The 57671-nt window shown below is 30.3% G+C and carries 53 protein-coding genes (1 of these 53 running past the window's edge); 47 read left to right on the plus strand and 6 right to left on the minus strand.

All coding sequences use genetic code 11. The features are described 5' to 3' along the window. The 6 genes from ybeY to GQR95_RS05085 form a co-directional block, all read left to right on the plus strand. Positions 1 to 131, plus strand: the final stretch of a protein-coding gene (gene ybeY / locus GQR95_RS05060; RefSeq protein WP_159022127.1) for an rRNA maturation RNase YbeY. It extends 280 nt beyond the left edge of the window; 131 of the gene's 411 nt are visible here — the last part of the coding sequence; the start codon falls outside the window, past its left edge; it ends in the stop codon at positions 129 to 131. A gap of 65 nt (positions 132 to 196) precedes the next feature. After that, positions 197 to 2068, plus strand: coding sequence for a tRNA uridine-5-carboxymethylaminomethyl(34) synthesis enzyme MnmG (mnmG, locus tag GQR95_RS05065; RefSeq protein WP_159022128.1), 1872 nt, complete (start codon positions 197 to 199; stop codon positions 2066 to 2068). Positions 2069 to 2180: 112 nt separating this feature from the next. Further along, positions 2181 to 3038: a class I SAM-dependent methyltransferase gene (locus GQR95_RS05070; protein WP_159022129.1), complete on the plus strand. Its 858-nt coding sequence runs from the start codon at positions 2181 to 2183 to the stop codon at positions 3036 to 3038. Positions 3039 to 3268: 230 nt separating this feature from the next. After that, positions 3269 to 3784: an OmpH family outer membrane protein gene (locus GQR95_RS05075; RefSeq protein ID WP_159022130.1), complete on the plus strand. Its 516-nt coding sequence runs from the start codon at positions 3269 to 3271 to the stop codon at positions 3782 to 3784. Positions 3785 to 3997: 213 nt separating this feature from the next. Next, a complete protein-coding gene (locus tag GQR95_RS05080) occupies positions 3998 to 6370 on the plus strand; it encodes a TonB-dependent receptor (RefSeq protein ID WP_159022131.1) in 2373 nt (790 codons plus the stop codon). 5 nt (positions 6371 to 6375) lie between these two features. Further along, positions 6376 to 7230 carry a DUF4249 domain-containing protein gene (locus tag GQR95_RS05085; RefSeq protein ID WP_159022132.1) on the plus strand — a complete coding sequence of 285 codons (855 nt, stop codon included), beginning with the start codon at positions 6376 to 6378 and terminating at the stop codon, positions 7228 to 7230. A gap of 160 nt (positions 7231 to 7390) precedes the next feature. On the opposite strand, the gene GQR95_RS05090 is transcribed toward GQR95_RS05085, so the two are convergent. The 3 genes from GQR95_RS05090 to GQR95_RS05100 all read right to left on the minus strand — a co-directional run bounded on the left by GQR95_RS05090 (position 7391) and on the right by GQR95_RS05100 (position 10488). Beyond that, a complete protein-coding gene (locus GQR95_RS05090; protein ID WP_159022133.1) occupies positions 7391 to 8368 on the minus strand; it encodes a hypothetical protein in 978 nt (325 codons plus the stop codon). Positions 8369 to 8934: 566 nt separating this feature from the next. Then, complete coding sequence (locus tag GQR95_RS05095) at positions 8935 to 9330, minus strand: DoxX family protein (protein ID WP_159022134.1); 396 nt, start codon at positions 9328 to 9330, stop codon at positions 8935 to 8937. Positions 9331 to 9336: 6 nt separating this feature from the next. Then, entirely contained in the window at positions 9337 to 10488 is a 1152-nt protein-coding gene (locus GQR95_RS05100; protein ID WP_159022135.1) for a DNA polymerase III subunit delta', read from the minus strand. Between the two features lie 195 nt (positions 10489 to 10683). On the opposite strand from GQR95_RS05100, the gene pgk reads away from it, so the two are divergent. The 3 genes from pgk (at position 10684) to GQR95_RS05115 (ending at position 14642) form a co-directional block, all read left to right on the plus strand. Further along, positions 10684 to 11871 carry a phosphoglycerate kinase gene (gene pgk / locus GQR95_RS05105; protein ID WP_159022136.1) on the plus strand — a complete coding sequence of 396 codons (1188 nt, stop codon included), beginning with the start codon at positions 10684 to 10686 and terminating at the stop codon, positions 11869 to 11871. A gap of 282 nt (positions 11872 to 12153) precedes the next feature. Beyond that, a complete protein-coding gene (locus GQR95_RS05110; RefSeq protein ID WP_159024238.1) occupies positions 12154 to 13638 on the plus strand; it encodes a lytic transglycosylase domain-containing protein in 1485 nt (494 codons plus the stop codon). A gap of 23 nt (positions 13639 to 13661) precedes the next feature. Continuing rightward, positions 13662 to 14642 (plus strand): DUF4837 family protein, encoded by a 981-nt coding sequence (locus GQR95_RS05115; protein WP_159022137.1) that lies wholly within the window; start codon positions 13662 to 13664, stop codon positions 14640 to 14642. A gap of 79 nt (positions 14643 to 14721) precedes the next feature. Here the strand turns inward: GQR95_RS05115 and tatA are convergent, their stop codons facing one another. Continuing rightward, a complete protein-coding gene (gene tatA / locus GQR95_RS05120; protein ID WP_159022138.1) occupies positions 14722 to 14910 on the minus strand; it encodes a twin-arginine translocase TatA/TatE family subunit in 189 nt (62 codons plus the stop codon). A gap of 118 nt (positions 14911 to 15028) precedes the next feature. On the opposite strand from tatA, the gene GQR95_RS05125 reads away from it, so the two are divergent. From GQR95_RS05125 to xylE, 30 genes are all read left to right on the plus strand, one after another. After that, positions 15029 to 15901, plus strand: coding sequence for a M23 family metallopeptidase (locus GQR95_RS05125; protein ID WP_159022139.1), 873 nt, complete (start codon positions 15029 to 15031; stop codon positions 15899 to 15901). Then, complete coding sequence (locus GQR95_RS05130; protein WP_159022140.1) at positions 15898 to 17400, plus strand: GH3 auxin-responsive promoter family protein; 1503 nt, start codon at positions 15898 to 15900, stop codon at positions 17398 to 17400. Before GQR95_RS05125 ends, GQR95_RS05130 begins: the two co-directional genes overlap by 4 nt. A gap of 27 nt (positions 17401 to 17427) precedes the next feature. Further along, a complete protein-coding gene (locus GQR95_RS05135; protein WP_159022141.1) occupies positions 17428 to 19116 on the plus strand; it encodes a hypothetical protein in 1689 nt (562 codons plus the stop codon). Positions 19117 to 19121: 5 nt separating this feature from the next. Beyond that, a complete protein-coding gene (locus GQR95_RS05140) occupies positions 19122 to 20210 on the plus strand; it encodes a hypothetical protein (protein WP_159022142.1) in 1089 nt (362 codons plus the stop codon). Beyond that, positions 20200 to 21219, plus strand: coding sequence for a dTDP-glucose 4,6-dehydratase (gene rfbB, locus GQR95_RS05145; protein ID WP_159022143.1), 1020 nt, complete (start codon positions 20200 to 20202; stop codon positions 21217 to 21219). The genes GQR95_RS05140 and rfbB overlap by 11 nt, the downstream gene beginning before the upstream one ends. A gap of 1 nt (position 21220) precedes the next feature. Continuing rightward, positions 21221 to 22087 carry a glucose-1-phosphate thymidylyltransferase RfbA gene (rfbA, locus tag GQR95_RS05150; protein ID WP_159022144.1) on the plus strand — a complete coding sequence of 289 codons (867 nt, stop codon included), beginning with the start codon at positions 21221 to 21223 and terminating at the stop codon, positions 22085 to 22087. Further along, on the plus strand, positions 22087 to 22632 hold the full coding sequence (gene rfbC, locus GQR95_RS05155; RefSeq protein WP_159022145.1) for a dTDP-4-dehydrorhamnose 3,5-epimerase: 546 nt from the start codon (positions 22087 to 22089) through the stop codon (positions 22630 to 22632). Before rfbA ends, rfbC begins: the two co-directional genes overlap by 1 nt. Then, entirely contained in the window at positions 22632 to 23480 is an 849-nt protein-coding gene (gene rfbD, locus GQR95_RS05160) for a dTDP-4-dehydrorhamnose reductase (protein ID WP_159022146.1), read from the plus strand. The genes rfbC and rfbD overlap by 1 nt, the downstream gene beginning before the upstream one ends. Further along, positions 23481 to 24275, plus strand: a complete 795-nt coding sequence (gene cysQ / locus GQR95_RS05165; RefSeq protein ID WP_159022147.1) for a 3'(2'),5'-bisphosphate nucleotidase CysQ — start codon at positions 23481 to 23483, stop codon at positions 24273 to 24275. It begins immediately after the preceding gene. Between the two features lie 68 nt (positions 24276 to 24343). Beyond that, positions 24344 to 24763 (plus strand): DUF2061 domain-containing protein, encoded by a 420-nt coding sequence (locus tag GQR95_RS05170; RefSeq protein WP_159022148.1) that lies wholly within the window; start codon positions 24344 to 24346, stop codon positions 24761 to 24763. Further along, positions 24763 to 25368: an adenylyl-sulfate kinase gene (gene cysC / locus GQR95_RS05175; RefSeq protein ID WP_159022149.1), complete on the plus strand. Its 606-nt coding sequence runs from the start codon at positions 24763 to 24765 to the stop codon at positions 25366 to 25368. Before GQR95_RS05170 ends, cysC begins: the two co-directional genes overlap by 1 nt. Beyond that, on the plus strand, positions 25361 to 26272 hold the full coding sequence (gene cysD, locus GQR95_RS05180) for a sulfate adenylyltransferase subunit CysD (protein WP_159022150.1): 912 nt from the start codon (positions 25361 to 25363) through the stop codon (positions 26270 to 26272). The genes cysC and cysD overlap by 8 nt, the downstream gene beginning before the upstream one ends. Positions 26273 to 26305: 33 nt before the next feature. Then, a complete protein-coding gene (locus tag GQR95_RS05185) occupies positions 26306 to 27559 on the plus strand; it encodes a sulfate adenylyltransferase subunit 1 (RefSeq protein ID WP_159022151.1) in 1254 nt (417 codons plus the stop codon). Between the two features lie 135 nt (positions 27560 to 27694). Continuing rightward, positions 27695 to 29164 carry an MBOAT family protein gene (locus GQR95_RS05190; protein WP_159022152.1) on the plus strand — a complete coding sequence of 490 codons (1470 nt, stop codon included), beginning with the start codon at positions 27695 to 27697 and terminating at the stop codon, positions 29162 to 29164. A gap of 7 nt (positions 29165 to 29171) precedes the next feature. Then, the gene (locus tag GQR95_RS05195; RefSeq protein WP_159022153.1) at positions 29172 to 30611 is read left to right on the plus strand and encodes a hypothetical protein; all 1440 of its coding nucleotides are present in this window, start codon (positions 29172 to 29174) and stop codon (positions 30609 to 30611) included. A 231-nt stretch (positions 30612 to 30842) separates the two neighbouring features. After that, entirely contained in the window at positions 30843 to 32081 is a 1239-nt protein-coding gene (locus tag GQR95_RS05200) for a flippase (protein WP_159022154.1), read from the plus strand. A gap of 99 nt (positions 32082 to 32180) precedes the next feature. Continuing rightward, on the plus strand, positions 32181 to 33089 hold the full coding sequence (locus GQR95_RS05205; protein ID WP_159022155.1) for a sulfotransferase domain-containing protein: 909 nt from the start codon (positions 32181 to 32183) through the stop codon (positions 33087 to 33089). Between the two features lie 40 nt (positions 33090 to 33129). Further along, entirely contained in the window at positions 33130 to 33648 is a 519-nt protein-coding gene (locus GQR95_RS05210) for a hypothetical protein (RefSeq protein WP_159022156.1), read from the plus strand. Between the two features lie 36 nt (positions 33649 to 33684). After that, positions 33685 to 34656: a glycosyltransferase gene (locus GQR95_RS05215; protein WP_159022157.1), complete on the plus strand. Its 972-nt coding sequence runs from the start codon at positions 33685 to 33687 to the stop codon at positions 34654 to 34656. Beyond that, positions 34649 to 35845, plus strand: a complete 1197-nt coding sequence (locus tag GQR95_RS05220) for a hypothetical protein (protein WP_159022158.1) — start codon at positions 34649 to 34651, stop codon at positions 35843 to 35845. The genes GQR95_RS05215 and GQR95_RS05220 overlap by 8 nt, the downstream gene beginning before the upstream one ends. Beyond that, the gene (locus tag GQR95_RS05225) at positions 35842 to 37011 is read left to right on the plus strand and encodes a glycosyltransferase (protein ID WP_159022159.1); all 1170 of its coding nucleotides are present in this window, start codon (positions 35842 to 35844) and stop codon (positions 37009 to 37011) included. The genes GQR95_RS05220 and GQR95_RS05225 overlap by 4 nt, the downstream gene beginning before the upstream one ends. After that, a complete protein-coding gene (locus GQR95_RS05230) occupies positions 37008 to 38303 on the plus strand; it encodes an O-antigen ligase (protein WP_159022160.1) in 1296 nt (431 codons plus the stop codon). The genes GQR95_RS05225 and GQR95_RS05230 overlap by 4 nt, the downstream gene beginning before the upstream one ends. Further along, complete coding sequence (locus tag GQR95_RS05235) at positions 38278 to 39378, plus strand: DUF1972 domain-containing protein (RefSeq protein WP_159022161.1); 1101 nt, start codon at positions 38278 to 38280, stop codon at positions 39376 to 39378. Before GQR95_RS05230 ends, GQR95_RS05235 begins: the two co-directional genes overlap by 26 nt. Before the next feature lie 443 nt (positions 39379 to 39821). Further along, the gene (locus GQR95_RS05240) at positions 39822 to 41432 is read left to right on the plus strand and encodes an ATP-binding protein (protein ID WP_159022162.1); all 1611 of its coding nucleotides are present in this window, start codon (positions 39822 to 39824) and stop codon (positions 41430 to 41432) included. A 2-nt stretch (positions 41433 to 41434) separates the two neighbouring features. After that, positions 41435 to 42100 carry a response regulator gene (locus tag GQR95_RS05245; RefSeq protein WP_159022163.1) on the plus strand — a complete coding sequence of 222 codons (666 nt, stop codon included), beginning with the start codon at positions 41435 to 41437 and terminating at the stop codon, positions 42098 to 42100. Between the two features lie 240 nt (positions 42101 to 42340). After that, positions 42341 to 43408: a putative zinc-binding metallopeptidase gene (locus GQR95_RS05250; RefSeq protein ID WP_159022164.1), complete on the plus strand. Its 1068-nt coding sequence runs from the start codon at positions 42341 to 42343 to the stop codon at positions 43406 to 43408. Between the two features lie 309 nt (positions 43409 to 43717). Then, positions 43718 to 44671, plus strand: coding sequence for a glycosyltransferase family 2 protein (locus GQR95_RS05255; RefSeq protein ID WP_159022165.1), 954 nt, complete (start codon positions 43718 to 43720; stop codon positions 44669 to 44671). A 514-nt stretch (positions 44672 to 45185) separates the two neighbouring features. Beyond that, positions 45186 to 46670 carry a xylulokinase gene (locus tag GQR95_RS05260; protein ID WP_159022166.1) on the plus strand — a complete coding sequence of 495 codons (1485 nt, stop codon included), beginning with the start codon at positions 45186 to 45188 and terminating at the stop codon, positions 46668 to 46670. A 3-nt stretch (positions 46671 to 46673) separates the two neighbouring features. Then, positions 46674 to 47999 (plus strand): xylose isomerase, encoded by a 1326-nt coding sequence (gene xylA, locus GQR95_RS05265; RefSeq protein ID WP_159022167.1) that lies wholly within the window; start codon positions 46674 to 46676, stop codon positions 47997 to 47999. Between the two features lie 134 nt (positions 48000 to 48133). Next, complete coding sequence (xylE, locus tag GQR95_RS05270) at positions 48134 to 49558, plus strand: D-xylose transporter XylE (protein WP_159022168.1); 1425 nt, start codon at positions 48134 to 48136, stop codon at positions 49556 to 49558. Between the two features lie 38 nt (positions 49559 to 49596). On the opposite strand, the gene GQR95_RS05275 is transcribed toward xylE, so the two are convergent. Then, a complete protein-coding gene (locus tag GQR95_RS05275; protein WP_159022169.1) occupies positions 49597 to 50634 on the minus strand; it encodes a LacI family DNA-binding transcriptional regulator in 1038 nt (345 codons plus the stop codon). Positions 50635 to 50883: 249 nt separating this feature from the next. Between GQR95_RS05275 and GQR95_RS05280 the strand changes: the two genes are divergently transcribed. Then, positions 50884 to 51270, plus strand: coding sequence for a VOC family protein (locus GQR95_RS05280; RefSeq protein WP_159022170.1), 387 nt, complete (start codon positions 50884 to 50886; stop codon positions 51268 to 51270). Between the two features lie 373 nt (positions 51271 to 51643). Continuing rightward, positions 51644 to 51844 carry a PID-CTERM protein-sorting domain-containing protein gene (locus GQR95_RS05285; protein WP_159024239.1) on the plus strand — a complete coding sequence of 67 codons (201 nt, stop codon included), beginning with the start codon at positions 51644 to 51646 and terminating at the stop codon, positions 51842 to 51844. Between the two features lie 2 nt (positions 51845 to 51846). Here GQR95_RS05285 and GQR95_RS05290 read toward each other — a convergent pair whose 3' ends face one another. After that, the gene (locus GQR95_RS05290; protein ID WP_159022171.1) at positions 51847 to 52440 is read right to left on the minus strand and encodes a riboflavin synthase; all 594 of its coding nucleotides are present in this window, start codon (positions 52438 to 52440) and stop codon (positions 51847 to 51849) included. Between the two features lie 65 nt (positions 52441 to 52505). Between GQR95_RS05290 and pdxA the strand changes: the two genes are divergently transcribed. The 6 genes from pdxA to accC all read left to right on the plus strand — a co-directional run bounded on the left by pdxA (position 52506) and on the right by accC (position 57508). Continuing rightward, a complete protein-coding gene (gene pdxA / locus GQR95_RS05295; protein ID WP_159022172.1) occupies positions 52506 to 53528 on the plus strand; it encodes a 4-hydroxythreonine-4-phosphate dehydrogenase PdxA in 1023 nt (340 codons plus the stop codon). 97 nt (positions 53529 to 53625) lie between these two features. Further along, on the plus strand, positions 53626 to 54168 hold the full coding sequence (locus tag GQR95_RS05300) for a DUF177 domain-containing protein (protein WP_159022173.1): 543 nt from the start codon (positions 53626 to 53628) through the stop codon (positions 54166 to 54168). Between the two features lie 7 nt (positions 54169 to 54175). Beyond that, positions 54176 to 54379: a 50S ribosomal protein L32 gene (rpmF, locus tag GQR95_RS05305; RefSeq protein ID WP_007647175.1), complete on the plus strand. Its 204-nt coding sequence runs from the start codon at positions 54176 to 54178 to the stop codon at positions 54377 to 54379. Positions 54380 to 54558: 179 nt separating this feature from the next. Beyond that, the gene (locus tag GQR95_RS05310; protein WP_159022174.1) at positions 54559 to 55554 is read left to right on the plus strand and encodes a beta-ketoacyl-ACP synthase III; all 996 of its coding nucleotides are present in this window, start codon (positions 54559 to 54561) and stop codon (positions 55552 to 55554) included. A gap of 36 nt (positions 55555 to 55590) precedes the next feature. Continuing rightward, positions 55591 to 56079: an acetyl-CoA carboxylase biotin carboxyl carrier protein gene (accB, locus tag GQR95_RS05315; protein ID WP_159022175.1), complete on the plus strand. Its 489-nt coding sequence runs from the start codon at positions 55591 to 55593 to the stop codon at positions 56077 to 56079. A 73-nt stretch (positions 56080 to 56152) separates the two neighbouring features. After that, positions 56153 to 57508: an acetyl-CoA carboxylase biotin carboxylase subunit gene (accC, locus tag GQR95_RS05320; RefSeq protein WP_159022176.1), complete on the plus strand. Its 1356-nt coding sequence runs from the start codon at positions 56153 to 56155 to the stop codon at positions 57506 to 57508. Positions 57509 to 57671 lie beyond the last annotated feature (163 nt).

Raw genomic sequence — 57671 nt, forward strand, 5'->3', positions numbered from 1 at the left:
AGTTTGAAGACGAAATTCACCGTGTTATTGTACATGGCGTTTTGCACTATTGTGGTTATAAAGATAAGACAGACGACGCTGCAAAATTAATGCGTATTAAGGAAGAACATTATCTTTCTAAACTTAAATAATCTACACTTTACTTCAATTGTTCCACGTGGAACAATTGAAAATTATAATATTAAATTTAATAAAAATGTTCGATAAAGTTTACGATGTAATTGTTGTTGGAGCAGGACATGCGGGTAGTGAAGCTGCTGCATCTGCTGCAAATATGGGAAGTAGTACATTGTTAATTACAATGAATTTGCAAAACATTGCACAAATGTCTTGTAACCCTGCGATGGGTGGAATTGCTAAAGGTCAAATTGTAAGAGAGATTGATGCACTTGGTGGTTACAGCGGAATAGTAAGTGATACTTCTGCTATACAATTTAAGATGCTTAATAAGTCTAAAGGACCTGCAATGTGGAGTCCAAGAGTACAAAGTGATCGTATGCGTTTTGCAGAAGATTGGAGAATGATGCTTGAGGGGACGCCTAATTTAGACTTCTATCAGGACATGGTTTCTGGGTTAATTATAGAAGATAATAAAGTTGCTGGTGTAATTACATCTTTAGGAATTAAAGTAAAATGTAAGTCTGTTGTATTAACAAATGGTACGTTTTTAAATGGCTTAATTCATATTGGAGATAAGAATTTTGGTGGAGGTAGAGCAGGTGAAAGAGCTGCTACAGGAATTACAGAACAGTTGGTAGATTTAGGTTTTCAATCTGGTAGAATGAAGACCGGAACTCCGCCTCGAGTAGATGGACGTTCTTTAGATTATTCTAAAATGATTGAGCAACCTGGAGATGTTTCTCCTGAAAAATTTTCATATTCTAATGTAACAAAACCATTAACAAATCAGCGTTCTTGCCACATGACTTATACTAGTCTTTTGGTTCATGATTTGTTGCGTGAAGGTTTTGATCGTTCACCAATGTTTAATGGTAGAATTAAAAGTTTAGGACCTAGATATTGTCCGTCTATAGAAGATAAAATTAATCGTTTTGCAGATAAAGATCGTCATCAATTATTTATAGAGCCTGAAGGTTGGAATACTTGCGAAGTGTATGTAAATGGTTTTTCTACTTCACTTCCGGAAGATGTTCAATTTAAAGCATTACGTTCTGTAGTTGGATTTGAAAAAGTAAAATTCTTTAGACCAGGTTACGCTATCGAGTATGATTATTTTCCGCCAACACAATTAAAACACACCTTAGAAACTAAGTTGGTTGAAGGTTTATATTTTGCTGGTCAGATTAACGGAACAACAGGATATGAAGAAGCAGCTTCTCAAGGTTTAATGGCTGGTATAAATGCAGCGCTAAAAGTACAAGAACGCGACGAGTTTGTTCTTAAAAGAAACGAAGCTTACATTGGTGTTTTAATAGACGATTTAATTACTAAAGGAACAGAAGAGCCTTATAGAATGTTTACGTCTCGTGCAGAATATAGAACGTTGCTTAGACAGGATAATGCAGATTTTAGATTAACTCCAAAAGGTTTTGAATTGGGATTAGCTTCAGAAAAACGTTTAAGACGTATGGAAGATAAGCATGAGAAATCTGAAAAATTTGTTCAATTCTTTAAAGACTTAAGTGTGAAACCAGAGGTAATAAATCCAATTTTAGAAAGTAAAGAGTCTGCAGTTGTAAATCAATCTGGAAAATTATTTAAAGTATTTGCGCGACCAAATATTGAAATGAATGATGTGCGTAAGATTCCTGAAATAGATCAATATATTAAAGAGCATGATTTAGATCGTGAAATTATAGAGCAAACAGAAATTCAAGTTAAGTACGCTGGTTATATTCAAAAGGAAAAAAACAACGCCGATAAATTAACGCGATTAGAAGATATTAAAATTCCTGCTAATTACGATTACTCTCAGATTAAATCTATGAGTTTTGAAGCACGTGAAAAACTGAAAAAAATTCAGCCTACAAGTATTTCTCAAGCATCAAGAATTAGTGGTGTTTCTCCTAACGATATTTCTGTTTTATTAGTTTATATGGGACGATAATTTATTTGTTCCACGTGGAACAAATAAAGATTTTAATCATAAATAACAATAAATAAATAAGTATAACTTGAAATTTTAGAAGTATTTCTTTAGTGCTTCTGTATTATAAGTCATGAATAAAATAGTAAACAACGTGTATTTAAAATGTAAAGATTATTCTGTTTCTGGAGAATATTTTGAATTGATTCATGATGCAGATCTTGATATTTTAGTAACAACGCCACAACCAAAAGAAGATAAACTTGGAGCGTATTATAAAAGCGAAGATTATATTTCGCATACAGATGCTCAAAGAAATTTGTTTGAAAAAGCATATCATGCGGTAAAGCGTATTGCGTTAAAACGAAAATTAAATCTTATTAATGGTTTTAAAACAGAAAATAAAACGCTTTTAGATGTTGGGTGTGGAACAGGAGATTTTCTTCAAATTGCAAAAAATAACGGCTGGAATGTTTATGGTATAGAACCAGATGCAGATGCTCGAAAATTAGCAATTAATAAAGTAGGGGAGGATGTTCATGATGTATCTAAAACAGATGTGCTTAAAAATAATAGTTTTGATGTGATTTCGCTTTGGCATGTTTTAGAGCATTTACCAAATTTAGAAACTCACATTGCTAATTATAAAAGACTTTTAAAACCTAATGGTGTTTTAGTTATTGCGGTTCCTAATTTTAAAAGTTACGATGCTGGTTATTATAATTCGTTTTGGGCAGCTTTTGATGTGCCAAGACATCTTTGGCATTTTAGCCAGACAGGAATTTCTAGACTATTAAGTAAACAAGAATTTAAAGTTGTAAAAACATTGCCTATGATTTTTGATGCGTTTTATGTGAGTTTGCTTTCAGAAAAATATAAAAACGGAAAGATGAACTTTTTAAAAGCTACTAAAATAGGATTACAGTCTAATATGAAGGCAAAACGTTCGGGCGAGTATTCTTCGCTTATTTATGTGGTTAAAAATAATTAAATAATCGATTTAAGACGATTTAAGCGTGTTTTAGGTAGTATAAGCTAAAAGTATATCTCTTATTTTTATTATTTCCTTATATCTTTTTAAAATAAGTCAATTTAAATAAATAAAATCTATTCATAAATATTTAATAATAAAAATATCTGATAGTTTGTTAATAGCGTATTATTAGGTTAATAATCGCTCTAACTTTTATATTTTTGTTTTAGAAATAAATTTTAAATAAAATGAAAAAAATATCTTTATTAGTAATTACATTAATTACTATGGCTTCTTGTCAGCAAACAACAAAAAAAATTGCATTTGTAGACAATTCTAAATTGATCAATGAATATCAAGAAAAAATTGATGTAGAAGCAAAATATAAAACAATGATTGAGGCGTCTAATAAAAACACAGACAGTTTAGCCAAAGCATTTCAAGCAGAATATCAAGAGTTCCAAACGCAAGCAGCGAAAATGCCTCAAGATAAAGCACAAGCACGTTACCAACAATTAGGGCAAAAACAACAAATGTTGCAACAACAAATTCAACAAGGTGAGCAACAAATTACTGCGCAAAGCCAAAAAGAAATAGATTCATTAATTTCTAAAGTAAGAAAATTTGTAAAGGATTATGGTAAAACAAATGCTTACGATTATATTTTAGGTAGTAATGATGCTGGTAGTGTTATGTATGGTAAAGATACAGACGATTTAACAGAAACACTTATTAAAGAATTAAACGCTTCTTATAAGAAATAGTTTAAATAAATTTTTATTTATTAAAAGTCAAACATGGTAAACGTGTTTGGCTTTTTTTATGTCTAACAGTTGGTCTGTTTTTCTATAATTATAGTTAACCAAATATTTCTAAATACGTTAAATATCAATATTTTAATGTTTAGTGTAGTTTTTAGTAATGTAATGCGACATAAATTCACTTGTTTTGTATTTTAAATTAAAACCGTTATTAAAATGATGAAAGCAATACTTAGTGTTTGTTTTTTGCTTCTTGGTGTAATTGTGCACGCTCAAGAAAATTTCTCTGTAAGCGGAACTGTAAAAGATTTTTCTAATGGAGAATCTGTTTTTGGTGCATCTGTTTATTTGCAAAATACAAGTAACGGAACCATAACTAATGCATACGGTTTTTACTCCTTGTCGGCTCCAAAAGGAGTCTATAAACTTGTGGTGTCTTATTTAGGATACAGTACAATTTTAAAAGAAATAGAATTAGATAAAAATCAAAATTTCTCTTTTGAATTGAAAGAAGATACGACCTCTTTAGATGAAGTTGTAATCGTAGCAGAAGAGTCTGAAAAGGCAAACATAAGAGATCCGCAAATGAGTGTGTCTGTTATAAAAGGGGAAACTATTAAAAAAATTCCTGCTGTTTTAGGTGAAGTAGATTTGGTAAAGTCTATACAAATGTTGCCTGGTGTAACAAATAACGGAGAAGGTTCTAACGGTTTTAATGTTCGAGGAGGCGCAACAGACCAAAATTTAGTACTTCTGGATGAAGCTATTATTTTTAACGAATCTCATTTATTCGGGTTCTTCTCTGTCTTTAATGCCGATGTGGTTAAAGATGTGAAGTTGTATAAAGGTAACATACCATCTAATTACGGTGGTCGCGTGTCTTCTGTGTTAGATATTCGTCAGAAAGAAGGGAATAGTAAAGATTTTCATTTAACGGGCGGAATTGGCTTAATTTCAAGCCGACTTGCTGCAGAAGGTCCCTTATTTAAAAGTAAAGGGTCTTTTATAGTTGCCGGACGTTCTTCTTATGCGCATTTGTTTTTGCAAGCTGCTGGTCAAGATAACACGGCTTATTTTTATGATATAAATGCAAAAGGGAATTACGAAATTAATCAGAATAATAAATTATATCTGTCTGGATATTTTGGTCGCGATATTTTAAATTTCTCAGATTCTTTTAAAAATTCTTATGGAAATAGTACTTTAAACTTACGTTGGAACCACGTGTTTAACGATAAATTATTTTCAAACTTATCTGCAATCTATAGCATGTATAATTATGGTTTAATTTTAGATTTTATTGGTTTAGACTGGAAGTCTGATATTAAAAATTTTAATATTAAATACGATTTTAAATATTACCTAAACAACAAAACGACTATCGATTTTGGAGTAAGCGGAATTAACTATAATTTTAATCCAGGAGAAGTAAGACCTACAGATGATGACTCTTCTATTAATGAAGATATTTTAGATGAGAAACGAGCTTTTGAAAGCGGAATTTATGCCAACGTGGAACATAAATTTTCTGATAAATTAAATCTTCAATTGGGTTTACGTTTTAGTATGTTTAATCGTTTAGGCGGACAAGCAATTGCGACTTACGAAAACGATCAGCCAGTGGTTTATAATGAAACATTAGGTATTTATGAAGAAGGTACAACTACTGGAGAGGTAGATTATTCTAAAGGAGAATCTATAAAAACATTTTCGAATTTCGAACCACGTTTAGGTTTGGCGTATCAGTTAAACGAAACATCTTCGGTTAAATTAGGGTATTCTAGAATTGCCCAATATTTACATTTATTATCTAACACAGCAAATGCAACGCCTTTAGATGTTTGGACGCCAAGCGGACCGTTTATAGAGCCTCAATTAGCAAATCAATATTCTGCCGGATATTTTAAAGACTTGTCTAACGGGTTATTTTCTATAGAAACAGAAGTATATTATAAAACGGTAGATAATCGTATAGATTATATAGATGGTTCAAGTTTAATTGCTCAGAATAATATAGAAACACAAATTTTATCTGGAGAATCTAGAGCGTATGGTTTAGAGTTTTTATTCAGAAAAAATAAAGGAAAATTTACAGGATGGTTTGCGTATACATTGTCTAAATCTGAACAAAGAACTCCTGGAGGAACTGCTGGCGGATTAGGAATAAATGCTGGGGAATGGTATAATACAGCTTACGATAGAACACACGATATTTCTGTAACAGGTTCGTACGATTTATCTGATAAATGGAGTTTTAGTAGTAATTTTATTTTTCAAACTGGGCGACCTACAACATATCCTGTTGGCCAGTATGAGTATGAAGGTTTATCTACCGCAGTATACGATAGTCGAAATGCAAACAGATTACCGGCTTATAACAGATTAGATGTTGCAGCCACTTATACACCCAACCATAAGCCAAATGCAAATTGGAAAGGGGAGTGGGTTTTTAGTATTTATAATTTGTACGATCGTAAAAATGCGGCATCAATTTCTTTCGGACAAAATTTAGAAACAGGTGTTAATGAAGCGACTCGAACAGCAATTTTCGGGATAGTGCCATCTGTTACTTATAATTTCAAATTTTAATCATCATGAAAAATACATTATATATTTGTTTAGGAGTTTTTTTAAGTACGTTTACGGCATGTACAGATGTTGTAGATATAGATGTGCCAACAGCAGAATCTAGGCTTGTTATAGAGGCTTCTTTAGATGTTGCAAAAGGAACTTTAGGAATGGAGCAAACAATAAAATTAAGCACTACAACTCCGTATTTTGAAACAGATGAAGAAAATGCTGTAACAGGCGCAGAAGTAACCGTAACACGCGCTAGCGATAATGCGGTTTTTGTTTTCGAAGATCAATTAAATGGTGACTATACAACCACGTCTTTTGGAGCTTTGTTAGATGAAACTTATACGTTAAATGTAGTTTATAATGGAGAAACTTATACGGCTACAGAAACATTATTACCAACAACAAGTATAACGTCTTTAACTCAAAGTAAAGATGGCGGATTTTATTCAGATGCTTTAGAGTTGAATGTGTATTTTAACGATCCTGCAGAAGATACTAATTATTACATTTTAAGATATTACGAAGTAGGGGATTTGTATCCAACTTTGGTAAGTGTTTCTGATGAGTTTTTAAATGGAAATGAAATTCATTTATTTTTTGAAAAAGCTCCAGATGATGATGAAGAAGATGAATTTGAAACCGGAGATATTGTAGATGTTAATCTTTATAATGTTTCTGAAACGTATTATAATTACATGGATATATTTATTAGTCAATCTGGAAGTTCTGGAAATCCGTTTAGTCCTGCTCCTGTAGAGTTACGCGGAAATTGTATAAATATTACAGACGCAGATAATTATCCATACGGTTATTTTAGAGTGACTCAAACAGATGCTAAAACGTATACTTTTGTTGAAGACGAAGAGTAATATTTTTTAATAAAACACTTAAAATAATTAAGCACAAAATTTTGAACCAACAGGTGAAAATTTTGTGCTTTTTTTATGTGACGAGTTTAAAAATAAAAGGACTAAATACCTTACAATTATAGTAGTGTACGTAATGCATTATATCTATCTAAAAATAAATTTATAATTCAATTTTATCTAATGCTTTAAAGAGATCTTTTAATACATATGATTTAGTCTTAAAAGTTGTTTTAATAATTATTTTATCTTTATCAATTTCATAGGATTTATTGTAATCTTGATCCTTGTCTTTCAGTCTTACAGTAACTCCTTTTTCAATATCAATAATAAAAATAGGATTTGAAAAATCTATAGAATTTGTGAGCTGAATAATAATGTAATTATCTACCAATTTAACCTTTCCAATGGCATCTCTTCTTAATTTTTCAGGAGAACCAGTCATTTCGTAGTCTGCAACAAAAAACCATGCATAAGAATTATCTTTTTTTAAAACAACTCCTTGAGACGACTTAAATACTTTGTAAACGGGAGATTCGTTAATTAGAAGTAGGCCGTTCTCGTTTTTATTTCGAAAATGATTGTGTCCATAGTAAGTTAACCAACCTGTTGTTGTTAATGGATTGTACCATTCTGGAACGTTACTATTAGTGAAAAATAATTTATCAAGTGTCTCGCCTTTAATATCAATATAGTAGGTTTTAGGTAATATTATTTCTCCTGAAATCCATTTTGGTGGCGTGTTAATCATTAAATCAAAATATGTATTCCCTTCTAATTTTTTGTAATTCATATTAGAAGTAATTAACCATTGTAATGATGCTTCTGGTGTCTCCCATTTTTCAGGCAACAATTCTTTTTTAATAACTTCTAAAAAAGGTTTATTACTGTTTTCTATTAAACTAGGCGGTATAAGAATTGTTCCTTTTATATCGCAAAAACATCCAAAATTATCTAGTTTAAAAGTGTCTTTAGTTTTTCCGTTTATCAATGTAACATAAGTACCTCCAAAACTACTTCCTCCGTCGTAATAAGATTCTAAGGTGTCTATGTAGCCATCATTATTGAAATCTTTATTCGTGGTTTTATAATCTTGACTAAAAGCAATTATAGGGAGAAGAAAAGTTAAAATGTATTTCATAATGGTGTATTTTTTATAATGCTATCAATTAACGTCAAATTACATTTAACTCCTTATGGTTTTTCTTAATTTGTTTTATAAATATAATAATAATAGAGATAATAGTTTTCTGTCTTTATTAATCTTAGAATTATATGTTTGTTAGTATAAAAAAAACAAATATTTTTTTCTAATAAGAGAAGTTCTGTGTTCTTTAAATGCGATAGAAAAGAAGCTAAAATAGTTGAGATTTAACTGTTATATTTTGTTTTAAAAATAGCATCTTTAATAAAAAATTGATCTGTATTTTTTTTAGAAAAATTTAAAATAAAAGAGAATAAAATTTTTGAACTAACAAATTATATTTTTGTTCTTTCTGATGCAACAAGTTCAAAATTAAAAAACATATATTTTATTTATTATTAATACTTTAAGTCTAAAATTAGCACCTGAATTTTAAAAAATATTAAAACGTAAATAGTTTGTAAAAAATAAATTTTTATACAAAAAATATAAAAGAATAAATTTTGTTATTTAAGTAAAAAAATAAATAGATTTTTCATTAAATAATACGAAGTATAATAGTCTTATTGAAAAAGAAAAACAGCAAATATTGAAACTATAAAATAAATAGTAATATTTCTAGCGCCATCAAAATCTTTAGCAATGCGTTGGCCTATTAAAAATAAGAATAAAACAAGGCAAGAAAAAATAGAACCCAACAGTGAAAAGTTGGTATTTTTCTGTGTTATAATTTCAAAAATTCCAAGACTACAAAATACAGTTGTTAGTATTTCTAAAATAAGAATAATTAATAAAGTTATCGGAATTAATGGTGGTACAAAAGTATTGGCAAAATGCGATTTTAAAAAAGTAATATTTCCTTTCCAATCTGTTAATTTATCTATTACACTCATTAAAAATGTAATAATTAAAAAGATAAGAATAAGTAATTCTGCACTATGATTTAAAATAGTTTTCATAGCTATTTAATCTTGTTTTGCATGAAGTAAACGTGTTAGTTTTATAGATAAATCTGTTAAAACAATTTTAGAATTTCCGTTACGTTCAATATGGTAAATAGCATCTTGTAATGCTTCATAAATTTCCATAATATTTCCGTTATGAATAAAAGGCGCAAACTTTTCTAATTTAAAAGCTGTTTTAGGTTCTAGGTAAACCAATTCGTTTGCTCCGTAATTTAACAGCATGGCTTGACGGAAAAAATCCATACAAAAAAGTAAAAATTGTTTTTGTGTTTCACGCCCCGTTTTTGCAATGTCTTCACTCCAATTTATAATATCGTGAATGGCTGCTTTATTCCCTTTTGCTTTAAAAGCGCTTCGAACCCAAAGTACAAACCAATCTTCAAATTGGGTGTCTTCAGAATCGTGATAAACTAAATCGCAAGCTTTGTTATAATTTCCGTTAGATTGACGCGCAATTTTTGTTGCTACATTTTCTTTTATTTCGTATTCTTTTACAAGTGCTTTTATTATAACTTCTTCTGCAAGTGCAGGGAAATGTAAAACTTGACAACGTGAACGAATTGTGTTTATAATGTTTTGTTCTTCTTCAGCAATTAATAAGAAAATAGTTTGGTTTGGTGGCTCTTCAATTAGCTTTAATAATTTATTGGCAGCAGCGGCATTCATTTTTTCAGCCATCCAAATAATCATTACTTTATAACCACCTTCATAAGATTTTAAAGCCAATGCTTTTACAATATCTTGAGCTTCGTCTACACCAATTTGTCCCTGCTTATTATCTACGCCCAACATTTTGTACCAATCAAAAAGATTTCCGTAAGGTTGTTCTTTTAATAATTGTCGCCATTCTGTTAAAAAATGACTAGATACTGGGTGAGATTTTATACTTCCGGTTGTAGTTACTGGAAAGGCAAAATGTAAATCTGGATGCGAAATGTTATTAAATTTAAGGTTGCAAGATGCGTTACCTGTATTATTTTCTCCACTTGTATTTTTACATAAAATGTATTGCGCATAGGCAATCGCTATTGGCAAGGTACCGCAACCTTCGGGACCAACAAATAATTGCGCATGTGGTATACGACCATTATCTACACTTTGTGTTAAATGGTTTTTAATATGCTCCTGACCTAAAATATCTTTAAATAACATGTCGCAAAACTAAATATTTTTTAATTAAAGCAGCGGTTTAAATACGGTATACTTTTATAATGAAATTAAGATTTATCTATATTTTAAGTAATTTTTTAATAATCTTTTAAATTAGAAAACGTTTTCGTAAAAAAACACGTTTTAAAGCTATTTATTATTGTTTACATTTGTAGAATAACATCAAAACTTTTTAGGATGAAAACACTTAATGATTTCAATTTTAATAATAAAAAAGCATTAATTAGAGTAGACTTTAATGTGCCTTTAGATAAAGATTTTACTGTAACAGATAATACAAGAATCGTATCTGCTAAACCTACAATTATTAAAATTTTAGAAGATGGAGGAAGCTGTGTATTAATGTCTCACTTAGGAAGACCAAAAGGCGCTCAGGATGAGTTTTCTTTAAAACATATTGTTAACGAAGTATCTAACATTTTAGGCGTAACTGTAAAATTTGCTTCAGACTGTGTTGGAGAAGTTGCAGAGAAAGCTGTTGCAGACCTTAAACCAGGAGAAGTTTTACTATTAGAAAATTTACGTTTTTATGCTGAAGAAACTGCTGGTGATGTAAAATTTGCTGAACAACTTTCTAAATTAGGAGATATTTATGTAAATGATGCTTTTGGTACGGCTCACAGAGCGCATGCATCTACAACTATTGTGGCTCAATTTTTTCTAGAAAAAAAATGTTTTGGTTACTTATTAGCTCAAGAAATTGAAAGTATCCAAAAAGTATTAGAAACTGGAGAAAAACCCGTTTTAGCTATTTTAGGAGGTGCAAAAGTATCTTCTAAGATTACTATTATAGAAAATATTTTAGATAAAGTAGACCACTTAATTATTGGTGGAGGTATGACATTTACTTTCGTTAAAGCTCAAGGTGGTAAAATAGGGGATTCTATTTGTGAAGACGATAAAATGGAATTGGCTTTAGATATTTTAAAGCAAGCGAAAGAGAAAAACGTTCAAATTCACCTTCCAGTAGATGTTGTTGCGGCTAATGCTTTTAGTAACGATGCAGAAACTCAAGTGGTAGATGCAACACAAATTCCTGATGGATGGCAAGGTTTAGACTGTGGACATAAATCAAGAGAAATTTTTGATGACGTTGTTAGTAAGTGTAGAACTATTTTATGGAACGGACCTTTAGGTGTGTTCGAATTACCAACATTTGCAAAAGGAACTATCGCTTTAGGTAATTCTATTGCAGAAGCAACTAAAAATGGAGCCTTTTCTTTAGTAGGAGGTGGAGATTCTGTTGCAGCTGTTAAACAATTTGGTTTTGAAAAGAAAGTAAGCTACGTAAGTACCGGTGGTGGAGCAATGTTAGAGAGTTTAGAAGGGAAAACATTACCTGGAATTGCTGCTATTTTAGATTAAAATAAACAGAAATAATAATGATAGCTTAAGAGTTTTATAACTTTAACTTTCATTTTCAGTATAAAAATACGAATTTAGCAGCTTTCACGTTATACCCACCTAAAGGTTTTATTAATGAAGCACAGACTAAATTCGTATTTTTTTTATTTTGCATTTCTACAAATAACATGTTTTTATGCTCAGAATCCACAATCTAAAACTGTGGATCAAGATTCTTTGCATACAAGCGCAAGTAAAGTTGCTCAAGCACAAGAAGTAGTTGCAGAACGATTAACTGAAGATATGTTAGTCTCTGGTCAGAAATATGTTGTAGACACCGTAATAAGTGGTAAAACGTATTACAAACAAGATGTTAATGTAATTATAGATTCTCTAAATATAGAGAATCTTAAAGATCATGCTTACTCTGCAGAAGTAGACCGACTTTGGTTGGAAGAATTATATAATAATTCTTTGTACGATTCTATTTACGAGTCTGTTACAACACTAACTTTTGAAGATGTAGATTATCCAGAACTAAATACAGATACACTTAAAAAAAGATTAAAAGAATTAGATGCAAAAACACCTTTTAATGTCGTTTACAATCCGGCTTTAGAAAGTGTAATTAAATCGTATTTAAAGCGCCGAAGAAATTCACTTCAAAGATTAATGGTTTTAAGTGAATATTACTTCCCAATGTTCGAGCGCGAATTAGATAATTACAACATTCCTTTAGAAATTAAATATTTAGCAATTATAGAATCTGCTTTAAAACCAAGGGCAAAATCTAGAGTTGGAGCTACAGGTTTATGGCAATTTATGTATCCTACAGGTAAATCTTACGATTTAGACGTAAGCAGTTATGTAGACGATCGTAGCGATCCCTTAAAATCTACAGAAGCAGCAGCAAAATACCTGTCTAAATTATATAGCATTTTTGGCGATTGGGATTTGGCTTTAGCAGCCTATAATTCAGGTCCAGGAAATGTAACTAAAGCCATAAGACGTTCTGGAGGTTATGAAAATTATTGGAATATTAGAAATTATCTTCCACGTGAAACAGCCGGATATTTACCTGCTTTTTTAGCAACCATGTATATTTTTGAAAATGCTGAAGAACTTGGGTTTTCTAGAGGAAAACCAGAAATTGGATATCTTGAAACAGATACAATCCACGTGAAACAAATGATTACTTTAGATCAGGTTTCTGAAGTTACAGGCGTAAAGATTGAAGAACTTCAGTTCTTAAACCCATCTTATAAATTAGATATTATTCCTTTTACAAAAGATGAAGTTTATACGTTGCGCTTGCCTGTTCCTGCAATTGGACCTTTTGTGTCTAACGAAGAAAAAATTTATGCATTCGCTAAAGCCGAATTTAATAAAAGAGAAAAACCATTACCACAGTTTATAGAGTCTGAAACGAAGACAAGGTATACCGTTAGATCTGGAGATTATTTAGGTAAAATTGCAAGAAAATTTAGTGTGCGTGTTAGCCAGATAAAACAATGGAATGGCCTTAGAAGCAATAGTTTAAGTATTGGTCAGCGTCTAACAATTTATCCAAGAAACTCGACTGCTACACCTAAAAAAACAACATCTACGGCATCGTCTTCAAAGAAAACAACGTCTGGCGGACGAACTTATATTGTTAAGCAAGGAGACTCTTTATGGAGTATTGCTCAAAAACATTCTGGAATTTCTGTTGAAAATATTAAAGAATGGAACGGTATTAGCGGTACAAGTTTAAAACCAGGAATGACCTTAAAAATGTATAAAGGTTAATCATTCTGTTAAAATCGAATATTATGCATAAAATTCTATTTTTTGTATCTGCTTTTTTGTTGATACTTACTGGCTGTAAAGGGGACAAAAAAGAAAACCTTTTGTCTGATTCTTCAGGAAATCTTAATCACCTATCTGTAGTTGTTAGTAATGAATTGTGGCAAGGAAAAGTAGGGGAAGCTATACGAAACACGATGGCATCTCCCGTAGATGGGTTACCGCAAGACGAACCTTTGTTTTCATTAAGTCAGATTCCATCTCAGGTTTTTAGTGGGTTTGTAACAAAAAACAGAACGGTTTTAATTATAGAAATAGGCGCAAATAAAACATCTTCGGTAAAATTTGCTAAAAATGTATTTGCAAAACCACAAAGAGTTGTTGTTGTTTCTGGAAAAACAGAAGACGAAGTTATTGAGCAATTAGAAACTAATGCTTTAAAAATTGTTGAATCTTTTAAAAGTCAAGAAACAAAAGAAAAACAACGTAGAATTAAATTATCGCTTCTTAAAATAGATACTATTGAAAATGCTTTAGGGATTAAAATGGAGATTCCTTCTGCTTACCGCATTGCAAAAAAAGACGATAAATTCTTTTGGTTAAGAAAAGACATTACAACAGGAACACAAAATATAATGGTGTACGAATTACCGTTAAATATGCTTAAGCATAACGATAGTTTAGTAAATCAAATTATTAAAATTAGAGATTCTATAGGTAAAGTTCATATTCCGGGACCAACAGATGGTACGTTTATGATTACAGAGAAAGCGTATGCGCCTTACTTGTTTGAAAAAACTTTAGACAATAAACCTGCTATAGAAACTAAAGGAATATGGGATGTTAAGAATGCTTTTATGTCTGGTCCTTTTATAAATTACATGATTGAAGATAAGGCAAATAATAGATTAATTGTAGTTGAAGGGTTTACATTTGCTCCGTCTGTAGAAAAACGAGACTATGTGTTTGAATTAGAAGCAATATTAAAATCTATAAAAATAGAATAGTTACTTCTTATAAAATATAGGATACAAAAAAAGCCAACAATTAATTGTTGGCTTTTTTGTGTTTAAATGAATATACAAATTATTCTTTTTTATCTTTATTAAGACCTTCCTCTTCTTCTTTAGAGGCATCTTTAAACTCTTTAATACCGCTTCCTAATCCACGCATAAGCTCAGGTATTTTTTTACCTCCAAAAAGCAATAAAACAATAACCACGATTAAGATAATTTGTGGTGCACCAATAACTAAAAAAGTTCCTAAAGAGATCATATTATTTCAAGTTTAAAAAACAAAGGTAATAATTAAAGTTTAATATTAAAGTTTTAGTAATAACTTTAGGAAAACATAAAGGTTTTGTCACATAAATTTATTTAATTTTGTGTCCAAGATGAAGCAAAAGAAAACTAAAAAGAAAAAAATAGCAAGAAAGTTACTACACAAGTATCGTCTTGTTATTTTAAATGAAGACACGTTTGAAGAACGTCTTTCATTTAGACTTACAAGGTTAAATGTATTTGTAGTACTTTCATTATCTAGTATTTTTTTAATTGTAGGAACAACCATTTTTATTGCATTTACTCCATTAAGAGAATATATTCCAGGTTATTCGTCTTCAGCATTAAAAAAATCGGCTACAGAGTTACATTATCAAGTAGATTCGTTACAACAGGTCTTACACGAAAACGAGCAATTTTACGAATCCATTAAAAAAGTATTGAAAGGAGATATATCTACCACCAATATGGATAAAGATTCTATTATTGCTGCGACAAAATTTGAAGCAAGCCAGGTAGATTTAAGTGCAACTCGAGCAGATTCTATATTACGAGAGAAAGTAGACAAAGAGGATAAGTATAATTTATTCGATTCTGCAACAACCTCTGCTAATTTTGTTTTATTTCCTCCAGCAAGTGGAGAAATTAGCGAACCATATAACGTACACGATAAACATTTTGCAGTAGATATTATTGTTGCTAAAAATGCACCAATAAAAGCCACAGCAGACGGACGTGTTATTTTTGCAGAATGGACCACACAAACAGGTTATGTAATTATTATAGAACATAGTTATGGGTTAATTTCGGTATATAAACACAATGCCTCTTTAACCAAAGATCAGGGCGATTTAGTAAAAGCGGGAGAGGTTATTGCTACGGCAGGAAACTCCGGAGAATTTACTACCGGACCACATTTACATTTCGAATTATGGAGTGATGGTTATCCTATTAATCCAATTAATTTTATCGATTTTAAACCATGATGTCTATAAAAGCGCTATTGGCAAAACCATTTGCTAAGTATATACATCGTTCTGTTCAGAAATGGGCAAACGACCCGATTAATACTCAGGATCATGTTTTTAGAAATCTAATTTCTGAAGCAGAATCTACTCAATTTGGAAAAGATCATAACTTTCAAAATATAAAAACATTTGAAGATTTTGTGAATCAGGTTCCTGTTCGGGATTATGAAGACTTAAAACCCTATGTTTTAAAAGTCGTTGCTGGAGAAGAAAATATACTTTGGAAAGGGAAACCATTATACTTTGCTAAAACATCTGGAACTACTTCTGGGGCCAAATATATTCCGATTACAAAAGAAAGCATGCCTACACATATTGAAGCTGCTAGGAATGCTATTTTATTATATATAAACGAAACAGGGAATGCTAGTTTTGTAGATGGTAAAATGATTTTTCTTCAAGGAAGTCCCATTTTAGAAATGAAAAACGGCGTAAATCTTGGTCGATTATCTGGAATTGTAGCGCATTTTGTACCTAAATATCTTCAGAAAAACAGACTGCCAAGTTGGGAAACTAATTGTATTGAAGATTGGGAAACTAAAGTAGATGCTATTGTAGAAGAAACGTTACCAGAAGATATGACTATTATTTCTGGAATACCTTCTTGGGTACAAATGTATTTTGAAAAGCTTCAAGAAAAAACAGGAAAGCCTGTTGGAGATATCTTTAAGAATTTTAATTTATTCATTTTTGGAGGTGTAAATTTTGAACCTTATCGCGCTAAATTTGAAAAACTTATAGGAAGAAAAGTAGATAGTATAGAGTTGTATCCTGCGAGTGAAGGATTTTTTGCTTACCAAGATAAGCAGGATGAAAAAGGAATGTTGCTTCAGTTAAATTCAGGAATATTTTACGAGTTTATAAAAGCAGATGAGTTTTTTAATGAAAACCCTAAACGTATTACCGTAAAAGACGTAGAATTAGACGTTAATTACGTTATGATTATCTCTACAACAGCAGGATTATGGGCTTATAATATTGGAGATACGGTTGCTTTTACATCGTTAAAACCTTATCGTATTATTGTTACAGGACGTATAAAACATTTTATATCGGCTTTTGGAGAACACGTTATTGGTAAAGAAGTCGAGCAAGCCATGAAAGAAGCGACAGCAAATACAGATATTCGTATTTCAGAATTTACTGTGGCTCCGCAAATAAATCCAGACTCCGGATTACCATATCATGAATGGTTTATAGAGTTTGAAAATGAACCAGAAAATTTTGAAGCGTTAACAATCAATTTAGATAAATCACTTCAAAAACAGAACAGTTATTATTACGATTTAATAGTTGGAAAAGTGCTTCAGCCATTAAAAATTACATCAATTAAAAAAGACGGATTTCAGAATTACATGAAATCCATAGGGAAATTAGGAGGTCAGAATAAAATACCAAGACTTTCTAATGATAGAAAAATAGCAGATACGTTATATGCCTTGAAAGTAACTAAATAGTGTTATATTTACACGCAAAACATTTGTATGGGTAACAAAAAACATCATGAAAGAACGAGAGCTCAGGAGAGCTCAGGTGCTATAGAGCGCATGTATATTACAATGCGACATTTATTTAATCGTGGGTTTTATAAACCTATGGGAATTTCGGGAGAAACATTAAGAGAAGCGTTGCTACTTTTAAGACCTGAAATTTATGGATCTGTTGGTGATGAAAAAGCCGAATTAGAAGGATTATTATATATTATTGATAGGCTTCCTATTGGTATAGAAGAATGTAGATATATAAACCTGACTAGTGATGAAGGTTATGCAGATTCTCATTTTAAAGCCATTATTCCGCCAAAAAGACGTCGTAACTGTTACCGCATTGACGACGATCAGATGAATATTGAAATTACTCGTGGACGATCGGAAATTTACGATATCCTAACACACCTTACTTTTCTATTTATTGAGTCTCATAAAATTAGTAAACGTGTACTTATTGATGATGAAGGTAAGACAACCAGAGATTGGTTAAAACTTGAAAAAGTAGTTCTTGCTAATGATGAATTATCAGAACCAGATCGCGAAACAGCTATTACATATACGGCTAATATTTTAGGCAGAACGTTTAATGAGATTACTGAAATTTATGACCAGTTTTCTACACCAAGTCGTCCAGAACGTTTATTACATATTGTCTATTGGTTAGGTAAATTAGCTATAGAAGAAGTTATAAATAACGACAAACGCACAGTTACATTTAGCCCGATGTTACGTGAAAGATTAGGACACCATATTCATGGCGAAATCTGGGCAAATAATATAAAACATATACTTTATAAAAATAGCTTATTAAATCGTCCTATTCATGTTATTAGTGCAAATATGCACAGTGTAATGAATACTATTTTTGCACCAACGGCGTTAAAACCGTTAGTTGCTAAAAAAGATATTTTTGAAGTTTACGAAGCTATTAGTCATAGCGACAATAAGGTTTTGCGTACAAAAGTGAATAAAGAAGCATTACAAAATGGAATGATTTTTATTGAAGATGCTTCAGGTACCAATATTGACGTTCAAATTTTTGATACTGCGAAAATTGATTTTTCAAAATTAGATATAGACTCTGACATTGCTAAGTTAAAAGCAGAGAAACCTGTAATTTTAGTTATGGATTATGCTTTTGGAGAACAAGCTTTTGAAACGATAGACGAACTTTTAAAACCTTATAAAGTAGAAGGTAAAAAAGTGTACCTAAATGTAGAATCTATTTCTATAATGGGAAAAGCAGGAATACTTGAGGGCGGAAAAGGAGATATTATGATTCCTTCAGCTCATATTTTTGAAGGTACAGCAGATAATTATCCGTTTAAAAACGAGCTAAGTAAAGCAGATTTAGAAGGTCAAGGTTTAAATGTTTTTGAAGGTACAATGATTACCGTTTTAGGGACATCTCTTCAGAATAAAGATATTTTAAAGTTTTTCTATAACTCGTCTTGGAATGTTATCGGATTAGAAATGGAAGGTGCGCATTATCAAAAAGCAATTCAGTCGGCTTCTAAAGTTAGAGGTAATATTTCGCCAGATGTGAAAGTAAGATATGCATATTATGCTAGTGATAATCCTTTAGAAACTGGAGGAACTTTAGCTTCAGGAGGTTTAGGTACCACAGGTGTAAAGCCAACATATTTAATTACAAGGAAGATATTACAACAAATATTTAATTAATTTAAATGAATACGAATCTACCAGAGAATTTAAACTCTAATCAACCTAAAAACCAACAAAATACGACAGATGAAGTCGATTTAATTGTGTTGTTTAATTATATAGGGAAAGGTTTTTCTAATTTTTTTAAACTTATAGGAAGTATATTTGTTTACCTTTTTAAAGGACTTATTTATTTCTTAAAACCTATAGTACAGTATGCTAGGATTATTGGTATAGTTATGGTTGTTTTTGCAGTATTAGGTTACTTTTTAGATAAAAAAAGACCAACAATATATACTTCTAATATGTTGGTTAAACCGTATTACAATTCTAAGTTTCAACTTATTGATAATATAAATTATTATAATTCACTTTTAGAAAGCAACAACTTTAAGAGTTTAGCTAATATCTTTAAAATAGATACTTTAGAAGTGAAAAATATAAAACGGTTTGAAGTAAATGCTGGTCCAGAAACAGAAACAGATTTGGTTTTAGAATACGAGGAGTTTTTACAATCTACAGATTCTGCAACATCAACTAGTTTCACTTATAAGAAGTATTTAGATGGCCGAGATATTTATTCTTCCAAAATCTTTGAAATTAAAGTTGATGCTTTAAGAAATAATATTTTTCAAGATTTAGAAGGTGGGTTGAATACTATTTTTGAGAATACGTATTCTCAGAATTTAATGGAGAAACGAAATCAAGTGTTTGAAATTGAAACAAATAGTATAAAATCATCTTTAGCTAAAATAGATTCTTTACAAAAAGTGTATATTTCCGTTTTAAGAGAAGAATCTAAATCACAATCAAGAACAGGAATGACTATAGGAGAGGGTTTATCTTTTGAAAAAGATAAATCTGTAACCAAAGAATACGAACTGTTTAATAAAGAAGTCGAATTAAGAGAGCAATTGGTTGAATTAGAACGAGAAAAATTAGAAGAAAACAAACTTTTTGATGTGGTTTCTAGGTTTCAATCTGTTGGTAGTGAAGAGTTAAAAGTACAGAAAAGATATGTACTAATGCTTCCTGTACTAGCTTTTATAGCAATGTATTTAGTATTTGCATTGATAAAAATTATTAAATTTATAAAGAATTATGAAGAGTAAAACTTCAATTTTAGTAACCGGAGGAGCAGGGTTTATAGGCTCTAACTTTGTACCTTATTTTTTAGAAGAAAACAAAGATATTCATCTTGTAAACTTAGATAAGTTAACTTATGCAGGAGATGTAGCAAACGTATCCGAAGTAGAAGGTAATTCAAATTATACATTTGTTGAAGGAGATATTTGCGATCGTAATTTAATTGAAGAGTTATTCGATAAATATAAGTTCTCTGGAGTTATTCATTTTGCAGCAGAATCACACGTAGATAATTCTATTAAAAATCCAGATGCATTTATGCAAACTAATATTTTTGGAACATTTAATTTAATAGATGTTGCTAAAAAACACTGGATGAATGGACCTTTTGAATTTAAAGAAGGTTGCGAGAATAATAAATTCCATCATATTTCTACAGATGAGGTTTATGGTACATTAGGAGAAACAGGATTGTTTTTAGAATCTACACCTTATGCACCAAATAGTCCATATAGTGCTTCAAAAGCATCATCAGATTTCGTTGTAAGAAGTTATTTCCATACTTACGGTATGAATGTTTTAACAACAAATTGTTCTAACAATTACGGACCAAAACAACACGACGAGAAATTAATTCCAACAATTATTAGAAAAGCATTATCAGGAGAAGATATTCCAATATACGGAGACGGTAAAAATATTCGTGATTGGTTATATGTTTTAGACCATTGTAAAGGTATTGCTTTAGTTTATGCTAAAGGTAAATTTGGTGAAACGTACAATATTGGAGGAAGAAACGAGAGAGATAACATGTATATAGTAAATACCATTTGTGGTATTTTAGACGGAATATATCCAAAAGATAAGCCATATGCCGATCAGATTACGTTTGTAAAAGACCGTGCAGGACATGATTTTCGTTATGCAATCGATGCTACAAAATTAGAAAATGAATTAGGCTGGAAAGCTGATGAAAATTTTGAAACCGGAATTAAGAAAACAATAGAGTGGTATATCAATAAATATAAAAACTAAGATGAAAGGAATTATTCTAGCAGGAGGGTCAGGAACCAGACTACACCCTTTAACGTTATCAGTTAGTAAGCAGTTAATGCCTATTTACGATAAACCAATGATTTATTATCCGTTATCAACATTATTGTATGCCGGTATAAATGAAGTTTTAATTATTTCAACACCTAAAGATTTACCTTTATTCAAGGATTTATTAGGCGATGGAAAAAAATTTGGATGTAAATTCGAATATGCCGTTCAAGAAGCACCTAATGGTTTAGCAGAGGCTTTTATTATTGGAGCAGATTTTATTGGAGACGATAAAGTGGCCTTAATTTTAGGAGATAATATTTTCTACGGAACAGGTTTAGGTACATTATTACAAGAGAATAACGATCCTGACGGAGGAATTATTTATGCATATCGAGTTCACGATCCAGAACGCTATGGTGTTGTAGATTTCGATGAAAATGGTCAAGCCATTTCTATTGAAGAGAAACCAGAACATCCAAAATCTAATTTTGCTGTTCCTGGTATTTATTTTTATGATAACTCCGTTGTCGAAATCGCTAAAAATATTGCGCCAAGTCATAGAGGAGAATTAGAAATTACAGATGTAAATAAAGTATACTTAGAACAAGGAAATCTTAGTGTTAGTATCCTAGATAGAGGAACTGCTTGGTTAGATACAGGTACATTTCAATCTTTAATGCAAGCATCTCAATTTGTTGAGGTTTTAGAAGAACGTCAAGGTTTAAAAATAGGTTCTATTGAAGCAGCTGCTTTTGAAATGGGATATATAAACGAAGAGCAATTTAAAGCTTTAGCTGCGCCTTTAATGAAGAGTGGTTACGGAAGAAATTTACAAGGACTTTTAAGTAAAAAATAATGACAGTTACAGAGACTAAATTAAAAGATTGTTTCATTTTAGAACCACAAGTTTTTGGTGATAAAAGAGGCTATTTTTTAGAATCATATAATGCCGAAACTTTTAAAGAATTAACAAATCTAGATGTAACGTTTGTTCAAGACAATGAATCTTTTTCTTCTAGAGGCGTTTTAAGAGGTCTTCATTACCAATTAGGAGAACATGCGCAAGCAAAGTTAGTTCGTGTGGTTAAAGGGGAGGTTTTAGACGTTGCTGTAGATATTAGAAAAGACTCTCCAACATATGGTCAGCATGTTGCTGTAAATTTAACAGAGGAGAATAAAAAACAATTATTTGTACCTCGCGGATTCGCTCACGGATTTGTTGTGTTAAGTGAAACGGCTATTTTTTCTTATAAATGTGATAACTTCTATAATAAAGCATCAGAAGGCAGTATTATTTATAACGATGAGACTTTAAATATTGATTGGCAAATTGATGAAAGTGAGATGTTAATATCTGAAAAAGATACCATTTCTCCTTCACTTGAAAACGCAAAAATATAATGAAAATTCTAGTTACTGGAGGAAACGGACAATTAGCAGCTTGTATAAAAGATGTTAGTAAAGCCGAGAATCAACTACAGTTTATTTATACAGATTCCGAAGATTTAGATATTACAAATCAGCAACATGTTGCTGATTTTTTTCAAAATAATACTATCGATTGGTGTATAAATTGTGCTGCATATACAGCGGTAGATAAAGCTGAATCTGATATTGTTTTGGCTCGAAAAGTTAATAAAGATGGTGCTAAATATTTAGCGATTGCTTGTAAAGCAAATAACGTAAAGTTAATTCATGTGTCTACAGATTTTGTGTTCGATGGTAAATCCTCTGCATTATATTTAGAAACAGATGTTGTTGAACCTTTAGGCATATACGGATTAACAAAGTTAGAAGGAGAACAAGCAATTCAAGAAAACTTAGCTACTTATTTTATTTTAAGAACATCTTGGTTATACTCAGAACATGCTAACAATTTCATGAAAACCATGTTACGTTTAGCCGAAACTAGACCTGAATTAAATGTTGTGGCAGACCAAATTGGTACGCCAACTTACGCAACAGATTTGGCTTCAGTTATGTTATATATTATAAAAGAAAATAGTACTAATTACGGACTATATCATTACAGTAACGAAGGTGTAGCGAGTTGGTACGATTTTGCAGATGCAATTTTTGAAATAGCAGACACAAAAACAAAAGTTTTTCCTATTAAAACAGAAGCTTATCCAACACCAGCAGCTCGTCCGCAGTTTAGTGTTATGGATAAAACAAAAATAAAAGACAGCTTTAAAATAAACATTCCACATTGGAGAATGAGTTTAAAAAAAGCTATAAAAAATTTATAGATGAATTTAAATCTAAAAACCGCTATTGAAGCGTCGTTAAAAGCAGGAGAAGTGATTATGCAAGTGTATGACACTGCTTTTAATGTAGAGCTTAAAGATGATAAATCACCGTTAACTGAAGCAGATAAAAAAGCTAACGATATTATTAATTCGTTTTTAATTCCTACTGAAATTCCTATTATTAGTGAAGAGAATAAACAAACAGATTACGAGGTTAGAAAAACTTGGAATACCTGCTGGATTGTAGATCCTGTAGATGGAACTAAGGAGTTTATAAAACGTAATGGTGAGTTTACAGTTAATATTGCACTAGTTACGGACGGAAAGCCTGTTTTAGGTGTTATTTATGTGCCTGCCGTAAAAACTTTATATTATGCTGACGTGGATAATAAAGAAGGTTTTAAGGTTGAATTAAAAGAACATATTACTGCTATAGATTATGTTTTAGAACATGCAAAACCTTTACAACCTAAGGCTGCAAATTCTAATCCGGTTCAAGTTGTAGGTAGCCGTTCTCATATGAGTCAAGATACACTAGATTTTGTAGAGACATTAAAGGCAAAAGGTAGCGAAGTAGAGATTGTTTCTAAGGGAAGTTCTTTAAAATTTTGTCTGGTTGCAGAAGGAAATGCAGATGTGTATCCAAGATTTGCACCAACAATGGAATGGGATACTGCTGCTGGTCAGGCTATTTGTAATGCTGTAGGCGTAGACGTTATTTCTAATGAAACAGATAAGGCCTTATTATATAATAAAGAGAATTTATTAAATCCTTTTTTCCTAGTAACTCTATAGGATAATTGTTTTTGTTATAAAAATGTTTACTTTTGTCTTAATTAAAGAGGCATAAAGTCTATAGAAAAATGAAAGATACTTCATATAAAAGGCACATATTTAAAGCTATTACATGGCGATTTGTAGGGACTTTAGACACTATTTTATTATCATGGTTAATATCAGGAGATCCATTAACAGGTCTTAAAATAGGATTAGCCGAAATTACAACCAAAACGATATTATACTATTTACACGAACGTGTATGGTTTAAAGTCGATATGGAAGAAAGTAACAAGCGTCATATTTTTAAAACCATAACTTGGCGTATTGTTGGTACTATGGATACCATGACATTGGCTTGGTTAATTTCTGGAGACCCTATGATTGGTTTAAAAGTAGGAGGAACAGAAGTACTTACTAAAATGATTTTATATTATTTACATGAAAGAGCATGGTATAAAATTAATTTTGGATTAGATAAAGATAAACGTCACACTCACGAATAATGAAAGAGCATATTATACCTCACGATTATCAAATATCTCGAGGAGACAGACAAAAAAAGAATCAGCATAACTCGTTTTTAATGTGGTTTACAGGACTTTCTGGTTCCGGAAAATCTACAATAGCGAATGTGGTTGAGCAGAAATTATTTCAAAAAGGAATAAAAACCTATACCTTAGACGGAGATAACATTAGAAAAGGAATAAATAATGATTTAACTTTTGCTCCTGAAGATCGTACAGAGAATATCCGCAGAATTGCTGAAATTTCAAATTTAATGATCGATGCTGGTGTTGTAACCCTAGCGGCATTTGTTTCACCTTATCAGAAAGATAGGTTAAACATTAAAAGCATTGTTAAAGATGATAACTTTGTAGAAGTATATGTAAATACAAGTGTTGAAGAGTGTGAACGACGTGACACTAAAGGACTTTACAAGAAAGCAAGAGCAGGAGAAATAAAAAATATGACAGGAATTTCGGCACCTTACGAGGCTCCAGTACATCCTGATATTGAAATAAAAACAGAAGAGGTATCTGTAGAAGATGCTGCGAATATAATAGTAGAATATATTTTACCTAAATTAAAATTATCGAGCAATGAGTAGTAATAAGTATTATTTAAATTATTTAGATGAATTAGAGAGTGAGGCTATCTATGTTTTACGTGAAGTTTGGGCTCAATTTCAAAATCCAGTTATTTTATTTTCTGGAGGAAAAGATTCTATTGTAATTACCCATTTGGCTAAAAAAGCATTTTATCCTTCTAAAATACCTTTTCCGTTAATGCACGTAGATACAGGTCATAATTTTCCTGAAACTATTCAATTTAGAGATGATATTATTAAAGAATTAGGTGTAAACTTAATAGTTGGTTCTGTACAGGAATCGATTGATGATGGTAGAGTTGCTGAAGAAAAAGGTAAAAATGCAACACGTAACGCGCTTCAAATTACAACACTTTTAGATGCTATTGAAGCAAATAAAGTAGATTGTGCTATTGGAGGAGGTCGACGTGACGAAGAAAAAGCAAGAGCAAAAGAACGTTTCTTTTCACATAGAGATGATTTTGGGCAATGGGATCCAAAAAACCAACGTCCAGAGTTATGGAACATTTTTAACGGTAAATATTTTGAAGGCGAACATTTTAGAGCGTTCCCAATTAGTAACTGGACAGAAATGGATGTTTGGAACTATATAAAACGTGAAAACATTGCTATACCTTCATTGTACTTTGCACATGAGCGTGAAGTAGTTTGGAGACAAGATGCTTGGATTCCTAATTCAGAATTTTTAGTTCTTGAAGATCATGAAGAAGTTGTAACTAAGAAAATTAGATTTAGAACATTAGGAGATATCACAATTACAGGTGGTATTGAATCTGAAGCAGATACTTTAGCTAAAATTGCCGATGAGGTTGCAGGAATGCGTCAAACAGAACGTGGTAATCGTAGTGATGATAAACGTTCGGAATCGGCCATGGAAGACAGAAAACGTCAAGGATACTTTTAGATCAACAAATAATAATTTTTAGAATACGTAGATATGTTAGATAATAACCAGTTATTAAGATTTACAACAGCAGGGAGTGTAGATGATGGAAAAAGTACCTTAATTGGCCGCTTACTATACGATTCAAAATCTATTTTTGAGGATCAGTTAAAAGCCATAGAGAATACAAGTAAGAAAAGAGGTCACGAAGGTGTCGATTTAGCGTTGTTTACAGACGGTTTAAAGGACGAACGTGAGCAAGGAATAACAATAGACGTTGCGTATAGATATTTTACTACACCAAAGCGTAAATTTATTATAGCAGATACTCCAGGTCATATTCAGTATACAAGAAATATGGTTACAGGAGCATCAACTGCAAACGTAGCAACTATATTAATTGATGCTAGACACGGTGTTATTGAACAAACAAAACGCCATGCCTTTATAGCATCTTTATTAAATATTCCGCATGTTATCGTTTGTGTAAACAAAATGGATCTTGTGGATTATTCAGAAGAAGTGTTTAATGATATTGTGTCTCAATTCGAGCACATTTCATCTAAAATGCTAATAAAAGATGTTCGTTTTATTCCTATGAGTGCTTTAATAGGAGATAATGTTGTAAACCGTTCAGAAAACATGACATGGTACCAAGGTTCGCCTATGTTAAACATGTTAGAAACCATGCACATTAGTAGTGACGTTAATAAAGTTGATGCACGTTTTCCTGTGCAAACCGTGCTTAGACCACAAAACGATTCTCATAGAGATTACCGTGGTTATGCAGGACGTGTTGCTAGTGGAGTACTTCGCGTAGGTGATGAAATTACTGTAATGCCTTCTGGGTTTACATCTGTAATAAAAGCCATAAACTTAAACGATCAGGAATTAAAAGAAGCCTTTGCACCGCAATCTGTGTCTATTCAATTAGAAGACGATATTGATATAGGAAGAGGAGATATGATTGTGCGTTCTAATAACAAACCAGAAGCCACTCAAGACATAGAAGTGATGTTATGTTGGTTAAATAACACAGGAGCTAAGCCACGTACAAAATATACTATTAAACATACATCTAACGATCAGAAGGCAATGATTAAAGATGTGGTTTATAAAATAGATATTGAAAGCTTAAACCGTGTAGAAGGAGATGATTCTCTTAATATGAACGATATTGCTAAAGTTAAACTAAGAACAACAAAACCTTTAATGGTAGATTCGTATCGTGAGAACCGTTTTACAGGTAGTATTATTTTAGTAGATGATGCCACTAACGAAACTGTTGCAGCAGGAATGATTGTGTAAACAAAACAATTAGTTTTTTAAAATAAATTAAAATCCATTAAAAACAAATTATTTAGTAGTTTGTTTTTAATGGATTTACCTTTTTAAAATGGTAGCTTTGTTGGTTTTGTAATTTTGATTAAACACTAGTAATTTATGTTATTTAATTCCATAGATTTTGCAATATTTTTCCCTATTGTATTTATATTATATTGGATTTTTTCGGAGCAACTTAAACTTAGAAATATACTTTTGTTAATTGTAAGTTATACTTTTTATGGTTGGTGGGATTGGCGTTTTTTATTTCTTATTGCGATAAGTTCTATTGTAGATTTTTATGTAGGAAAAGAACTAGGAGATACAATAGATAATGCAAAACGGAAAAGGTTGTTATATCTTAGTTTATTGGTTAATCTTGGGTTTTTAGTGTATTTTAAGTATACTAATTTTTTTATAGACACTTTTGTAGATTCTTTTAAGTTGTTTGGTAAAACTCTTGAAGTATCTACATTAAATATTATTTTACCCGTAGGCATTAGTTTTTATACATTCCAGACTTTAAGTTATACGATTGATGTTTATAAAAAACAATTAAAACCGAGTAAGGATCCTATTGCTTTCTTTGCTTTTGTTTCTTTTTTTCCACAGTTAGTAGCAGGTCCTATAGAACGCGCTTCACACCTTTTACCACAGTTTTATAAAACGTATAAGTTTGACTACAATCAGGTTAAATCTGGGCTTTTATTAATGGCTTTTGGGCTGTTTAAAAAAATGGTAATTGCAGACAGGGCTGCTTTATATGTAAATGAAGTTTATAATAATCCAGGCAATTATGAAGGGGTAGAGACAATAATAGCTACAGTACTATTTGCTTTTCAAATTTATTGTGATTTTTCTGGTTATTCAGATATTGCTATTGGGGCTTCTAGAACTATGGGGTTTGATTTAATGAAAAATTTTGACAGTCCTTATTTATCAAAATCTATAACTGAGTTTTGGAGACGTTGGCACATATCATTATCTACTTGGTTTAGAGATTATGTTTATATACCATTAGGAGGGAATAGAAACGGAAAGTTTAAAACGTATTTTAATCTGTTTATTGTTTTTGTAATTAGTGGTTTATGGCATGGTGCAGCAATAACTTTTTTAGTTTGGGGAGCTATACATGGTTTTATTATTGTTTTAGAAAAGGCTACGTACAAACGTAAAAAAGCAATATTTAAACTATTAAAAATAAACACGAATAGTTTCTCTAATAAGTTGCTTTTTATTTTAGTTACTTTTTCTATTGTTTGTGTAGCTTGGGTGTTTTTTAGAGCAAACTCATTTTTAGATTCTAAATTAATAATTTCCAGTTTCTTTAATAATAACCTTTATGAATTATTAGGAGATCAATTATATTTAATAGGATTGAAAGAAAATGAATTTTCAATCATGATTTTATCAATCATCTTAATGATCTTAATAGAAAGATCTCATAAAAAACAGAGTTTTGTTAAAGTTTTAAGTGAACAATCTTTACCTTTTAGATGGAGTGTTTATGTTGGTATAGTAGTCTTTATAACCATATTTGGTGTCTATGGAGATTCAATGGCATCCTCGTTTATCTATTTTCAATTCTAAGATAATTATGATTAATAAATTAGTAAAAGGTCTTTTTAAAGTAATCATACTACTTTCATTAGTTTTATTAGTAATAAAATTATTTGAACCATTTTTTACAGAATCAGAAACATCTGTTTGGGATAACTTTTATGCTCAAGAAAAAAACAGTGTAGACATCTTAATTTTGGGTAATTCTCATGCGAATGCAGGAATTGATCAGAATATTTTACAAGCAAAATTAAATTCAAATGTTGTGTCTTTGGCTACAAGAGGTCAAAACATATATCAAACATATTATTGTGCTTTAGAAGCATATAAAAACCAGGTTCCAGAAGTTTTGATTATTGAAAATTATTTGTTTTATGAAAGGTTAACTATGGATGCATTTGTTAATCAAGACCCAACAATTAATGATTATATGAAAAGATATCTAACATTTGAGGGAAAGAAAATTGGTGAGGTTAAAATAGAAGAAGCTAGAGCTTTTTTTAAAGGGAATTTACTTGAAAATTTATTCCCATTAATTAAAAAACATGATAGATGGACTGATGTAGATGAGATTAAAAAAAGACTTAAGACTAAAGGCAAAAAAGAAAGACGCAGAGGTGTAACTATTCTAAGTCAGGCTTCTGTACAAGAGTATAAAACTAGAAGTGAGTTTAATTTAAATACATACAATATTCTTCCTGAAGAAGAAAAGGCTTTACAACAAATTGTTGATTTAGCTAAAGAAAAAGGAACTAAGAAAATCATACTATTAACAATTCCTTTTTATAACCATTACAGAAATAAGATTGATTATAATTCTCTAGATAAACCTTTAAAAGCATTTGTTAAAAAGAATGAGTTTGTTAATTATTTAGATTTAAATATTGAGTATCCTGATCTAGATAGATCATGTTTTTCAAATGAACCCGTTGGTTATAATCAGCATTTAAATTATAAAGGAGCAATAGTAGTAAGTAATTATTTGTCTAATTATGTTTATAATACGTATAAATTAAAGTCTAATAATAATGATAATAACTCTCTAGAGAGTGCGCTTTATAAAAGCATAAACTCAAAGCCTGAATTAACTAAATCTGAAGAATTCCTAGGTTTTTTTAGGATTAATAATTCTAAAAACAAAATTGTTTCTATAACTCAAGAAAAACAGGCTATTATTTTAGATGGCTGGATGACATTAAAAGATAAAAAATCAACTGATAATGAAATGTTTATAGGCTTAGTGAAAGGTAACAATTTTATGTATATAAATTCTGTTAATCAATTAGTTAGAAAAAAAAGATTAGATGTTACAAAAAACCTAAAAAAGAAGAATAATTTATACGATGACTCTGGTTTTAAGTTTAGCATTAACAGTGCTCTATTAGAGAAAGGTTTGTTTGATGTTTATACCATTATAAGAGATCCTAAAGGAAAGATTTTTGTTAAAAAATCGGGTAGAAAGGTTAAGATTATTTAGGTTTAAAAAAGGTACCTTTGTTTTTTGTAAAAAACAAGATTAACGTAAATAATTTATGTTAATTTATTCTATCGAATTTCTAATTTTCTTTGCTGTTTTTTTTAAAACTTTTTTAAAAATGAGTTATGGCTTTATTAATAATAAAAATATAGGAATATATAGCTATAACAACTAAAGATTTGTATGTTAAAGAAAGGGCTTTCATTAATTAGTACCTCTCAAATTAAAAATTTGGGGATAGTATTTTTTTTAAGAATACTAGGGATGTTATTAGCTTATGGCGCTATGATGTATATCTCTAATATGTATGGGGCAGCTGCTTACGGTAGATATTCTATTTCTTTAACAGTATGGCAGTTTTTAGTTTTAATTTTTTCATTAGGACTTCCTAATAGCATTGTTAAACTTACAGCAGATTACAGATATTTTAAGGAAGGAAAGCCACAAAATCAATATTTAAATAAGTCTTTAAAGCTTATAATCTTCTCGGGAATATTATGCTCATTTATTTTATTTGTTTCTAAAGAATGGTTAGCATTAACTGTATTTAAAGACAGTTACCTTATAGAATATTTTAAAATTATATCTTACTTTATTGGTTTTGGTATTCTGTATTTTTTTCTTTTAGAATTTATTAGAGGTAAAAAAAAATTTACAAGTTTTAGTATATTTCAAAATGTATTGCCTTATACAATATTAATTCCTCTATTATTTTTCTTTAAGAAATATAATTTTTTAGAAAGTAATATCATTTTTGCCTATGCTTTTTCTTTAAGTATATTGGCGTTAATACTTCTAATTTATTACCCTAGAAAAAATAAATTAAAGACTAATTATTCTTATAAAAGTATTTTTAGTCTATCATTACCTTTATTGTTTAGTGCGGCATTTATATTTATAAGTAACTGGACAGATATATTTATGTTAGGAAATATGGTGTCTAAAAAAGATGTAGGTATTTATAATGCGTCTTATAAACTTGCTTCTATTGCCTTAGTTGTAATTAATTCCATTAATGTAATTCTTGCTCCAAAAATATCAGAGTTATTTAGTAAAGGTAAGATTGATGAAATAAATACAGAAGTCCAAAAGGCAACTAAACTAGTATCATTAATTACCATACCTATGGTCTTAGTTTTAATTATTTTTAGCACACAATTATTAAGTTTATTCGGTCCAGAATTTGTCGAAGGAAAATTAGCTTTAATAATTATTTCTATAGGACTTTTGTTTAATGCTCTAAGCGGTAGTGTTGGGCAAATATTAAGTATGACAAATCATCAAAAAACATTAAGAAATTTTACAATTTATAGTGCTGTTCTAAATATAATTTTAAATTATTTTTTTATTAAATCTTACGGATTTGTAGGAGCTGCTTTAGCAAGTATGATTTCAAATATTTTTCTGAATACAATTTGTGTGATTTATATAAAAAGAGAGTTTAAGTTTTATACGTTTTTTAGATTTTAAATTTAAATTATAGATCAGTATAAAGAGTACGAAATGAATAATTATAAGTCTTTTACTATTTCGGTAGAAATTCCAGTGAAGGTTTTTAAAATATAGAGAATGAAGAAAGTAGATTTTTTTTGTATTGGAGCTCAAAAAGCAGGTACAACTCTTTTGCATGACATATTAAATCAGCATACCGGTATTTATCTTCCAACAGAAAAAGAAGCTCATTTTTTTGATGTAAACGAAATATATTCAAAAGGCTTGTCTTTTTATTTTGACAGATATTTTAGTACATATTATAACGAGAAATTAATTGGTAATATAAATCCTAATTTACAAGTAGAACAAAGATCCATAGATAGAATTATTGATTGTTTTGGCACAGATATTAAGATTTTGTTTTTTTTAAGAAATCCAGTGAAAAGAGCATATTCTCATTACTTAATGAGTAAAAAAAGAGGATATGAACCATTAGAGTTTTTAGAAGCAATAGAAAAAGAGAAATCAAGAATTGAAAATCCTGTTTTTCATAAAGATTATGAGTCTGAAGAATTGGGACATTTTGAAAAAAATCATTTCGGGTACATAAATAGGGGGCTTTATTCAGAAACCTTAAACTATTTGTATGAAAAATTTCCAAAAGAAAATGTTAGAATTTATGTGTTAGAGGAGTTTTTAAAAGATAAACAAAACACCATAAAAGATATTTTTACTTTTTTAAATATTGAAGAACAACAGTTAAATTTAAATTTAAAAAGTAACCCCGCTCAAAAGGCAAAATTTATATGGGTTTCTAAATTTTTAAACACGCCTTCGGGGTTAAAAGATTCTTTTAAACGTATTTTTCCAGACGTAATTAGAAAAAATTTTAAAAAACAGATTCAAAAAAGAAACTTTAAAACGATAAGTAATCAAGAAAAAATAGTGCCATATAATTATCAAGATTTAAAATCAATTTATTTTTCTGACGACATAAAGAATTTGGAAGGGCTTTTAGAAAGAAGAATAGAAATTTGGGATTAATATTATGAAAGTGTTTTTTATATATAAAGATTTTTGAACAATGAAAAATATACTAATTCTATTATGTTTTTTTCAGCTATTTTCTTGTAAGAAAAAAGGGGAGAATAGTAATTTAAAACAAACCACTATAGATAATGTTTTTAGTGTAGATCTTAATATTAAGATACTAGAAGATGATAAGTTACAGTTGTTTTTTATTCAAGATAATTCAGAATCTGGATTTAGCTTTCAAAAAAAGGTTAATGTAAATGTTCAAGGTAAAGATGAATTTCAAGTTGTTTCGTTTAAATTACCTTCAAATGTAATACCAATACGTTTTAGGTTAGATTTAGGTGATAATAGAAAAGAATCGGAAGTTCAAATTAAATCAATACTAATTAGATTGAATAACAATGTTATTAGTGTTGACAACTCTACCATTCAAAGGCTGTTTAACCCTAATAAGTATTTAATAACTTCAGATTATATCTCTTTTGAAAGAAAAATAATAGGTAATGATTATGATCCTTATCTTCTATCTACACCATTATTGAATAAGAAAATTGAAATTGATTTCTAAAAAACATAAATCAGAAGTTAAGTGGTAAACTCTAATATGAAAGTAACTGTTGTCACAGTAACCTACGGGAATCGATACATATACCTTAGTCAGGTAATAGAAGCGTGTATAAAGCAGTTTGTAGATAAAATCATTATAGTTTCTAATGGTAGTGAAGAGAGTGCTTTAAAACAGCTTAAACAGTTAAGTGTTGCAAATAATTGTATTAAGTTAATAGATTTGGAAGAAAACACTGGTTCTGCTAATGGTTTCTATCAAGGCTTAAAAGAAGCGCATAATAGTGGTGCTGAATTTATTTGGATATTAGATGATGATAATAAACCTCTAGAAAACGCCTTGTTAGAATTAAAAATGTTTTGGCAAACCAATACCCTTTCTAACAAAGAATCAGCTTTATTATCTTACAGAAAGGATAGGGAAATATTTAAGAAAGCCATTCAGAGTAGTAACCCTTATTTTATGTTGGGTACTAGAAATTCTTTTTTAGGATTTAGTGTTTTAAGTAAATTAAAAAAAATCTTATTTAAAGACAACGTATATTATAATCCGGACATAACACATGGAAAAGTTGCAGTAGCACCATATGGAGGCTTGTTTTTTCACAGTAATTTAATTGATGAAATTGGGCTTCCTGATAAAGATTTTTTCCTTTACGCAGATGATCATGATTTTTCTTATAGAATTACTCAAGGAAAAGGAGAAATAATATTAGTTTTGAAGAGTGAATTAGAAGATTTAGAAACTTCTTTTCATTTAAAGAAATCAAAAAGTATATTAAACACAAGATATTTTGGAACAGATTCCAAAAAAGCAATTTTTTACTCTGTAAGAAATAATGTTTTTTTTGAAAAAAAATTCAGAAATAATATTCTGTTATATAACTGTAACAAAATTACATACCTGATTTTACTGTTTATAATAATGATTTTCAATCCGCGAAATTTCTGGAAATTTTCAGTAATTATAAATGCGATAAACGATTCCAAGAAATTTAAGGAGAATGATTAATTTAAGAAATGTTTATATTTTTGTTTTCATCTTAATTGTAATTTCTTGTTTTGTTATAGGAGGGGTTGTTCAGTTTTTTATAGGTGTGCCAAATACAGTATTTTCTGTTTTATTGTCTGGTTTTTTTTTAGCTTTTTATTGTTTATATGTGCTTGTAAAGCATAAAGTTTTTTTAGATAGAGTTGTTTTATTACATCTTATATTAGGAATGTTAATAATAATAAGTGCTGTATTAAATGAAACTAGTTTAATTAAAACATTAATATATTTTATTTTTGTTTTTCTTCCGTTGGGTTGTTACTTGTTTTTTAAAGTAAACCAAAAAGAGAATTATATTTCGCAACTTAAAATTAGTAGAATATTCTTAGTTATAGCTTGCTTGCAGCTTCCTGTAATTCTAGTCCAACATTTTGGTTACGATTTCTTGATAGATTTTAATAGAAGTAACCAATCTGTTTCTGAAATTGATTTTATGTTTGGTACTTTTTTTTTAAAAGCAGACCATGCATTAGGTTATTTTATTTTATTTAATATTTTTAATCTTATAGAGAATAATGAGGATAAAAAAATTACAAAATATCCGACATTATTTTATTTGTATTTTGGAGCAACAATTTTAGCTTCAGAATCAAATATTTCAAAATTAATTTTAGGTGTTTTTGTTTTATATATGATATATAGAACGTTTCCAAAAAAAATTAAAATATTAGGAATTTTAGCTGTAATAATATCTTCGCCTTTTTTAATTTCTCAATTAATTAAATTTAAAGCTGTAGAGCATGAAATTTATATTATAAAGAAAGAATATAATGTTAAAAAATCTTATATTAATTATGAACGTGGTATAGCAAAACGTCCTCAAGTAATTATTACATATGCATCTAAAATTCCTTTAAAAATTTTTGGAGATGGACCTTACTCATATTTCAATATTTTAAAAGGTAAGTTTTCGAAAACCAAACATTTTTCACAAATTTTATGGATGTATGCAGATTTAGGAATTATTGGTCTGGTAATTTTTATTATGCTTTTATATGCCATTGTCAAGAATCTAGAATTAAGTAACCATATAAATGTTTTTGTTTTTGGGATTACACTTGTGTTTTCATTAATGACAACAATTTTTTCAGACTTATGTATAATGATAACATTAATGTGCATATTACAAAATAGAAAAAGAATAGAATGAACATAGTTATAGTACCTTTTCACGATTGGAGAAAAATTATTAAAGAAGGATCTCGTACTAGAGATGCTCATTTTATTGAAGTTTTAAGTCAAGAAAAAGATATAAAAAAAGTAATTATAAATAGGCCAATTACGCTGTTAGAAATACTTATTAAAAAAAAGAAAAAAGGCATTAAAGGCGAAATCATACATCAAAAAAAAGGTTTTACTTTGTATAAGATTGATGAGAATGTTTTTTTAATAGATTATCTTTCTAAAGATATATTTAATCAAATTATTAAAAAGTATAATTGGTATATTAATACCTTTTCAAAACCAGAATATATTGCGTTTATCGACTCTTGTTTTTCTAAATTAAATATTAAAGATTATACGCTTTTAAGTCAAAATGTATTTGCTTATAAATTAACCTCAAAATTAAAACCTAAAATTCGAGTTTTTGATGCATGGGATAATTTCACAAAATTTAAAGTATATCAATCTATTCTAGATCAAGTAAAGGAAGGGTATAATTCGTATGCTAAAACTTCTGATTTCTGGATTACAAACGCTAAAGAGAATATACGTTTTTTTTCAGATAAATTTAATCCTCGAAACATACATTTAATTTCTAATGGAGTAGATGTAAGGAGATTTACATTTAAAGAGCAGGTAAAAACGCCAAAAGACATGGTTAATATAAAGAGACCAATAGTTGGTTTTGGGGGAAAAATAACACAATTATTAGACACCGATTTAATTAATAAAGTTGTGTCTTCTTCTCCAAATGTGTCTTTCGTTTTTGTAGGTCAGTTACTCGATAAAGATGTTTTTAGTAAAATAAAGACACACTCTAATTTTTATTACCTAGGCGATAAACATTACGATAGTTATCCAGATTATGTTAAGAATTTTGATATATGTATTGTGCCTTATGTAACTAAAGAAGATGAAAAATCTGGCGCAGATTCTATTAAAGTTTATGAGTACTTAGCCACTGGAAAAAAAGTTGTTGGAACAAGAGGAAATGGGCTTCAGGATCTTGAAAAATATTTATACTTAGTAGATACTCCAGATGCATTTTCTAAAGAATTAAATGCTATTGAAAATAATAAACCATTAATGGATATTAATTCTCACACTTGGCAATCTAAAGTTGATAAATTAATGAGTATTCTAAACGTATGACATTTTTAAAATCTCTTAAATTACAGCTTATAAAACGTCCAGAAGAAACTTTAGTTTGTTTAGTGGCGGCAACAATACCATTTATGGTAAATCTAGGTAACATATCCGTGATTTTATCAGCGGTATATAGTTTGTACTTAATTATAACAAAGAAGACTACCTTAGGTCAGTTTAATAATTTTGCTTTTTATTTTCCTTTAATTTATTTTTTTATCATTGTTATTAGTGCGTTAACAAGTAAAGATGTAGGCTATGGTTTAAAAGTGGTTAATAAGAACCTGTTATTTATATTAATTCCTTTTGTGTTATTTACGTTTAGAAATGCAAATTATAGTATAAAACGAGTGCTATCGGTGTTTGCGTTGTCAACATCTTTAGCTACCTTAGTATTAATAATTTATGGTGGTTTTAATATCCTCTGTGGAAAAGGGTTTAATACTCTGTTCTTTCATGAGTTTACAATGCTTTACGATCAACATCCTGTTTACTTTGCTTTATATATCGCATTAAGCATTTTTATAATAACATATTATGCCTTTACATTGCATTCTAATGCTGTTTTTAAGAATAAGATAATAGTAGTAGGACTTATTTTACTTCTTTTGTGTGGGCTTGTTTTAACGGCTTCTAAAGCTGTAATATTTATTTTCATTCTTCTGTATATTGTCCTTATCTTTATGTTAGTTCCTAAGAAGAAATATAAGCTTTCTTTTTTAGGTTTAATATTACTTTTTATTCCTTTATTATCTAGTATTCCTGTTATTAAAGAGCGTTTTCAAGAAGGTGTTCATTTTGATATAAAAGATTTTAAACCTACAAACAATTTAGCAGAAGCTTATCTTTTTAATTACGAAGATAAAACAAGTATTAGTGATCTTGAATTACGTTATATATTTTTAAAAATCGGATTATTTCATACAACACAAGATCATAAATTATTGTTTGGGTATGGTGTTGGGGATGTTCAAAATTATTTAGATTATTACTATATGTATTATGGATTAGCACCAAATTGGTATGAAGGATATAATGTTCATAATCAATATTTACAGATGCTAATATCTTTAGGAATGTTAACGTTCTTACTTTTTATATATTATCTTTTTTTTAGTTTTAGAATTGCTGTAAAACCAATGAATAAGTTGTATTTATTGTTTTTAATAATGATTACTTTTGCGCTTCTATTCGAATCTTACTTCGAACGAAACAAAGGCATTGTATTTTTTGTTTTTATGAATACATTGTTTTTAATTGATTTATTAAAATATGAAAATAGGAATATTAGGGACTAGAGGAATACCAAATTACCATGGTGGTTTTGAGCAATTTGCAGAGTATTTTTCGGTATTTTTAGCTACCCAAGGACACGATGTTTTTGTCTACAATTCTAGTGTGCATCCTTATCAAGAAAAGATTTTTAAAGGGGTTAATATTATTCACTGTAAAGATCCTGAAGATAGTATAGGAACAGCCGGTCAATTTATTTATGATTTGAATAGTATTCTAGATTCTAGAAAAAGAGATTTCGATATTATTCTTCAGTTAGGGTATACCAGTAGCTCTATTTGGTATAAGTTATTACCTAAAAAGAGTCTTGTAATTACAAATATGGATGGATTAGAGTGGAAACGATCTAAATATTCTAAAAAGGTTCAAGCATTTTTAAAAATAGCAGAATCGCTCGCTGTTAAATCTAGTGATTTTTTGATTTCTGATTCTATAGGAATTCAAAACTACTTGCAAAAAAAGTATAATGTATCATCTAAATATATAGCATATGGTGCAAATTTATTTCTTGACCCCAACAAAGCTATTCTAAAGGAATTTGGTGTTAACGCATATAAATACAATATGTTGATAGCGCGTTTTGAACCTGAAAATAATTTAGAAACTATTTTGGATGGTGTTGTTTTATCTAAGCAAAAAGATCCTTTTTTAGTCGTTGGAAAACATGATACAAATACATTTGGAGCGTATTTAAAGGATAAGTATAAAGAGCAGACTCATATTAAATTTTTAGGTGGAATTTATGACTTAGAAATTCTAAATAATTTAAGATATTTTTCTAATCTGTATTTTCATGGTCATTCTGTAGGAGGAACTAATCCATCTTTACTAGAGGCTATGTCTTCTAATGCTTTAATCGTTGCGCATAACAATGATTTTAATACATCTATTTTAAAAGATAATGCTTTATATTTTAGTTCGGATATAGATGTGAAACACGTTTTAGATACTATTAATAAGAGTCAATATTCTAATATGCTTAAAGGGTGTTATCATGAAATTTCCGAGAAGTTTAATTGGAACACGATTAACAAACACTATTTAGACTTTTTTAAAGATTGTTTAAATCAAAATAGATAATTTTATTTTAAATAAAAAATAGTAGTTAATCAAAAGAAAATACCACCTTTTCTACTGTTTACTAAGTATTCTTAAAAAATAAACCAAACCTCTAAAATACGCATAAATTAAAGTTTATGAATTCTATTTTTATAAGATGTTTTTTAAATTGTTAATTTATTGGAAACAAGCTATTTGTGTGGAATTAATTTTTGATACAAAATTTAAAAAACCACAATTTTAAAATTACTCAAAAATCAAAAAAAAACAGATTAAAATTACTGAATTTTTAGGTTGTAATTTTTAATAAAAACAGAAAAAATAAAGCAGGTAAATAGTTGTGAAAAAGTATTTAAAATAGTTTTCAATAATTAATTTTTTCAATCTAAATATCTTCCTATTTTTAGGGCATGAAGTTTTTTAAAAATCGAAATTATTTTCTTAGGTTTTTTGTCTTATTATTTGTGTTTCATTTTCAAACTATTTATAGCTTTCAAAATAAAGAAAAAGATAGTTTAGTATATTATAATAAACTAATTTCTAATCCTAATAACAATTCTTCTTTAACCAAGGCCTATTTGTATTTCGATAAAATGAAAGCCAAAAGCATAATAGAAAAAGATACCTTTTATGCTATTTATTATTCTCAAAAAATATCTGTAATACAATATTATATAGGCGATTACTATGGTTGTGAAAATTCTATAGTCGAAGCCTTAAGACTATTAGTGAACTCTAATTCTAAAAGAGCAATTGCAAATAAAATAAGCCTTTACAATAGGTTGGGTAAAATTTACGATCAGTTATTAGATTATAATTCTGCATTAAGGTTTTATAATAAAAGTTTAGAACTTGCCACAAGTCAAAAACAGATTAATATTATACAAAATAATAAAGCACTAATATTTATAGATCAACATAAGTTTGAGTCTGCAGAATTTGAGTTCTCAAAAATTTACAATGAAAGTAAAAATTTAGACGACACATTAGAAACTTATAAAGCTTTAGATAATTTAGGTTTTGTGCAGTCTAAGCTTAATAAGCCAGAAGGTTTAGATAATATGATTACGGCTTTAAATTTAAAAATAGCCAGTAATTACCACATGAGTATTTATGCAAGCTATGCACATTTGTCTGAATATTATAAAGATAAAAACGACATAAAGAAGTCTTATTTTTATGCCCAAAAAGGGTACGATATTGCTAAACAAATTAATAGTCCATCGTTTTTAAAAGAAGCGTTAAGAAATTTAATTTCTATTGCTCCAAACCCGAATGTTGTTGCCTATTTAAAGCTTACAGATAACTTAAATACAATAAAACAATTACAAGAAAATAAATATGCAAAAGTTAAATACGATTATACAGAAAAAGATAATATAGCAAAAGAGACTCTGTTAAAAAAAGAACGTGAGAAACGTTGGAAATTAACGTATTTATCTCTTGGAATATTCATTGCGTTAGTGTCTGTATTTGTGATTGTTTTTCAGAAATATAAATATAGAAAGGAAAGAATGTTTCAAATTTATAATACAGAAACTCGAATTTCTAAGAAGATACACGATGAGGTTGCCAACGATGTACATCGCGTCTTGAACGAGTTACAAGTGCAACCACGAGTTACAGATGAAATTTTAGATGAATTAGAGGGGATTTACGAACGTACTCGAGATATTTCTAAAGAAAATAACACTTTAGATGTCAATTTTAATTTTGAAGAATTATTGAATGATTTGTTACTGGGGTATAAAAGTAATCAGGTAAATATTATAAAAAATTCTGATTCAAAAATAGATTGGAATAAGGTTAAGCGTTATAAAAAAGTTGGTCTTTATAGAGTTATTCAAGAACTCTTAGTGAATATGAAAAAACATAGCCAAGCTTCCATTGTTGTTTTGAAATTCAGTAAAATCAATAAAAAAATAGAAATTTTTTATAGTGATAATGGGTCTGGAAGTGAATTAATTAAAGGATCTGGAATTCAAAATGTGGAAAACCGTATAAAAAATATTAATGGAACGATTACTTTTGAAACAGGAGCGGGTAAGGGCTTTAAAGCAAAAATAATCATATAAGTATGTTCAAAAAAGTTTTAATAGTAGATGATTACGATGTTGTTAACGAGGGTGTACTTGCAGTGCTAAAAAGTAAAGGTGTTTTTAATGTAGAAAAAGCTCAGTATTGCGACGAGGCTTTCCTTAAGCTTAAAAAAGCAGATCAAGACCAAGATCCATTCGATTTAATGATAACAGATTTATCTTTTAAAGTAGATTTTCATGAAGGAGATATTCTTTCTGGAGACGAGCTTGTTATTGCTGTAAGGGATTATGGGCTTAAATTGCCAATTATTGTGTATTCTATGGAGAACCGCCTACAACGTGTAAGAAGTTTGGTTAATAAATACAATATTAACGCTTATGTGTGTAAGGGGCGAAGAAGTTCTTCAGAGTTAGGTCAGGCTATTTCAGAAATTCAAGATAATAAACTATTTCTCTCTCCCCAAGTAGAACACGCTTTAAGTCCGCATACATCTCTAGAGATTAAGGATTACGATATAAATCTTATTAAATATTTATCTCTAGGTTTGTCGCAAAATGATATTAGTAAACTCTTGGAAGAAAAGAATATTTCGCCTCGAAGTTTAAGTTCTATAGAAAAACGATTAAATAAATTAAAAGACGATTTTAAAGCAAAGAATGCTACACATTTAGTAGCTATAGTGAAAGATTTAGGGCTCATTTAAAAGTTTTAAATGTTTCAAAATATATGAATCCTTAGGTTTATATCATTATTAATTACATAAAGGGGAAAGGCTTTTGTTACATTTAAAATAAATTGTAATAATGGCCTTTTTAGTTTGTTATTTTAATAGTTCTCAATCCTGAAATCTTATGGTTTTTTGAGAAAAAATTAGATTATATTTGCCCCCCCCCGAAATTATTGAGTACTATTTACCAATAGTTTATTTTAATACTTTTTTCTTATGAAGATATTTCAATGTAGTCATTGCGACTTTCCTGTGTTTTTCGAAAATACAACTTGCGAAAGTTGTGGATCGGCTTTGGGATATCTAGATTCAGAAAACGAGATTTTTTCTAATAATACAAGACAGGTTGAGTGGACTATTAATGGCGAAAATTATACCTATTGTAAAAATAAAAACTTACACGCATGTAATTGGCTAGTTCCTATAGACGACGAAACTGGATTTTGTACATCTTGTAACTTAAATAGAACAATTCCAGATTTATCTGTTCCAGAATATTACGAACGTTGGCAAATTATGGAAATAGCAAAGCATAGACTTATTTATGCTTTACAACGTTTAGAGCTTCCTTTAATAAGTAAATTTGAAAATCCAGATACCGGATTGTTTTTCGACTTTTTATCTAAAGAAGATGCCAATGCTAACGGAAAAAAAGTAATGACTGGGCATGCAAATGGTGTTATTACTATCCTTTTAGCAGAAGCAGATACCGTAACACGCGAGCAAATGCGTATCTCTTTAAATGAAAAATATAGAACCTTAATAGGCCATTTTAGACACGAAATAGGGCATTACTATTGGGATAGAATTTTTAGAAATAATACTGAATTTTTAGAATCGTTTAGAAGTTTGTTTGGCGACGAGAGTAAGGATTATGCCGAAGCGTTAAAAACACATTATGCAAATGGCGCACCTAAAGACTGGAAAAATAATTATATAAGTACATACGCATCGTCACATCCTTGGGAAGATTGGGCCGAAACTTGGGCGCATTATCTTCATATTTTAGATGCTATGGAAACTGCTTTTTATTTTGGTTTAGAAGGCAATCCTAATTTGCGTAATTCAGAACATATGCGTATTGCAGCCATTTATCCTTACAAGGATAATCTTCCATTTAAAACTATTTTAGACGAAATATCTTCTCTGTTTTATGCTGTTAATAGTATAAACAGATCTATGGGAATTACAGATGTATATCCTTTTGTAATATCAGACAAGGTTATCGAGAAATTAGAATTTATTCATCAAATATTACAGCGCTATAAAATGCTTGTCCCTTAGGTTATACTCGTTTCAAATTTAAACTTCCAAAAACACTTCCATTTTCTTAGATAATTAAAAAACAAAGGGCTCTAGTTGTCTTCGCTCTTGTTGTGCTTTACAGTGTGTAATGGTGTTGTGTATAATTAGTATACGTTAGACTTCGTTGTGTATAAAAATTATACACATTTTTTATTGTTGTTATTGTTTTAGTCTATTGTAAATCAATACTTTAAGTGTGTTGGCATACGTATTGCTAAATGTTAAGCGTATCCAGATATGTATATCGGGAACTTAAAAAAGCAAACATAATTTAGTAGTACATATATTATGAAATCGACAACATTAAACATAAGCCAATTTAATATTTCAGAAGCCATATTTGGTGATTTTGAAACTTTAAATGAGTCCGTTTTTAAAAATGAGTCAATTACAGAAAGACGTATAAGTTTTACAAGTGCAATAGTGTTTATAAGCACTTTTATGTTAATGATTGGTGGCGCATTTGGTGTCTATGCTTTTTATATGGAATTTAAAGACATTCTTTTAAACCCAATATATAACCCAGCTATTTATGGTATTTTTATTTTCGTAATTGGTTGGTTAGCGTTTAACGGCGGATTATTCCTTTTTAGATTTTATTTATATTTAAAACATAAACCTGTAGAAACAATAGGAGACGATTTATTACCTCATACAACTGTAATTGTTTCCGCTCAAAATATGGGTAAACATGTATACGAAACGTTAATGAATTTAGTAAAAAGTGATTATCCAGAAGAAAAATTACAAATACTTGCTATAGATAATGCTAGTAATGACGATACTTGGAGCTGGATGCATGAAGCTAAAAACGATTTTGGAGAACGTGTTACTATTATTCAACACGCTGAGAATATGAGTCAGCATTCTGTTTTACAACACGGATTTGATATAGGTACAGGAGATGTTTTTGTAACTGTAAATAACACTGCGCAAATTACAGAAGATACTTTAAGAACTGTAGTTAGTCGTTTTATTGAAAATGGAGAGCGAAAAGTAGAGTCTAAAGGAGTTCGTGTGTTAAGTAAAGAAAAAGAAACAATTTCAAGAACAGATAAAGATCAATCAAATTTAGTTTTAAGTTTTGCTAAACGTGCTTTGTCTCAGAGATATGTAAAAAGTACATATTCTTATGTTTCTAAAAAAGGTTACAATGCATCTTTAAAAGTGTTTAAGCGTTTAGATGTGGCCTTATTACACATAGAAAAAGAATTAAAACAAAACTTAGGCTTTTCAGCTTAAGTGAACAACATAAAAAATCAATAATATTTTTCAACCTTAAGAGATTTTATTTTACACTGAATTAGTTTATAGTCAACAGAATTTTGCATCACAAAAATAAGTAGATTAAAAAAACAAGCAATTAGGTTGAGGCCTCTGAGAACACATGTTCTTGGAGGTTTTTTTATTTACGGTTCTTAAATAATCTGTTTTTGCTTAAAAATTACGCAAACCTTTAAGTAAGATGTTTATCGGTACGTTCTAAAAGGGACTAAAATTTGTAAAGGGCTTATATTGTTGATGTTTTCAATCGTTTTTTTATAATTCAGACTAAATTTATATCCTTCCTAATTTCTGCTATAAAAGCGTTCATTTTGAGTATTATTTATTATTGAGCCTAAAAATTCCTAAATTCACATATAAACGAAAGTGTTGTTTAGCTATTGTTAAAATTCGCATTTAGATTTAAATGTGCCGCCTTCATTTTATATAAAGTTTTAGAGAGTTACTTAACAAAACATATATTTTATTAAAAATGTATTACTTAGGAATAGATTTAGGAAGTTCATCGGTTAAAGTCGCTTTGGTTGATGCCGAAAGCGGAAAAAAAATAATATCACTTCACGAGCCTCCAAACGAAATGGAGATTGTTGCTGTTAATCCAGATTGGGCAGAACAAGATCCTAATATGTGGTGGATGCACCTTTGTAATGCTATAAAACGAGTTACGGTAGAGGCTAAAGTAAATCTTTCAGAAATAAAAAATATAGGAATTTCTTATCAAATGCATGGTTTAGTCATTGTTGATAAGGAAGGAAAATCATTACGAAATTCAATAATTTGGTGCGATAGTCGCGCTGTAGAAATTGGCAGACAAGCATTAAAAGATTTAGGAAAAGAGTTTTGTGGAGAACACATGTTAAATGCTCCAGGGAATTTTACCGCTTCAAAATTAAAATGGGTTATAGATAACGAACCTGAAATTTATAAAAGCACTTATAAATTTATGTTGCCTGGCGATTTTATAGCATATAAACTTACGGGTAAAATGGCAACCACTAAAAACGGATTGTCTGAAGGTATTCTGTGGGATTATAAACAAGATAATGTTGCTATTGGATTACTAGATTACTATGGTATTGATAAAGCTTTAGTGCCAGAAATTGTAGAGAATTTTACAAATCAAGGTGTGGTAAACGAGCAAGCTTCTAAAGATACAGGATTGCCATTAGGTATTCAGGTTACATATCGTTCAGGAGATCAACCAAACAATGCGTTATCTCTTAATATTTTTAATCCAGGAGAAGTTGCTGCTACTGGAGGGACTTCTGGTGTTGTATATGCCGTTTCTAATAATTTAGAACCTCAAGAAATATCAAAAGTAAATCATTTTGCACATGTTAACTATACAAATTCAGAGCCTGTAATCGGGACGCTTTTAAATATAAACGGCGCAGGAATTCAGTATAGATGGTTACGTAATAATTGTGGAAACGATTCTTATGAAGTCATGAATAATAAAGCTTCAGAAGTCGAAGTAGGTTCTAACGGGCTCGTAATTATCCCGTTTGGTAATGGTGCAGAACGTATGTTGGAAAATAAAAATGTGGGAACTCATATTTTAAACCTCAATTTAAATCTGCATAACAATGCGCATTTATATCGTGCCGCTTTAGAAGGTATCGCTTTTTCATTTGTGTATGGTATAGATATTTTGAAAAAAGATACAGGAGAGCTTAAAGTGATTAGAGCCGGGAATGATAATTTATTTAGATCTGAAATCTTTTCAAATACAGTAGCGACATTAATAAATCAAGATATAGAAATTTATAATACAACAGGTGCAGTTGGTGCGGCAAGAGCAGCAGGTTTAACAGATGGTAATTTCGATAAATTTGGAGAAAACATAACCAAAAACGATCATGTTATGACCTATAAACCTTTACAGAATAACGCAAAATATGTAGCAGCTTATGTGGCTTGGAAAAACGAGTTAGAAATGATATTAAAACATAAATAAATTATGGCAACACTAGGAAATAAAGAATTTTACAAAGGTATTGGTGATATTAAATTTGAAGGAAAGGAATCCGATAATCCATTAGCATTTAAATATTATAATCCAGAACAAGTGGTTGCTGGAAAAACTATGCGTGAGCATTTTAGATTTGCTGTTGCATATTGGCATACATTCTGCGGAACAGGAGGAGATCCTTTTGGTCCAGGAACATTAAATTTTCCTTGGGATAGATCTACAGATGCTATTCAGGCAGCAAAAGATAAAGCAGATGCTGCTTTCGAATTTATTACTAAAATGGGATTTGATTACTTCTGTTTTCACGACGTAGATTTAGTAAGAGAAGGTTCTTCTTTTGGCGAATTAGAAAACAGATTAGCTACTATAACAGAGTATGTAAAAGAAAAGCAAGCTGCTTCTGGGGTAAAATTACTTTGGGGTACATCTAATTGTTTTTCAAATCCACGTTACATGAATGGGGCGTCTACCAATCCAGATTTTAATGTGTTAGCTAGAGCTGGCGGACAAATAAAATTAGCTATGGATGCAACGATTGCATTACATGGAGAAAATTATGTATTCTGGGGAGGTCGTGAAGGTTATATGAGTTTGCTAAACACCGATATGAAACGTGAATTAGACCATATGGGACGGTTTTTGGGTATGGCTAGAGATTATGCCAGATCACAAGGTTTTAAAGGGAATTTCTTAATAGAACCTAAGCCTATGGAACCTATGAAACATCAATACGATTTTGATACAGCTACAGCTATTGGGTTTTTAAAAGAATATGGTTTAGATAAAGATTTTAAAATTAATATTGAAGTAAATCATGCCACTTTAGCGCAACATACATTCCAACACGAAATTGCTACAGCTGCTAAAGCGGGCATGTTAGGAAGTTTAGATGCTAACCGAGGAGATTACCAAAATGGTTGGGATACAGACCAATTTCCAAATAACATTCAAGAAACCACAGAAGCCATGTTGGTATTCTTAAAATCTGGAGGATTACAAGGTGGTGGTGTTAATTTTGATGCTAAAATTAGAAGAAACTCAACAGATATGGAAGATGTATTCCATGCACATATTGGAGGTGCAGATACGTTTGCAAGAGCATTACTTACCGCAGATAAAATTATATCATCTTCAGCCTACGATAAATTAAGAACACAACGTTATAGTTCGTTCGATTCTGGTAAAGGAAAAGATTTTGAAGCTGGAAAATTAGAATTTAAAGATTTATACAAAATTGCTCAAGAAAATGGAGAATTAGAACTGCAAAGTGGTAAACAAGAATTGTTTGAAAACATCATTAATCAATACATTTAATATAATAAGGTGAAGTTTTAAAAATAACCAGACTGTATTCTTAGTTCTAACCAAATTAAGAATACAGTTTTTAAAACCTTTACTTATGTGTTTTTCAACATTCATTTAATAAACAACAAACAAACTATAATATCATGTCTACGTCGCATAATTCCGCCTTTTTATGGCGTTTAACTTTAGTTGCCACTTTGGGAGGTTTGCTCTTTGGGTACGATACTGCTGTAATTTCGGGAACTGTAAGTTCTTTAGAGCACTTTTTTGTATTGCCTTTTGGTTTGTCAGAAATGGCATCTAATGCACGCTTGGGATTCTTAGTTTCTAGTGCATTAATAGGTTGTATTATTGGGGGAATTTCTGGAGGTGTTATTAGTCGAAAATTAGGGAGAAAGAATGGTTTGATTTTAGCTGCTGTTTTGTTTTTGGTATCTGCAATTGGGTCTTCTGCTCCGGAATTATTTTTTAAACCAGTAGGAGAGGGCGATCATACATTTATGTATTTCTTTATTGTATATCGTGTTATTGGAGGTGTTGGAGTTGGGTTAGCATCTATGTTATCTCCGCTTTATATTGCTGAAATAGCACCTGCAAAAAGCAGAGGTCGTTTGGTTTCTATGAATCAATTTGCAATCGTTTTCGGTATGCTTATTGTGTATTTTGTAAATTATTATATTTCTAGTCAAGGGGATGCTAGTTGGCTAAATACAATTGGATGGCGTTGGATGTTTGCTTCAGAAGTTATTCCAGCAGGTTTATTTCTTTTCTTTTTAATGTTTGTTCCAGATACACCACGTTCTTTAGTGTTGCAATCTAAACCAGAAGAAGCTTTAAGTGTTCTAACGCGAGTAAATGGTGCTGCTGATGCAAAAGTAATTCTTAAGGATATTAAGGAGACTGTAACAGGACATGCGGGAAAATTATTCTCTTACGGTATTCCTGTAATTGTTTTCGGGATTTTATTATCTGTTTTTCAGCAATTTGTTGGGATAAACGTTGTGTTGTATTATGCGCCTGAAATTTTTAAAAGTATGGGGTCTGGTACAGATACAGCTTTAATGCAAACCATTATTGTAGGCGCAATAAACTTACTTTTTACAGTTTTAGCTATGCAAACCGTTGATAAGTTTGGAAGAAAACCATTAATGATAGTTGGTGCATTAGCCATGGCAGTCTCTATGTTTGCTTTAGGAACTTCATTTTTTAGTCATTCTTTAGGAGTGTTCTCTTTAATATGTATGTTGGTTTATGTTGCTGGATTTGCTATGAGTTGGGGACCTGTAACATGGGTGCTTTTGTCGGAGATTTTTCCAAACAATATTCGAGGTAAGGCTTTAGCGATTGCTGTAGCTTGCCAATGGGTTGCTAATTATTTAGTGTCGTGGACGTTCCCAATGATGGATAAAAACAGCTATTTAATTCAGCAGTTTAACCATGGATTTGCTTATTGGATATATGGGTTAATGGGAGTTTTAGCTGCATTCTTTGTATGGAAATTTATTCCAGAAACTAAAGGAAAAACATTAGAAGACATGAACGATTTATGGACTAAAAAAAAAGTATAAAATAATTCTTTTTGAATACTTATATAAACGGCACAAGATTAATAGTTATTAGCTATTTGTTTTGTGCTGTTTCTTTCTACAAGGGTAGTTTTAATTGTTTTGGTTTGAAAAATAGTATTAGTATCTGTTGGTTGTTCTATTCTCGAAATTAAAATTTCTGCAGCTGTTTTTCCCATAAATACACTGTGCTGATTTATGCACGTAATGGATGGTTTTGTGTATTTAAAAAAATCGCTATTTGTAAAGCTTATTATAGAAATAGCATTTGGAATAGTGTAACCTCGATCTTGCGCTATGATCATAGATTCTACTGCCGAAAATTCTTCAAGACCAATAATAGCATCAACCTTTTGGTAATCTAGCATGGTTTTTATTTCCGTTTCAAAATCGTAACCCGGTTTTATAACGTTTATTATCTTTTTGTTTACAGGGATTTTATAATCTTCTAAAGCTTTTAAATACCCATCAATTCTAAGTTTAATAATCCCAACATTATCTAAAGTCGATACAACCGAAATGTGTTTACATCCTGTTTTTATTAAGTGTTCGGTAGCCTTATATGCGCAGTTAAAATCGTCTACAATAACTTTATCCGTATTTATTGAATCTGAAACACGATCGAACATCACAATAGGGCCAGCGTTATCTATAAACTCTTCAAGATGTTTAAAATGTTGTTTTGCCTCTGTTTCTTCACTTAAAGAAATGAGTAAGCCATCTATAATACCATTTTCTAGCATGTTTATAGATGTAATTTCCTTTTCTAATTTCCCATGAGATACAATTGTAATAACGTTATAGCCTTTATCATTAGCAATTTGTTCTACCCCACTAAATGTTTTTACAAAAAACGGATTCAATATAGAGGGCATAATAACGCCAATAGTTTTTGTTTTTTTATTAAGTAAACTTAATGCTATGCTATTTGGCCTGTAGTTGTGTTGTTTGGCGTATTCTTGAATTTTTAGTTTGGTAGCAATACTAATTTCATGGCTGTCTTTTAAAGCTTTAGACACCGTTGCTATAGACACATTAAATATTTTTGCAATTTGTTTTAATGTGGTGCGTTGTTTCATGAAAGATTAAAATTAATGTTATTGATTAATCAGTATAAAAGTATGAAAATAGCCTAAATTTTAATCAATAAACAATTCAAATTAATTTATACCATTTTATGGAAGTGTTTTAAGTTTTTTGTTTCTAATAATATTTAAAGATGTAAGAATAATTAGTTCTTAATTTTACCTTGTTTTTCGAGTAATTATTCTCGATTTAGAATAGTATAAAGGGTTATAATCCGTATTTTTAAGTCTTAAATATTTATTATGTTAGCATTTGAACATTTTGCCCTAAATTTAAAAAATCCGAAAGAAGTAAGTGATTGGTATTGCACCCATTTACAGATGAAAAAAGTAGTAGATAAGGACGAAGCTCCTTTTGTAACCTTCTTGGCAGATTCAGAAAATCGTCTAGTTTGCGAATTATATTATCAGCCAGATTTTCCTATTACTAATTTTAAAAAAAAACATCATTTAACATTCCATTTTGCTTTTAAAACAGATGATGCAGAAACCTTAAAAAATAAGCTAATAGAAGAAGGTGCAACACTTATAGATGATGCTAAATTAACAGATGGTTCGCATTTAGTTATGTTGCGAGACCCTTGGGGATTACCACTTCAACTATGCGAGCGGGCAACACCTTTAGTGTAATTTCAAGATAGATTCATCATATATTTTCGATAAGTATTTTAAAAATATATGGTGATTTTATGTTTTATCTGTAAAGACTAATCTTTTTTTTTAAGAGTTTAGCTAGTCTGGTAATATTCTGATATAATGTTTTTTGTAATCTATACAATTCTTAATCTGAATTTTAATATTTGAGTAAAATAACTAAGAAATTAAATACTTGAAAGCGGAAAAAAACAATGAAATCTCGTAAATAGCGTAATAAATACTTGTTTAAGTCGATGTTTTTGTATTAAATTTACCCCCGATTATAAAGATTAGATTAACAGTATAGCATAGATTTAATTTTTATATAACCTATACGGTTAAATTTAATTAACCCAGAACTAATGTGATGCAGAATAAATATAAATTCATTTTACTAGTTTTTTTACTTGCAGGGTCTATGTGTTTTGCACAATCGGGAAATAATACACCGCCTACTCCAAGTACACAAGGTGCTCCAACACCTCCAGGTGCTCCTGTTGATGGTGGTTTGTCTTTACTTATTGCTGCAGGTGCTTTTTATGGTATTAAAAAATCTTTAAATAGCTAAGGTTACTTTATATCAAATTCCAATAAACGTTTTACATACTTCCCTAAAACATCAAATTCTAAATTCACAGCATCGCCTATTTTAAAATATTTAAAGTTAGTATGTTCAAAAGTGAAAGGAATAATTGCTACACTAAATTGATTACGTTTAGAATTTACTACCGTTAAACTGGTTCCGTTTACTGTTATAGATCCTTTTTCAATAGTAATATTATTAAGTGTTTTGTCGTATTCAAAAGTAAATAACCAGCTTCCAGAAGTTTCTTTAAAATCTATACATTTAGCTGTTTGGTCTACATGACCTTGAACAATGTGACCGTCTAGTCTGTTTCCTAATAACATGGCACGTTCTAAATTTACTAAATCATCTATTTGTAAAGAGCCTAAGTTTGTTTTATTTAGAGTTTCTTGTATTGCTGTTACTGTATAAGTATTGTCTTTAATATCTACAACAGTTAAACATACACCATTATGAGCTACACTTTGGTCTATCTTTAGTTCAGAAGCCAAGTTGCTTTCTATGGTTACATGTAGGTTGTCTTGATCTGATTTAAGATTAGTAACACGACCTAAATTTTCTATTATTCCTGTAAACATATTATTTCATTTATTTGGTTAAATTTGTAGAGGTAAAATTACGAACAAAATAGTTATCAAGTTTAATGAAGAAAGAAGAAAATATTATAGTTGGAATTTCAATTGGAGACTTGAATGGTATTGGAGGTGAAATTGTCTTAAAGACTTTTGAAGACCCTCGAATTTTAGAATTTTGTACTCCAGTGATTTTTGCTTCCGTTAAGGTGATGTCTTTTTTAAAGGGTCATTTTAAAATGGATATCAATTTTAATGGTATTAATCACATCAATCAAATCGTTATTGGTAAGATTAATGTCATTAATGTTTGGAAAGAGAATGTGTCTATCAATTTTGGTAAAGAAGATTTTAAAATAGGAGCGTATGCTATTAAATCGCTTGCTGCAGCAACTTCTGCATTAAAAGATGGCGCAATAGATGTATTGGTTACAGCACCTATAAATAAGCATAACATACAATCTGAAGACTTTAAGTTCCCAGGACATACAGATTATTTGGCGCAACAGTTAGAAGGCGATAGTTTAATGTTTATGATAACCGATTTTTTAAAAGTGGGTTTATTAACAGATCATGTGCCAGTAAGTGAAATTGCAAATCACATCACACCAGAGTTAATTGAGAGCAAAATTAACACGGTTTACAAGTCGCTTCAACAAGATTTTCAAATCTCTAAACCAAAAATTGCTGTATTAGGTATAAATCCACATACGGGAGATAATGGTGTTATAGGAGTAGAGGACGATACTGTTTTACGTCCTACTTTAGCTAAAATTAAAGAAAGTGGTAAATTAGTTTTTGGCCCTTATGCTGCAGATAGTTTTTTTGGATCGAATAATTATAAAAATTTCGATGCTATAATTGCTTCGTATCACGATCAAGGTTTAATTCCGTTTAAAACACTGTCTTTTGGAGAAGGTGTTAACTATACAGCAGGACTAAATAAGGTAAGAACATCGCCAGATCACGGTACAGCCTTTGAAATTGCAGGAAAAGGTATTGCGAATGAAGAATCTTTTAAAGAAGCTTTATTTGCAGGTATACAGATTTTTAAGCATCGTTTAGAGTACGAGGAGCTTGTAAAACGAGTATAAAATATCGAATAAAAAAGATATAAACAAAAAAATGTTTATAAGTAGGCTTGTGTAAAATAATAATTCCTATATTTGCAGGCTCAAATTAGATATGAAAATGAAGCTGTTGAAAGAATTTACAATTCAATTTATTGGATTAAAATTAGGAAAACATCAATTCGAATATCAAATTGGACAAGAGTTTTTTACTCATTTTGAGTATGAAGATTTTAATGATGCTAATATACATGTAGATGTTGTTTTAGAAAAAAAGACAACCTTACTAGAATTGCATTTTGAGATCTCAGGAACTGTAAATGTTTATTGTGATGTTACAAATGAACCTTACGATCAACCTATTCAAAATGAATTTGATTTGGTAGTGAATTTTGGTGATGAGTATAATGACGATGAAATTGATATGTTAATTATTCCTCATGGGGAGTATGAATTAAATATACAACAGTATATTTACGAATTAATTGTATTAGCGGTTCCATCAAAACACGTACATCCAGGAGTTGAAGATGGTACGTTGGAGTCAGAAATACTTGACAAATTAGAAGAATTAAGTCCTAAAATTAAGGAAGAAAAGAAAGACCAAGAGGAGTCAGACCCTCGTTGGAATACATTAAAGAAACTATTAACGGATAATAAATAAATAGAAAATGGCACATCCTAAAAGAAAAATCTCGAAAACAAGAAGAGATAAAAGAAGAACACATTATAAAGCAACTGCGCCACAAATTGCTACGTGTCCAACAACAGGAGAAGCTCACTTGTATCATAGAGCACACTGGCACGAAGGTAAATTATATTACAGAGGTCAAGTATTAATTGACAACTCTGAAGTAGAAGAGAATCTAGCATAATTATTATGCACGCATATAAAAAAACGCTCCTTGTGAGCGTTTTTTTTGTCATATAGTTTTCTATAAGTCAAAAACAACTTAATTTGCATCTAATTAAACTAAAAAATTAAGTAATTTGGCCGTAAAATTTATGTTTTAGGTCTAATTTATTTTAAACTTTGGTTCAATAATTTATATTTATGGGTAAAATAACAGCGGCTATAACAGCTGTAGGAGGATATGTGCCAGAGGATGTTTTAACAAACAAGATGTTAGAGTCTATGGTTGAAACCAATGATGAATGGATTGTTTCACGAACTGGTATTAAAGAACGCCGTATTTTAAAAGAAGACGGTAAGGGAACTTCCTTTCTTGCTATTAAGGCAGCTCAAGATCTTATCAATAAGTCTGGAGTAGATCCTAAAGAAATAGATTTAGTTATTGTAGCAACTGCTACACCAGACATGAAAGCAGCAGCAACAGCTGCGTTTACAGCAACAGAAATTGGAGCTGTTAATGCGTTTTCTTTCGATTTAGAAGCGGCTTGTTCAAGCTTTTTATTCGGAATGTCTACAGCGTCTAGTTATATTGAAAGCGGACGTTATAAAAAGATATTACTTATTGGGGCAGATAAAAACTCTTCAATGATTAATTATAAAGACCGTGCTACCTGTATTATATTTGGTGATGGTGCCGGTGCAGTGTTATTTGAACCTAATGAAGAAGGTTTAGGTTTACACGATGAGTATTTAAGAAGCGATGGTTGTGGTAGAGATTTTCTACAAGCTACTTATGGCGGATCATCTTTTCCTCTTACTTCAGATGCTTTATCAGAAGGTAAACACTATGTGTTTCAGGATGGAAAAACAGTATTTAAAAATGCTGTGTCTAATATGGCAGATGTTGCTGTAAAAATATTAGAACGAAACAATTTATCTAAAGACGAAATTTCTTGGTTAGTAGCCCACCAAGCAAACAAGCGTATTATAGATGCAACAGCAAATAGAATAGATTTAGATTCTGAAAAAGTAATGACTAATATTGCAAAGTATGGTAACACAACTTCTGCTACATTACCATTGTTACTTTTTGATTATGAAAAACAACTAAAAAAAGGCGATAAGTTAGTTTTTGCAGCCTTTGGAGGTGGTTTTACTTGGGGATCTATATATTTAACTTGGGCATACAATTCCTAATCACTAATAATAACTTATTTTAAAATCTAATTTATTATGGATTTAAAAGACATTCAAAATTTAATCAAATTTGTTGCTAAATCTGGAGCAAGCGAGGTTAAATTAGAAACAGACGATGTAAAGATTACCATCAAAACAGGTGGTGACGAAAAAGGTGAAACTACAACTTATGTACAACAAATACCTGTAGGTGCTCCTGTAGCTCAGGCTCCTGTTATGCAACCTGTAGTGGCAACAACTCCTGAAGCAGCTGCAGCAGCAGCACAATCAGAAGCAGATTCAAAATATATTACAATTAAGTCTCCAATTATTGGAACCTTGTATAGAAAACCATCTCCGGACAAACCATTGTTTGTAGAAGTTGGTCAAACAATACACGAAGGTGATGTACTTTGTATTATTGAAGCCATGAAACTTTTTAACGAAATTGAATCAGAAGTTTCTGGTAAAATTGTTAAAATACTTGTAGACGATTCGTCTCCTGTAGAATTTGATCAACCGTTATTTTTGGTAGATCCATCATAACAAATTTTGAAATTCCAAAACAAATCCCAATCGCTTGGTATTTGGAATTTGAGATTTTTAAATTATATATGTTATGTTTAAGAAAATATTAATAGCTAATAGAGGAGAAATAGCACTGCGTGTTATTAGAACCTGTAAAGAAATGGGAATTAAAACGGTTGCAGTGTATTCTACAGCCGATGCAGAAAGTTTGCATGTAAAATTTGCAGACGAAGCTGTATGCATTGGTCCACCACCAAGTGTAGATTCTTATTTAAAAATGTCTAATATTATTGCTGCTGCAGAAATTACAAATGCAGACGCAATTCATCCTGGATACGGGTTCCTTTCAGAAAATGCAAAATTTTCTAAAATATGTGAGGAGCACGATATCAAATTCATAGGTGCATCTGCAGATATGATCTCTAAAATGGGAGATAAAGCAACTGCAAAAGAAACTATGAGAGCTGCTGGAGTACCTTGTGTGCCTGGTAGTGAGGGTATTATTCCTGATTTTGAAACTTGTGAAGCAATTGCTATAGAGACTGGATATCCTGTAATGCTTAAAGCTACTGCCGGTGGTGGTGGTAAAGGTATGCGTGGTGTTTTTAAACCTGAAGATTTAAAAGATGCTTGGGATTCTGCTCGTCAAGAAGCAAAAGCTTCCTTTGGGAACGACGCTATGTACATGGAAAAACTTATTGAAGAGCCAAGACATATTGAAATTCAAATTGTAGGGGATTCTTCAGGAAAGGCATGTCACTTGTCTGAACGTGATTGTTCAGTACAACGTCGTCATCAAAAATTAACAGAAGAAGTGCCTTCTCCGTTTATGACTAAGAAATTACGTCAGGCAATGGGAGAATCTGCTGTGCGTGCTGCAGAGTATATTAAGTATGAAGGTGTTGGAACTATCGAGTTTTTAGTAGATAAACACCGTAACTTCTACTTTATGGAAATGAATACACGTATTCAAGTAGAGCATCCTATAACAGAGCAAGTTATTGATTTTGATTTAGTTCGAGAACAAATTCTTGTTGCGGCCGGAGAACCAATTTCAGGTAAAAACTATACGCCAAACTTACACGCTATAGAGTGTCGTATTAATGCGGAAGATCCATATCATGATTTTAGACCTTCTCCAGGACGTATTACAACGTTACATGCGCCGGGAGGTCATGGTGTGCGTTTAGATACACATGTGTATGCTGGTTACAGTATACCGCCTAATTACGATTCTATGATTGCAAAGTTAATTACAACAGCGCAAACACGTGAAGAGGCTATAAGTAAGATGAAACGTGCTCTAGATGAGTTCGTCATAGAAGGAGTTAAAACAACAATTCCTTTTCATAGACAGTTAATGGAACATCCAGATTATGTGTCTGGTAAGTATACCACAAAATTCATGGAAGATTTCGTAATGGAAAAACCTCCAGTAGAAGATTAAAACATAAAGCTCCGAATGAAAATCATTCGGAGCTTTTTTTTGATATTTATTTACTGTTAAAGTCAAATAAGTATAGGCATGTATTAGAGTTTGTTTCTATTCAAAACATTCATTTTCATTTATTATCCTCTTAGATTTTCTATTTAAATTTATTATTTATACT

This window comes from Formosa sp. L2A11 (genome assembly GCF_009796865.1).
Taxonomy (GTDB): Bacteria; Bacteroidota; Bacteroidia; order Flavobacteriales; family Flavobacteriaceae; genus Formosa.

Excerpts from the sequence above, each read along its gene's own strand:
- mnmG (WP_159022128.1), top strand. The coding sequence starts at position 197 with ATGTTCGATAAAGTTTACGATGTAATTGTTGTTGGAGCAGGACATGCG.
- GQR95_RS05070 (WP_159022129.1), top strand. The coding sequence starts at position 2,181 with ATGAATAAAATAGTAAACAACGTGTATTTAAAATGTAAAGATTATTCT.
- GQR95_RS05075 (WP_159022130.1), top strand. The coding sequence starts at position 3,269 with ATGAAAAAAATATCTTTATTAGTAATTACATTAATTACTATGGCTTCT.
- GQR95_RS05080 (WP_159022131.1), top strand. The coding sequence starts at position 3,998 with ATGATGAAAGCAATACTTAGTGTTTGTTTTTTGCTTCTTGGTGTAATT.
- GQR95_RS05085 (WP_159022132.1), top strand. The coding sequence starts at position 6,376 with ATGAAAAATACATTATATATTTGTTTAGGAGTTTTTTTAAGTACGTTT.
- GQR95_RS05090 (WP_159022133.1), bottom strand. The coding sequence starts at position 8,368 with ATGAAATACATTTTAACTTTTCTTCTCCCTATAATTGCTTTTAGTCAA.
- GQR95_RS05095 (WP_159022134.1), bottom strand. The coding sequence starts at position 9,330 with ATGAAAACTATTTTAAATCATAGTGCAGAATTACTTATTCTTATCTTT.
- GQR95_RS05100 (WP_159022135.1), bottom strand. The coding sequence starts at position 10,488 with ATGTTATTTAAAGATATTTTAGGTCAGGAGCATATTAAAAACCATTTA.
- pgk (WP_159022136.1), top strand. The coding sequence starts at position 10,684 with ATGAAAACACTTAATGATTTCAATTTTAATAATAAAAAAGCATTAATT.
- GQR95_RS05110 (WP_159024238.1), top strand. The coding sequence starts at position 12,154 with ATGTTAGTCTCTGGTCAGAAATATGTTGTAGACACCGTAATAAGTGGT.
- GQR95_RS05115 (WP_159022137.1), top strand. The coding sequence starts at position 13,662 with ATGCATAAAATTCTATTTTTTGTATCTGCTTTTTTGTTGATACTTACT.
- tatA (WP_159022138.1), bottom strand. The coding sequence starts at position 14,910 with ATGATCTCTTTAGGAACTTTTTTAGTTATTGGTGCACCACAAATTATC.
- GQR95_RS05125 (WP_159022139.1), top strand. The coding sequence starts at position 15,029 with ATGAAGCAAAAGAAAACTAAAAAGAAAAAAATAGCAAGAAAGTTACTA.
- GQR95_RS05130 (WP_159022140.1), top strand. The coding sequence starts at position 15,898 with ATGATGTCTATAAAAGCGCTATTGGCAAAACCATTTGCTAAGTATATA.
- GQR95_RS05135 (WP_159022141.1), top strand. The coding sequence starts at position 17,428 with ATGGGTAACAAAAAACATCATGAAAGAACGAGAGCTCAGGAGAGCTCA.
- GQR95_RS05140 (WP_159022142.1), top strand. The coding sequence starts at position 19,122 with ATGAATACGAATCTACCAGAGAATTTAAACTCTAATCAACCTAAAAAC.
- rfbB (WP_159022143.1), top strand. The coding sequence starts at position 20,200 with ATGAAGAGTAAAACTTCAATTTTAGTAACCGGAGGAGCAGGGTTTATA.
- rfbA (WP_159022144.1), top strand. The coding sequence starts at position 21,221 with ATGAAAGGAATTATTCTAGCAGGAGGGTCAGGAACCAGACTACACCCT.
- rfbC (WP_159022145.1), top strand. The coding sequence starts at position 22,087 with ATGACAGTTACAGAGACTAAATTAAAAGATTGTTTCATTTTAGAACCA.
- rfbD (WP_159022146.1), top strand. The coding sequence starts at position 22,632 with ATGAAAATTCTAGTTACTGGAGGAAACGGACAATTAGCAGCTTGTATA.
- cysQ (WP_159022147.1), top strand. The coding sequence starts at position 23,481 with ATGAATTTAAATCTAAAAACCGCTATTGAAGCGTCGTTAAAAGCAGGA.
- GQR95_RS05170 (WP_159022148.1), top strand. The coding sequence starts at position 24,344 with ATGAAAGATACTTCATATAAAAGGCACATATTTAAAGCTATTACATGG.
- cysC (WP_159022149.1), top strand. The coding sequence starts at position 24,763 with ATGAAAGAGCATATTATACCTCACGATTATCAAATATCTCGAGGAGAC.
- cysD (WP_159022150.1), top strand. The coding sequence starts at position 25,361 with ATGAGTAGTAATAAGTATTATTTAAATTATTTAGATGAATTAGAGAGT.
- GQR95_RS05185 (WP_159022151.1), top strand. The coding sequence starts at position 26,306 with ATGTTAGATAATAACCAGTTATTAAGATTTACAACAGCAGGGAGTGTA.
- GQR95_RS05190 (WP_159022152.1), top strand. The coding sequence starts at position 27,695 with ATGTTATTTAATTCCATAGATTTTGCAATATTTTTCCCTATTGTATTT.
- GQR95_RS05195 (WP_159022153.1), top strand. The coding sequence starts at position 29,172 with ATGATTAATAAATTAGTAAAAGGTCTTTTTAAAGTAATCATACTACTT.
- GQR95_RS05205 (WP_159022155.1), top strand. The coding sequence starts at position 32,181 with ATGAAGAAAGTAGATTTTTTTTGTATTGGAGCTCAAAAAGCAGGTACA.
- GQR95_RS05210 (WP_159022156.1), top strand. The coding sequence starts at position 33,130 with ATGAAAAATATACTAATTCTATTATGTTTTTTTCAGCTATTTTCTTGT.
- GQR95_RS05215 (WP_159022157.1), top strand. The coding sequence starts at position 33,685 with ATGAAAGTAACTGTTGTCACAGTAACCTACGGGAATCGATACATATAC.
- GQR95_RS05220 (WP_159022158.1), top strand. The coding sequence starts at position 34,649 with ATGATTAATTTAAGAAATGTTTATATTTTTGTTTTCATCTTAATTGTA.
- GQR95_RS05225 (WP_159022159.1), top strand. The coding sequence starts at position 35,842 with ATGAACATAGTTATAGTACCTTTTCACGATTGGAGAAAAATTATTAAA.
- GQR95_RS05230 (WP_159022160.1), top strand. The coding sequence starts at position 37,008 with ATGACATTTTTAAAATCTCTTAAATTACAGCTTATAAAACGTCCAGAA.
- GQR95_RS05235 (WP_159022161.1), top strand. The coding sequence starts at position 38,278 with ATGAAAATAGGAATATTAGGGACTAGAGGAATACCAAATTACCATGGT.
- GQR95_RS05245 (WP_159022163.1), top strand. The coding sequence starts at position 41,435 with ATGTTCAAAAAAGTTTTAATAGTAGATGATTACGATGTTGTTAACGAG.
- GQR95_RS05250 (WP_159022164.1), top strand. The coding sequence starts at position 42,341 with ATGAAGATATTTCAATGTAGTCATTGCGACTTTCCTGTGTTTTTCGAA.
- GQR95_RS05255 (WP_159022165.1), top strand. The coding sequence starts at position 43,718 with ATGAAATCGACAACATTAAACATAAGCCAATTTAATATTTCAGAAGCC.
- GQR95_RS05260 (WP_159022166.1), top strand. The coding sequence starts at position 45,186 with ATGTATTACTTAGGAATAGATTTAGGAAGTTCATCGGTTAAAGTCGCT.
- xylA (WP_159022167.1), top strand. The coding sequence starts at position 46,674 with ATGGCAACACTAGGAAATAAAGAATTTTACAAAGGTATTGGTGATATT.
- xylE (WP_159022168.1), top strand. The coding sequence starts at position 48,134 with ATGTCTACGTCGCATAATTCCGCCTTTTTATGGCGTTTAACTTTAGTT.
- GQR95_RS05275 (WP_159022169.1), bottom strand. The coding sequence starts at position 50,634 with ATGAAACAACGCACCACATTAAAACAAATTGCAAAAATATTTAATGTG.
- GQR95_RS05280 (WP_159022170.1), top strand. The coding sequence starts at position 50,884 with ATGTTAGCATTTGAACATTTTGCCCTAAATTTAAAAAATCCGAAAGAA.
- GQR95_RS05285 (WP_159024239.1), top strand. The coding sequence starts at position 51,644 with ATGCAGAATAAATATAAATTCATTTTACTAGTTTTTTTACTTGCAGGG.
- GQR95_RS05290 (WP_159022171.1), bottom strand. The coding sequence starts at position 52,440 with ATGTTTACAGGAATAATAGAAAATTTAGGTCGTGTTACTAATCTTAAA.
- pdxA (WP_159022172.1), top strand. The coding sequence starts at position 52,506 with ATGAAGAAAGAAGAAAATATTATAGTTGGAATTTCAATTGGAGACTTG.
- GQR95_RS05300 (WP_159022173.1), top strand. The coding sequence starts at position 53,626 with ATGAAGCTGTTGAAAGAATTTACAATTCAATTTATTGGATTAAAATTA.
- rpmF (WP_007647175.1), top strand. The coding sequence starts at position 54,176 with ATGGCACATCCTAAAAGAAAAATCTCGAAAACAAGAAGAGATAAAAGA.
- GQR95_RS05310 (WP_159022174.1), top strand. The coding sequence starts at position 54,559 with ATGGGTAAAATAACAGCGGCTATAACAGCTGTAGGAGGATATGTGCCA.
- accB (WP_159022175.1), top strand. The coding sequence starts at position 55,591 with ATGGATTTAAAAGACATTCAAAATTTAATCAAATTTGTTGCTAAATCT.
- accC (WP_159022176.1), top strand. The coding sequence starts at position 56,153 with ATGTTTAAGAAAATATTAATAGCTAATAGAGGAGAAATAGCACTGCGT.